The 52,404-nt window shown below is 64.7% G+C and carries 51 protein-coding genes and 2 riboswitches; of the genes, 36 read left to right on the forward strand and 15 right to left on the reverse strand.

Going from position 1 to position 52,404, the window contains the following annotated elements:
- Positions 1–54: 54 nt before the first annotated feature.
- The gene (locus tag APH33_RS17435) at positions 55–456 is read right to left on the reverse strand and encodes a hypothetical protein (RefSeq protein WP_054886345.1); all 402 of its coding nucleotides are present in this window, start codon (positions 454–456) and stop codon (positions 55–57) included.
- Positions 457–680: 224 nt separating this feature from the next.
- On the opposite strand from APH33_RS17435, the gene purU reads away from it, so the two are divergent.
- Genes purU through APH33_RS17465 form a run of 6 tightly spaced genes read left to right on the forward strand, consistent with a single transcriptional unit; the run spans position 681 to position 7,493 of the window.
- Positions 681–1,547 (forward strand): formyltetrahydrofolate deformylase, encoded by an 867-nt coding sequence (gene purU / locus APH33_RS17440; RefSeq protein WP_054886346.1) that lies wholly within the window; start codon positions 681–683, stop codon positions 1,545–1,547.
- Positions 1,544–2,455: a bifunctional methylenetetrahydrofolate dehydrogenase/methenyltetrahydrofolate cyclohydrolase FolD gene (folD, locus tag APH33_RS17445; RefSeq protein WP_054886347.1), complete on the forward strand. Its 912-nt coding sequence runs from the start codon at positions 1,544–1,546 to the stop codon at positions 2,453–2,455. The genes purU and folD overlap by 4 nt, the downstream gene beginning before the upstream one ends.
- Positions 2,437–3,678 (forward strand): FAD-dependent oxidoreductase, encoded by a 1,242-nt coding sequence (locus APH33_RS17450; RefSeq protein WP_054886348.1) that lies wholly within the window; start codon positions 2,437–2,439, stop codon positions 3,676–3,678. The genes folD and APH33_RS17450 overlap by 19 nt, the downstream gene beginning before the upstream one ends.
- Before the next feature lie 12 nt (positions 3,679–3,690).
- Entirely contained in the window at positions 3,691–3,996 is a 306-nt protein-coding gene (locus APH33_RS17455; protein ID WP_054886349.1) for a sarcosine oxidase subunit delta, read from the forward strand.
- Positions 3,993–6,896 carry a 2Fe-2S iron-sulfur cluster-binding protein gene (locus tag APH33_RS17460; protein ID WP_054886350.1) on the forward strand — a complete coding sequence of 968 codons (2,904 nt, stop codon included), beginning with the start codon at positions 3,993–3,995 and terminating at the stop codon, positions 6,894–6,896. The genes APH33_RS17455 and APH33_RS17460 overlap by 4 nt, the downstream gene beginning before the upstream one ends.
- A gap of 3 nt (positions 6,897–6,899) precedes the next feature.
- Positions 6,900–7,493, forward strand: coding sequence for a sarcosine oxidase (locus APH33_RS17465; protein ID WP_054886351.1), 594 nt, complete (start codon positions 6,900–6,902; stop codon positions 7,491–7,493).
- 118 nt (positions 7,494–7,611) lie between these two features.
- On the opposite strand, the gene APH33_RS17470 is transcribed toward APH33_RS17465, so the two are convergent.
- A complete protein-coding gene (locus APH33_RS17470) occupies positions 7,612–8,496 on the reverse strand; it encodes a LysR family transcriptional regulator (protein ID WP_054886352.1) in 885 nt (294 codons plus the stop codon).
- Positions 8,497–8,642: 146 nt separating this feature from the next.
- Between APH33_RS17470 and APH33_RS17475 the strand changes: the two genes are divergently transcribed.
- Together APH33_RS17475 and APH33_RS17480 are read left to right on the forward strand one after the other, a co-directional pair.
- Positions 8,643–9,662 carry an alpha/beta hydrolase gene (locus tag APH33_RS17475; protein ID WP_054886353.1) on the forward strand — a complete coding sequence of 340 codons (1,020 nt, stop codon included), beginning with the start codon at positions 8,643–8,645 and terminating at the stop codon, positions 9,660–9,662.
- A gap of 55 nt (positions 9,663–9,717) precedes the next feature.
- Complete coding sequence (locus APH33_RS17480; protein WP_054886354.1) at positions 9,718–10,440, forward strand: pirin family protein; 723 nt, start codon at positions 9,718–9,720, stop codon at positions 10,438–10,440.
- 114 nt (positions 10,441–10,554) lie between these two features.
- Here the strand turns inward: APH33_RS17480 and APH33_RS17485 are convergent, their stop codons facing one another.
- On the reverse strand, positions 10,555–10,848 hold the full coding sequence (locus tag APH33_RS17485) for a DUF1330 domain-containing protein (protein ID WP_054886355.1): 294 nt from the start codon (positions 10,846–10,848) through the stop codon (positions 10,555–10,557).
- A 78-nt stretch (positions 10,849–10,926) separates the two neighbouring features.
- On the opposite strand from APH33_RS17485, the gene ribBA reads away from it, so the two are divergent.
- From ribBA to APH33_RS17510, 5 genes are all read left to right on the forward strand, one after another.
- The gene (gene ribBA, locus APH33_RS17490) at positions 10,927–12,048 is read left to right on the forward strand and encodes a bifunctional 3,4-dihydroxy-2-butanone-4-phosphate synthase/GTP cyclohydrolase II (protein ID WP_054886356.1); all 1,122 of its coding nucleotides are present in this window, start codon (positions 10,927–10,929) and stop codon (positions 12,046–12,048) included.
- Between the two features lie 362 nt (positions 12,049–12,410).
- On the forward strand, positions 12,411–13,436 hold the full coding sequence (locus APH33_RS17495) for a polyamine ABC transporter substrate-binding protein (RefSeq protein WP_054886357.1): 1,026 nt from the start codon (positions 12,411–12,413) through the stop codon (positions 13,434–13,436).
- Positions 13,433–14,350: an ABC transporter permease gene (locus APH33_RS17500; protein ID WP_054886358.1), complete on the forward strand. Its 918-nt coding sequence runs from the start codon at positions 13,433–13,435 to the stop codon at positions 14,348–14,350. The genes APH33_RS17495 and APH33_RS17500 overlap by 4 nt, the downstream gene beginning before the upstream one ends.
- Before the next feature lie 6 nt (positions 14,351–14,356).
- Positions 14,357–15,166 carry an ABC transporter permease gene (locus APH33_RS17505; protein ID WP_027919924.1) on the forward strand — a complete coding sequence of 270 codons (810 nt, stop codon included), beginning with the start codon at positions 14,357–14,359 and terminating at the stop codon, positions 15,164–15,166.
- 19 nt (positions 15,167–15,185) lie between these two features.
- A complete protein-coding gene (locus tag APH33_RS17510) occupies positions 15,186–16,334 on the forward strand; it encodes an ABC transporter ATP-binding protein (protein ID WP_054886359.1) in 1,149 nt (382 codons plus the stop codon).
- A 116-nt stretch (positions 16,335–16,450) separates the two neighbouring features.
- Here the strand turns inward: APH33_RS17510 and APH33_RS17515 are convergent, their stop codons facing one another.
- Positions 16,451–17,362, reverse strand: a complete 912-nt coding sequence (locus APH33_RS17515; RefSeq protein WP_054886360.1) for a LysR substrate-binding domain-containing protein — start codon at positions 17,360–17,362, stop codon at positions 16,451–16,453.
- Positions 17,363–17,458: 96 nt separating this feature from the next.
- Here APH33_RS17515 and APH33_RS17520 point away from each other — a divergent pair, with 96 nt between their 5' ends.
- The 3 genes from APH33_RS17520 (at position 17,459) to APH33_RS17530 (ending at position 21,157) form a co-directional block, all read left to right on the forward strand.
- On the forward strand, positions 17,459–18,559 hold the full coding sequence (locus tag APH33_RS17520; RefSeq protein WP_054886361.1) for a tartrate dehydrogenase: 1,101 nt from the start codon (positions 17,459–17,461) through the stop codon (positions 18,557–18,559).
- A 66-nt stretch (positions 18,560–18,625) separates the two neighbouring features.
- Complete coding sequence (locus APH33_RS17525; RefSeq protein ID WP_054886362.1) at positions 18,626–19,933, forward strand: substrate-binding domain-containing protein; 1,308 nt, start codon at positions 18,626–18,628, stop codon at positions 19,931–19,933.
- Between the two features lie 159 nt (positions 19,934–20,092).
- Complete coding sequence (locus tag APH33_RS17530; protein ID WP_054886363.1) at positions 20,093–21,157, forward strand: TerC family protein; 1,065 nt, start codon at positions 20,093–20,095, stop codon at positions 21,155–21,157.
- Positions 21,158–21,263: 106 nt separating this feature from the next.
- On the opposite strand, the gene APH33_RS17535 is transcribed toward APH33_RS17530, so the two are convergent.
- Positions 21,264–22,493: an acyl-CoA dehydrogenase gene (locus APH33_RS17535; RefSeq protein WP_054886364.1), complete on the reverse strand. Its 1,230-nt coding sequence runs from the start codon at positions 22,491–22,493 to the stop codon at positions 21,264–21,266.
- A 138-nt stretch (positions 22,494–22,631) separates the two neighbouring features.
- Between APH33_RS17535 and APH33_RS17540 the strand changes: the two genes are divergently transcribed.
- Together APH33_RS17540 and APH33_RS17545 are read left to right on the forward strand one after the other, a co-directional pair.
- On the forward strand, positions 22,632–23,558 hold the full coding sequence (locus APH33_RS17540; protein ID WP_054886365.1) for a LysR family transcriptional regulator: 927 nt from the start codon (positions 22,632–22,634) through the stop codon (positions 23,556–23,558).
- Between the two features lie 192 nt (positions 23,559–23,750).
- Positions 23,751–24,905 (forward strand): cysteine desulfurase family protein, encoded by a 1,155-nt coding sequence (locus tag APH33_RS17545; RefSeq protein ID WP_054886366.1) that lies wholly within the window; start codon positions 23,751–23,753, stop codon positions 24,903–24,905.
- Positions 24,906–24,912: 7 nt separating this feature from the next.
- Here the strand turns inward: APH33_RS17545 and APH33_RS17550 are convergent, their stop codons facing one another.
- Positions 24,913–25,287 (reverse strand): DUF1801 domain-containing protein, encoded by a 375-nt coding sequence (locus tag APH33_RS17550; protein ID WP_054886367.1) that lies wholly within the window; start codon positions 25,285–25,287, stop codon positions 24,913–24,915.
- A gap of 182 nt (positions 25,288–25,469) precedes the next feature.
- Positions 25,470–26,123 carry an oxygen-insensitive NAD(P)H-dependent nitroreductase NfsB gene (locus tag APH33_RS17555; RefSeq protein WP_054886393.1) on the reverse strand — a complete coding sequence of 218 codons (654 nt, stop codon included), beginning with the start codon at positions 26,121–26,123 and terminating at the stop codon, positions 25,470–25,472.
- Between the two features lie 104 nt (positions 26,124–26,227).
- Here APH33_RS17555 and APH33_RS17560 point away from each other — a divergent pair, with 104 nt between their 5' ends.
- From APH33_RS17560 to APH33_RS17570, 3 genes are read left to right on the forward strand one after another with little or no spacing between them, the layout of a single operon-like run.
- Positions 26,228–27,127 (forward strand): LysR family transcriptional regulator, encoded by a 900-nt coding sequence (locus APH33_RS17560; RefSeq protein WP_054886368.1) that lies wholly within the window; start codon positions 26,228–26,230, stop codon positions 27,125–27,127.
- A gap of 57 nt (positions 27,128–27,184) precedes the next feature.
- The gene (locus APH33_RS17565) at positions 27,185–28,015 is read left to right on the forward strand and encodes an AraC family transcriptional regulator (RefSeq protein WP_054886369.1); all 831 of its coding nucleotides are present in this window, start codon (positions 27,185–27,187) and stop codon (positions 28,013–28,015) included.
- Positions 28,016–28,064: 49 nt separating this feature from the next.
- Complete coding sequence (locus APH33_RS17570) at positions 28,065–28,649, forward strand: LysE family translocator (protein ID WP_054886370.1); 585 nt, start codon at positions 28,065–28,067, stop codon at positions 28,647–28,649.
- Positions 28,650–28,774: 125 nt separating this feature from the next.
- On the opposite strand, the gene APH33_RS17575 is transcribed toward APH33_RS17570, so the two are convergent.
- Together APH33_RS17575 and calA are read right to left on the reverse strand one after the other, a co-directional pair.
- Positions 28,775–29,974, reverse strand: a complete 1,200-nt coding sequence (locus APH33_RS17575) for a sugar transporter (protein WP_054886371.1) — start codon at positions 29,972–29,974, stop codon at positions 28,775–28,777.
- Positions 29,975–30,288: 314 nt separating this feature from the next.
- On the reverse strand, positions 30,289–31,341 hold the full coding sequence (gene calA / locus APH33_RS17580; protein WP_054886372.1) for a vanillin reductase: 1,053 nt from the start codon (positions 31,339–31,341) through the stop codon (positions 30,289–30,291).
- A gap of 180 nt (positions 31,342–31,521) precedes the next feature.
- Here calA and APH33_RS17585 point away from each other — a divergent pair, with 180 nt between their 5' ends.
- The gene (locus APH33_RS17585) at positions 31,522–32,427 is read left to right on the forward strand and encodes an AraC family transcriptional regulator (protein WP_054886373.1); all 906 of its coding nucleotides are present in this window, start codon (positions 31,522–31,524) and stop codon (positions 32,425–32,427) included.
- Positions 32,428–32,608: 181 nt separating this feature from the next.
- Here APH33_RS17585 and thpR read toward each other — a convergent pair whose 3' ends face one another.
- The gene (thpR, locus tag APH33_RS17590) at positions 32,609–33,151 is read right to left on the reverse strand and encodes an RNA 2',3'-cyclic phosphodiesterase (protein ID WP_054886374.1); all 543 of its coding nucleotides are present in this window, start codon (positions 33,149–33,151) and stop codon (positions 32,609–32,611) included.
- A gap of 157 nt (positions 33,152–33,308) precedes the next feature.
- On the opposite strand from thpR, the gene lpxO reads away from it, so the two are divergent.
- The 3 genes from lpxO to APH33_RS17605 all read left to right on the forward strand — a co-directional run bounded on the left by lpxO (position 33,309) and on the right by APH33_RS17605 (position 35,333).
- Complete coding sequence (gene lpxO / locus APH33_RS17595) at positions 33,309–34,208, forward strand: lipid A hydroxylase LpxO (RefSeq protein WP_054886375.1); 900 nt, start codon at positions 33,309–33,311, stop codon at positions 34,206–34,208.
- A 132-nt stretch (positions 34,209–34,340) separates the two neighbouring features.
- Positions 34,341–34,685 carry a carboxymuconolactone decarboxylase family protein gene (locus APH33_RS17600; protein WP_054886376.1) on the forward strand — a complete coding sequence of 115 codons (345 nt, stop codon included), beginning with the start codon at positions 34,341–34,343 and terminating at the stop codon, positions 34,683–34,685.
- Between the two features lie 78 nt (positions 34,686–34,763).
- The gene (locus APH33_RS17605) at positions 34,764–35,333 is read left to right on the forward strand and encodes a GNAT family N-acetyltransferase (protein WP_054886377.1); all 570 of its coding nucleotides are present in this window, start codon (positions 34,764–34,766) and stop codon (positions 35,331–35,333) included.
- A 57-nt stretch (positions 35,334–35,390) separates the two neighbouring features.
- Here APH33_RS17605 and APH33_RS17610 read toward each other — a convergent pair whose 3' ends face one another.
- Entirely contained in the window at positions 35,391–36,137 is a 747-nt protein-coding gene (locus tag APH33_RS17610; RefSeq protein ID WP_054886378.1) for an outer membrane beta-barrel protein, read from the reverse strand.
- Between the two features lie 159 nt (positions 36,138–36,296).
- Positions 36,297–36,503: riboswitch (cobalamin riboswitch) on the forward strand.
- A gap of 106 nt (positions 36,504–36,609) precedes the next feature.
- Between APH33_RS17610 and APH33_RS17615 the strand changes: the two genes are divergently transcribed.
- The 11 genes from APH33_RS17615 to APH33_RS17665 all read left to right on the forward strand — a co-directional run bounded on the left by APH33_RS17615 (position 36,610) and on the right by APH33_RS17665 (position 50,106).
- Entirely contained in the window at positions 36,610–38,727 is a 2,118-nt protein-coding gene (locus APH33_RS17615) for a TonB-dependent siderophore receptor (RefSeq protein WP_054886379.1), read from the forward strand.
- Between the two features lie 205 nt (positions 38,728–38,932).
- Positions 38,933–40,099, forward strand: coding sequence for a DUF1624 domain-containing protein (locus APH33_RS17620; protein WP_054886380.1), 1,167 nt, complete (start codon positions 38,933–38,935; stop codon positions 40,097–40,099).
- Positions 40,100–40,127: 28 nt separating this feature from the next.
- Positions 40,128–40,328: riboswitch (cobalamin riboswitch) on the forward strand.
- Positions 40,329–40,436: 108 nt separating this feature from the next.
- Positions 40,437–41,447, forward strand: a complete 1,011-nt coding sequence (locus APH33_RS17625) for an ABC transporter substrate-binding protein (protein ID WP_054886381.1) — start codon at positions 40,437–40,439, stop codon at positions 41,445–41,447.
- Entirely contained in the window at positions 41,444–42,460 is a 1,017-nt protein-coding gene (locus APH33_RS17630; protein WP_054886382.1) for an iron ABC transporter permease, read from the forward strand. Before APH33_RS17625 ends, APH33_RS17630 begins: the two co-directional genes overlap by 4 nt.
- Entirely contained in the window at positions 42,457–43,245 is a 789-nt protein-coding gene (locus tag APH33_RS17635) for an ABC transporter ATP-binding protein (RefSeq protein WP_054886383.1), read from the forward strand. The genes APH33_RS17630 and APH33_RS17635 overlap by 4 nt, the downstream gene beginning before the upstream one ends.
- 18 nt (positions 43,246–43,263) lie before the next feature.
- The gene (locus APH33_RS17640; protein WP_054886384.1) at positions 43,264–44,613 is read left to right on the forward strand and encodes an OprD family porin; all 1,350 of its coding nucleotides are present in this window, start codon (positions 43,264–43,266) and stop codon (positions 44,611–44,613) included.
- Positions 44,614–44,671: 58 nt separating this feature from the next.
- On the forward strand, positions 44,672–45,151 hold the full coding sequence (locus APH33_RS17645) for a hypothetical protein (protein ID WP_054886385.1): 480 nt from the start codon (positions 44,672–44,674) through the stop codon (positions 45,149–45,151).
- A 180-nt stretch (positions 45,152–45,331) separates the two neighbouring features.
- Positions 45,332–46,351 (forward strand): UV DNA damage repair endonuclease UvsE, encoded by a 1,020-nt coding sequence (gene uvsE / locus APH33_RS17650; RefSeq protein ID WP_054886386.1) that lies wholly within the window; start codon positions 45,332–45,334, stop codon positions 46,349–46,351.
- Between the two features lie 141 nt (positions 46,352–46,492).
- Positions 46,493–47,269, forward strand: a complete 777-nt coding sequence (locus tag APH33_RS17655) for a ParA family protein (RefSeq protein ID WP_054886387.1) — start codon at positions 46,493–46,495, stop codon at positions 47,267–47,269.
- Between the two features lie 207 nt (positions 47,270–47,476).
- Positions 47,477–47,887, forward strand: coding sequence for a DUF2946 family protein (locus APH33_RS17660; RefSeq protein WP_054886388.1), 411 nt, complete (start codon positions 47,477–47,479; stop codon positions 47,885–47,887).
- Positions 47,888–47,955: 68 nt separating this feature from the next.
- Positions 47,956–50,106, forward strand: a complete 2,151-nt coding sequence (locus tag APH33_RS17665; RefSeq protein WP_054886389.1) for a TonB-dependent siderophore receptor — start codon at positions 47,956–47,958, stop codon at positions 50,104–50,106.
- 44 nt (positions 50,107–50,150) lie between these two features.
- On the opposite strand, the gene APH33_RS17670 is transcribed toward APH33_RS17665, so the two are convergent.
- The 4 genes from APH33_RS17670 to APH33_RS17685 form a co-directional block, all read right to left on the reverse strand.
- The gene (locus APH33_RS17670; RefSeq protein WP_054886390.1) at positions 50,151–50,885 is read right to left on the reverse strand and encodes an amino acid ABC transporter ATP-binding protein; all 735 of its coding nucleotides are present in this window, start codon (positions 50,883–50,885) and stop codon (positions 50,151–50,153) included.
- A complete protein-coding gene (locus APH33_RS17675) occupies positions 50,872–51,522 on the reverse strand; it encodes an amino acid ABC transporter permease (RefSeq protein ID WP_082433639.1) in 651 nt (216 codons plus the stop codon). Before APH33_RS17675 ends, APH33_RS17670 begins: the two co-directional genes overlap by 14 nt.
- On the reverse strand, positions 51,519–52,184 hold the full coding sequence (locus tag APH33_RS17680; protein WP_054886392.1) for an amino acid ABC transporter permease: 666 nt from the start codon (positions 52,182–52,184) through the stop codon (positions 51,519–51,521). The genes APH33_RS17675 and APH33_RS17680 overlap by 4 nt, the downstream gene beginning before the upstream one ends.
- A 22-nt stretch (positions 52,185–52,206) precedes the next feature.
- The coding region (locus APH33_RS17685; RefSeq protein WP_156351978.1) for a transporter substrate-binding domain-containing protein at positions 52,207–52,404 on the reverse strand (198 nt) is incomplete at its 5' end.

Here is a 52,404-nt window from a genome sequence, read left to right on the forward strand (position 1 = left end):
ATCTCACAGCCCCCACACACCCCAAGCCAAGCCAAGCCAAGCCAAGCACTAGCCTCACGCATCCCTCAGCAAGTCATGCGCATCGAGCAGCCGGAACGCCACCTGCGGGTTGCGCTCAAGGCCCCGGCGGATCGCGGCCGGGATCGACTGGCGGGTCTTGCGGCACAGGCCGGGCTGCTCGTCGAGTTCGATGACGATGCCGCGCATGGTGCGCACTTCGTTGAAGCCGGGGCTGATGTGCACGCGGATGCCAAGGTTTTCGTACAGCCGCTGTTGCAGGCGCTGCAGGTCTTCCAGGTCCTTGAGGTTTTCCAGGCGTTCGAGCAGGCGCTTTTCTTCCTGGCGGGTGAGCAGGAGGATGCGCTGGGCCGCTGGCGGGTGCCCGGCCAGGTGTTCGCGGCCGCAGTCACAGGCGCCAGGGGGGCACGGTTGGCGAAGAGGAGGTGGGGTGCTCATGCAGCAAGCATAGCTTCACCAGCCCGTTCTCAGTAAACGCTTCAGAAAAACTTTCCTGCCAGGATAAAAAATTTCACAAACCGCTGGACCCCGCCCCCTCGCTTCGCCTATAAATCGCCCAAGGGAAATTTATATTCCCATCAAGAAACAACACTTCGCCCGCCGCGAAGCTTCTTTTGCCCTTGTGCCAGACCTGCCCCACTCCATCACGAGGCCTATCCGACATGCACCCCGCTCCCGATCACTTCATCCTGCGCGTCAGTTGCCCGGCCGTGTCCGGCATCGTTGCGGCGGTGACCACCTACCTGGCCGAGCACGGTTGCTACATCAGCGAGATGGCGCAGTTCGACGACGAGGACAATGGCCGCTTCTTCATGCGTGCGGTGTTCCGCTACAACACTGGCGTGAGCGGTGACACGCCGCAGCTGGAAGCAGGCTTCGCCGATGTCGCCCAGCGTTTCGACATGGACTGGAGCCTGCACAGCAGCGCCCGGCCGCTGCGCGTGCTGCTGATGGTCAGCAAGTTCGACCACTGCCTGGCCGACCTGCTCTACCGCCATGCCAAGGGCGAGCTGGACATGCAGATCACCGCCGTGGTCTCCAACCACCTCGACCTGCGGCCAATGGCCGAGCGCCAGGGCATCCGCTTCGTCTACCTGCCGGTGACCAAGGAGACCAAGGCCGAGCAGGAAGCCGCACTGATGCGCATCGTCGAGGACACCGGCACCGAACTGGTAGTGCTGGCGCGCTACATGCAGATTCTCTCCGACGACCTGTGCCGCCAGCTGTCAGGCCGGGCGATCAACATCCATCACTCGTTCCTGCCTGGTTTCAAGGGCGCCAAGCCGTACCACCAGGCCTATCAGCGCGGGGTCAAGCTGATCGGTGCCACCGCCCACTACGTCACCAGCGACCTCGACGAGGGCCCGATCATCGAACAGGAAGTGCAGCGCGTCGACCACGCCTATACCCCCGACGACCTGGTGGCGATCGGTCGCGACACCGAGACCATCGCCCTGTCCCGCGCCGTCAAATACCACCTTGAGCACCGGGTGTTCCTCAACCACGACCGCACGGTGATCTTCAAATGAGCGCCATCCCCAGCATCAAGCTGATCGACGGCAAGGCCACCGCAGCGCGGGTGCTGGCCGAGGTTCGCGAGCAGGTGCAGACCTTGCGCCAGGGCGGCGTGCAACCAGGCCTGGCAGTGGTCCTGGTCGGGTCTGACGCGGCCAGCCAGGTGTATGTACGCAACAAGCTGCTACGCGCCGAGGAAGTAGGCATCCGTTCGCAGGAACACCGGCTGCCGGCCGACACCACCCAGGCGCAACTGCTGACCCTGATCGACCGGCTCAACCGCGACAGCGAGGTCAACGGCATCCTCGTGCAGTTGCCGCTGCCGGAGCATGTCGACGAGCATTGCATTCTCCAGGCGATCAGCCCGCTGAAGGACGTGGACGGTTTCCACAGCGAAAACGTCGGTGGCCTGGCCCAGGGGCGCGACGTGCTCACCCCCTGCACCCCCAGCGGCTGCATGCGCCTGCTGCGCGATGCCTGTGGCGAGCTGCGCGGCAAGCATGCCGTGGTGATCGGCCGCTCGAACATCGTCGGCAAACCCATGGCTGCGTTGCTGCTGCAGGCCGACTGCACGGTAACCGTGGTGCACTCGCGCAGTCGCGGTCTGCCGACGCTGTGCCGCCAGGCCGACATCGTCGTCGCGGCGGTCGGCAAGCCACGCCTGGTCGGCGCCGAGTGGCTCAAGCCCGGCGCGGTGGTGATCGATGTCGGCATCAACCGCATCGAAGAAGGCGGCCATGGCCGCCTGGTCGGCGATGTCGACTTCGCGGCCGCCCTGCCCCAGGTTGCCGCCATCACCCCGGTGCCCGGAGGCGTCGGCCCGATGACCATCGCCTACCTGATGAAAAACACCCTGCTCGCCCTTGACCTGCAACAAAAGGCCGCCCACCAGGAGCGCACCCCATGCCTTTCGCCCTGCTGAAATACGGCCTGAGCGCCGACTACCCGGTGGAGGTCGACCTGCCGCCACCGTGCGAACTCAAGCCGCGCTACGACGTGGTGATCATCGGCGGCGGCGGCCACGGCCTGGCCATCGCCTATCACCTGGCCAAGTACCACGGCGTGACCAACGTCGCCGTGCTGGAAAAGGCCTACCTGGGCGGCGGCAACACCGCACGCAACACGGCGGTGATCCGCTCCAACTACCTCACCAGCGAGGGCGTGCGCTTCTACGCCGAATCCGTGCGGATGTTCCAGAACCTGTCCAACGAGTTCGACTTCAACATCATGTACTCCGAGCGTGGCCAGCTGACCCTGGCGCACACCGACGCCACCGTGCGCGCGTTCCGCCAGCGCGCCGAGGTCAACAGGCACTTCGGCGGGCGCACCGAGATGATCGACCGCCAGCAGATCCGCGAGCTGGTGCCGAGCCTGAACCTCGACCCCGCCCACCTGCCGGTGCTGGCGGGCCTCTGGCACATCGACGGCGCCACCGCGCGCCATGACGCGGTGGCCTGGGGCTACGCCAAGCAGGCTGCCAAGCGCGGCGTGGAAATCCACCAGCTGACCGAAGTGCAGGACCTGCTGATCCGCAATGGCCGCATCGAAGCAGTCAAGACCAACCGTGGCACCGTTCAGTGCGGCTGTGTGGTGCAGGCGGTGGCCGGCGCCAGTTCGTTGCTGATGGCCAAGGCCGGCATCCGGGCGCCGATCCACACCTACCCGCTGCAGGCCATGGTCACCCAGCCATTCAAGCCGTTCCTCGACCCGCTGGTGAGTTCGTCGGCATTGCACTGCTACGTACAGCAGACCAGCCGAGGCGAGATCGTTTTCGGCGGCGGCTCCGACCCGTACCCGCTGTACAACACCCGCTCCACCCTCGACCTCAAGGAAAGCCTGCTGGCGCACGCCATCGAGATGTTCCCGTTCATGGCCAACGCCAAGCTGATGCGCCAGTGGGCCGGGATGACCGACATGACCCCGGACTACAGCCCGATCATGGGCCTGTCGCCGGTCGACAACTACTACCTCGACGCCGGCTGGGGCACCTGGGGCTTCAAGGCCACGCCGATCTGCGGCAAGACCATGGCCGAGCTGGTCGCCAGCGGCGGCAAGGTTCCGGAACTGATCGCGCCATTCGCCCTGGAGCGTTTCAGCCGCTTCCAGCAAGTCAACGAAATGGGCGCCACTGCGGCCAGCCACTAGGAGCATACGACGATGAAGATCCTGACCTGCCCCTTGAACGGCCCGCGCAACATCAGCGAGTTCACCTACGGCGGCGAGTTCAAGTCCATGCCCGACCCGGCCAGTTGCACTGACACCGAGTGGGCCGACTACGTGTTCAACAGCGACAACTCGGCCGGCGTGGTCACCGAGTGGTGGCTGCACAACGCCTCGAGCTACTGGTTCCTGGCTGAGCGCCACACTGTCAGCGACCAGGTGCTGCGCACCTTCGACCCCAAAGAAGTGTTCGACCGCCGCGTCGACTTCAGCCCCACCGCCAGCCCGGAGATTGCCGGATGAACAGCCATACTCGCCTCCCCGCGCCGATGGGCCTTCTGATCGACCGCGAGCGGCCCCTGCGATTCGAATTCGATGGCCAGGCCTGCTCGGGCTTTGCCGGGGATACCATTGCCAGTGCCCTGCTCGGCAACGGCCGCTGGCTGCTGTCGCGCTCGTTCAAGTACCACCGCCCGCGTGGCCCGCTGAGCATGGCCGGGCAGGACGCCAACACCTTGGTGCAGCTCCCCGAAGAGCCCAACGTGCTGGCCGACCTGGAGGCCGCCCGTGACGGCCAGGTGGTCGCCGGGCAGAACTTCAACGGCAGCCTGGAACACGACCGCGACGCCTACCTGGGCAAGTTCTCGCGCTTCATGCCGGTGGGCTTCTACTACCGCTCGTTCTACAAGCCCAAGGGCATGTGGAAGGTGTGGGAGCCGCTGATCCGCAAGAAGGCCGGCCTCGGCGTGCTCGACCTCGGCTTCAGGCCGCAGTACTACGACAAGGCCTATCTGTTTGTCGACCTGGCCGTGATCGGTGCCGGCCCGGCCGGCCTGCGCGCCGCGCTGGACGCCGCCAATGCCGGGGCGAAGGTGCTGCTGATCGAGCAACAGCCGGTGCTCGGCGGCTCGCTGACCTACGCCCGCTTCGACATCGCCGGCACCCGCGCCGCCAGCCTGCGCCAGGAACTGCTGGCTGCCGTCGCAGGCCAGCCGAACATCCAGGTGCTGTGCGAGGCCACCTGCAACGGCTGGTTCACCGACAACTACCTGCCGGTGATCCAGCACAAGCGCCTGTACAAGGTACGCGCCACTCGCTGCCTGGTGGCCGCCGGGTCGTTCGACCAGCCGGTGGTGTTCCGCAACAACGACCTGCCCGGGGTAATGCTGACCAGCGCCGCGCAGCGGCTGATGAAGCTGTATGCGGTCAAGCCGGGGCAACGCGCGGTGATTCTCACCGGCCACGATGAGGGCTACCTGGCCGCCCTCGACCTGCAGGAACAGGGCGTGGCTGTCGCCGCCCTGGTCGACATGCGCGCCGCGCCCGCCGATGCCGCACTGGCCAGCGAGCTGAAGCGTCGCGACATTCCCGTGCACCTGGGCAGTACCGTCTATGAAGCCTTGCACGAAGCAGGCATGCGCCACGTTACGGGCGTGGACATTCGCCCGATCACCGGCCAGGGCAAGGTTGCTGACCACGGCCTTCGCGTGGCCTGCGACTTGCTGTGCATGTCCGCCGGCTACATGCCGGTGTATCAGCTGCTGTGCCAGGCCGGTGGCAAGCTGGCCTATGACGTCAACCGTGACGAGTTCACCATCAGCCACCTGCCCGTCGGCCTGGACATTGCCGGCTCGGTGAACGGCCGGCACCGCCTGGACAACGTGCTCACCGACGCCAGCCGCGGCGCCGCCGAAGCCCTCGCGGCACTGGGCCTGCCAGCAGCAACGCCGTCGGCCTGCGTGGCCGAGGCCAAGGTCAACTTCCCCTGGCCGATCTTTCCGCACCCCAAGGGCAAGGATTTCGTCGACTTCGACGAAGACCTGCAAGTGCGCGATATCGTCAACGCCACCCGCAGCGGCTACCGCGACGTGCAACTGGTCAAGCGCTTCTCCACGGTCGGCATGGGCCCGTCCCAGGGCCGCCACTCGGCGCTGCCCACCGCACGCCTGGTGGCCCAGGCCACCGGCCGCAGCATCAGCGAAACCGGCGTGACCACTGCCCGCCCACCCTTCCAGGCCGAGAAACTGGCGCATGTCGCCGGCCGTGCGTTCGACCCGTACCGGCAGACGCCGATGCACCGCCGCCACCTGCAGGCGGGCGCGCAGATGATGCCCGCTGGCAGCTGGCAGCGCCCGGCCTTCTACGGCAAGCCGGAACACCGCGAGCGCTGCGTGCAGGAGGAAGCACGCCATGTTCGCGAAAAGGTCGGCCTGATCGACGTCTCTACCCTAGGCGGCCTGGATGTGCGCGGCCCCGATGCCGCCGAACTGCTGGAGCGCCTGTACACCTTCGGCTTTGCCAAGCTGGCCATCGGCCGCACCCGCTATGCGCTGATGACCAACGAGCACGGCGTGGTGATCGATGACGGCGTTTGCGCGCGCCTGGCCGAGCAGCACTTCTACGTCACCGCCACCACCAGCGGCGTCGACCGCATCTACCAGCAGATGCTCAAGTGGAACGCGCAGTGGCGGCTGGACGTGGACATCGCCAACGTCACCGCCGCCCTGGCCGCGGTCAACCTGGCCGGGCCGCTGTCGCGCCAGGTGCTGGCCAAGCTCTGCAACGATGTCGAGCTGTCCGCCGAAGCCTTCCCTTATCTGGGGGTGCGCCTGGGCACGGTGGCCGGCATCCCGGCGCGCATCCTGCGGGTCGGCTTCGTCGGCGAGCTGGGTTATGAAGTGCATGTGCCGGCGCGCCATGCCGAGCGCCTGTGGGACTCGCTGATGCAGGCCGGGGCCGGGCTGGGTATCCGCCCGTTCGGGGTCGAGACCCAGCGCCTGCTGCGCCTGGAGAAAGGCCACGTGATCATCGGCCAGGACAGCGACGGCATGAGCCACCCGGCAGAGCTCGACATGCAGTGGGCGATTGGCCGCAAGAAGCCGTTTTTCGTCGGCAAACGCTCGATCGAGATCCTCGAAGCACAGCCGCTCAAGCGCAAGCTGGTCGGTTTTACCCTGCCCAAGGGCAGCCCGCAGCCGCTGGAGGGCCACCTGGTGCTGGACGGCCCGGACATCAGTGGCAACGTCACCTCTTGCGAGTACTCGCAGACCCTCGGGCAGATCATCGGCCTGGCCTACGCCGGTGCCCATCAGGCGATGCCTGGCATGCACATCCCGATCCGCGTGGAAGGCGGCGTGATGGTCAATGCCAAGGTGGTGCCACTGCCCTTCCATGATCCCGACAACCTGCGCCAGGAACTCTGAACCATGACCAGCCTGAAAGCCGAAGCCTACCTCCCAAGCAGCCTTTTGCACGCCTGTGCGTTGACCGACCTGACCGGACTGGCGCGGGTCGGGTTTCGCGGCGGTGACGCAGCTGACTACCTGCAAGGGCGTGGCTACCAGCTGCCCTCGCTGCCCAACCAGGCCTTGCGCCAGGGCGACGGCGGCTGGGTGGCGCGCCTGTCGGCCAGCGAGTACCTGTTGCTCGGCAGCCTGGCAGACCAGGGCGCCCGGGTTGCCAGCGAAGAACAGCGCTGGGTGCAGGATGCCCGGCGCAACTACCTGCTGCCGCGTCAGGACAGCCATGCCTGGCTGCAACTGTCGGGGGAGCATTGCAGTGCGGTGATGGCCAAGTTGTGCGGGGTCGATCTGCGGTTGCAGGCGTTTGCGGTCGGTGCTGTGGCGCAGACGTCGGCGGCGCGGATCAATGTGATCGTGGTGAATGTCGGAAGTGATGGATTGCCGGCATTGCAGTTGCTGTTCGACCGGGCATCGCTGGCGTACTTCCAGGAGGCTGTGCTGGATGCCATGGATGAGTTCGATGGCGGGTGGGTTGGGCTGGATCAGCTGATGATTTGACCTGTACCGGCCTCATCGCGGGCTCGCCCGCTCCCACAGGTAGACCACAGACCTTGAGAACTGTGGCGTACCTGTGGGAGCGGGCGAGCCCGCGAAGAAGCAAACACTTCTATCAAGGTCAGAGTTGAGTCAGCCGCTCGCGCAGGAAACTGACAAACCCCTGCACCGGCCGCGCTACCTGCCTGTGCTGCGGATACACCGCCGACAACTGCAGCGCTGGCGGCACCCACTCATCCAGCACCGTCACCAAGCGCCCGTCCGCCAGTGCCTGCCCGACGATAAAGGTCGGCAGATAGGTCACCCCCATCCCGGCTATCGCCGCGTCCCTGAGCAACTCGCCGTTGTTCGCCCGCATCCGCCCGGTCACCTGAATCACCTTGGCCTTGCCACCCTGGCGGAACTGCCACTGCACCTGCCGCGAATGCCCATAGGGCAGGCAATCATGCGCGGCCAGGTCTTCCGGTTTGGCCGGCATGCCACGTGCGGCAAGGTACGCCGGGCTGGCGCAATACACCCGTTCGACATCGGCAATGCGCCGGGCAATCAGGCTGGAGTCCTCCAGCGCGCCGATACGCAGCGCCAGGTCATAACCCTCGCCGATCAGGTCCACCGCGCGATCACTGAGGTCCACCTCCACATCCACCTGCGGGTGCAACTGCAGAAACTCGGTCAGCAGGCAGCCCAGGTGGGCCATGGCGAACGACAGCGGCGCACTCAGGCGCAAGGTGCCGCGCAGGGCCTGGGCCTGGCCGCTGATGTCATGTTCCACCTGTTGCACCTCGCCCAGCAGGCGCAGTGCCGACTGGTAGTAGTGCTGGCCCAGCGGCGTAGCGTCCAGGCGCCGGGTAGAGCGGTTCAACAAGCGCACTCCGAGGCGCTCTTCGAGCTGCATCAGGCGGCGGCTGACCGATTGCTTGGACATGCCCAGGCGGTCGGCGGCAGCAGTGAAGCTACCGGCCTCCATGACCTGGGCAAAGATTCGCATGTCTTCGTAGGCGTTCATTGTCTCGCTCTTGGTGACAGTCAAACGCTTTATAGCGGCTTTTTCCCGCCAATGCACCTGCTTAATCTACACACAGGTCGCAGCGATGGCCCTGGAGGCCAGGCAAGACGCCCATTACCAACACTTGAACAGAAAAGGATTCGCTCATGAACATTGTCCACAAAACCCTCACCGCCTCCCTCCTCGCCCTGTCCGTGTCCAGCGCATTCGCTGCGGGCAGCCCAGGCGTCGAGCAGCACACCCAGGCCTTTCTCGAAGCGCTGGAGCAAGGCGGCGGCAAGCCGCTCGAACAGCTCAGCCCGAAAGACGCCCGCGCCGTACTGACCGGTGCCCAGGCTTCGGTGAAGGTCGACCTGTCCGGTATCGAGGTCAAGGAGCGCACCATTCAGGCCAACGGCCAATCGATCAAGCTGCAGGTGGTGCGCCCGGCCAATGTCAAAGGTGAGCTGCCGGTGTTCATGTTCTTCCACGGCGGCGGCTGGGTGCTCGGCGACTTCCCGACCCACCAGCGGCTGATCCGCGACTTGGTGGTCGGCTCCGGCGCTGTGGCGGTCTATGTGGACTACACCCCGTCACCCGAGGCGCACTACCCGACGGCGATCAACCAGGCCTACGCCGCGACCCGGTGGGTAGCCGAGCATGGCAAGGAAATCGGTGTCGACGGCAAGCGCCTGGCGGTGGCCGGCAACAGCGTCGGCGGCAACATGGCGGCGGTGGTCGCACTCAAGGCCAAAGAGGCCGGCACCCCGGCGCTGCGCTTCCAGCTGCTGCTGTGGCCGGTGACCGATGCCAGCTTCGAGACAGCGTCGTACAAGCAGTTTGCCGAAGGGCACTTCCTCACCACCGGGATGATGAAGTGGTTCTGGGACAACTACACCACCGATGCCAAGGCACGGGCAGAGATCTACGCCTCGCCGCTGCAGGCCAGCAGTGAACAGTTGAAAGGTTTGCCACCGGCGCTGGTGCAAACGGCCGAGTTCGATGTGCTGCGCGATGAGGGCGAGGCCTATGCCCGTAAGTTGAATGCGGCAGGCGTGACGGTGACCTCGGTGCGCTACAACGGCATGATCCATGACTATGGGCTGCTCAACCCGCTGAGCCAGGTGCCGGCGGTCAAGGCAGCGATGCGTCAGGCCGCAAACGAACTGAACGTGCATTTGCAGTAACGCCAGCCAACCCTGTGGCAGGGCCCGAGGGCCCTGCCCTTACTGGAGATTCGTCATGCTTACCGTCCGTAACGCAGAAGACCGCGGCCTGGCCTTCCATGGCTGGCTGAAATCGTTCCACACCTTCTCCTTCGGCCATTACCGCAACCCTGACGAGCAAGGCTTTTCCGACCTGCTGGTGATCAACGACGACCGCGTCATCCCTGGCAAGGGTTTCGGCCAGCACCCGCACCGCGATATGGAAATCTTCTCCTACGTGCTCGAAGGCGCGCTGGAGCACAAGGACACCCTGGGTACCGGCTCGGTGATCCGCCCGGGTGACGTGCAGCTGATGAGCGCCGGTCATGACGTGGCGCACAGCGAGTTCAACCACAGCCAGGCGCAGCCGGTGCACTTCCTGCAGATCTGGATCGTGCCCAATGTGAAAGGGGCGACGCCGCGTTACCAGCAACAGCACTTCAGTGCCGAGGAGAAGCGCGGCAAATTGCGCCTGATCATCTCGCCGGATGGTGCCGAGGAGTCATTGCAGGTGCGGCAGAACGCGCGAGTGTATGCCGGGCTGTTCGATGGCGCGGAGCGCGCGACGCTGAGCTTGCCGGAGAATCGCCATGCCTATGTACACGTGGCACGCGGCAGCATCGAGCTCAACGGCCAGGTGCTCAATGAAGGGGATGGTGTGCGGGTACGGCAGGAACAACTGCTTGAGCTGGGTAATGGGGTGGATGCCGAGGTGCTGGTGTTCGACCTGCGGCCTCATGAGTTGCCGGGTATGCCGTAAGCGGGATCGGCCTCTTCGCGGGCACGCCCGCTCCCACAGGTACTGCACAGTTTTCAGAATCTGTGCGATGCCTGTGGGAGCGGGCGTGCCCGCGAAAGGGCCATCAGCAAAGACTCAGGGCTCGAAGCCTTCAACGATGATCACTTCGGCCTTTGCCACCCCTTGGCGATGGCTGCACGCCTCCTGATACAGATCGGACTGGTAACACGCCACCGCCTGCTCATACGAATCGAACTCGATCACCACGCTACGCTGTGGAGTGGGCCGCCCTTCCATCGCCTCGCTACGCCCGCCGCGGGCCAGGAAGCGGCCGCCGAATGCCTTGAAGGCAGCGGGAGCGCGCTGGGTGTACTGCTGGTACTGCTCGGGGTCGGTCACGTCGACGTGGGCGATCCAATAGGCCTTCATCCGCTGCTCTCCTGTAGCAAAAATATTTGTGTATGATGGTATACCATAAAAATCACCCCACCACAGTGAGTGTGCAACATGGCTTTCAACACCATCGAGGAACTCCTCGAGGACTACCGGCAAGGCAAGATGGTCCTGCTGGTGGACGACGAGGACCGGGAAAACGAAGGCGACCTGCTGATCGCCGCCGAGCGCTGTGACGCCCAGGCCATCAACTTCATGGCCCGCGAAGCGCGCGGGCTGATCTGCCTGACCCTGACCGACGACCACTGCCAGCGCCTGGGCCTGGAGCAGATGGTACCGGCCAACGGCAGCGTGTTCAGCACTGCCTTCACCGTGTCGATCGAAGCCGCCACCGGCGTCACCACCGGCATTTCCGCCGCCGACCGGGCGCGCACCGTGGCCGCTGCCATGGCACCCGATGCCCGCCCCGAAGACCTGGTGCAGCCTGGCCACATCTTCCCCCTGCGCGCCCGCGAAGGCGGCGTGCTGACCCGTGCCGGGCACACCGAAGCCGGTTGCGACCTGGCTCGCCTGGCCGGTTTCACCCCGGCCTCGGTGATCGTCGAGGTGCTCAACGATGACGGCACCATGGCCCGCCGCCCGGACCTGGAAGTGTTCGCCGCGCAGCATGGCATCAAGATCGGCACCATTGCCGACCTGATCCACTACCGCCTGAGCACCGAACAGACCATCAAACGCATCGGCGAACGCGAACTGCCGACCGTGCATGGGACGTTCCGCCTGGTGACCTACGAGGACCGCATCGAAGGCGGCGTGCACATGGCGATGGTCATGGGCGATATCCGCCGTGAGCAACCGACCCTGGTGCGGGTGCACGTGATCGACCCGCTGCGCGACCTGGTCGGCGCCGAGTACGCCGGCCCCGCCAACTGGACCTTATGGGCGGCCTTGCAGAGGGTCGCCGAGGAAGGCGCCGGAGTGGTGGTGATCCTCGCCAACCACGAGTCTTCCCAGGCATTGCTTGAGCGTGTGCCGCAGCTGACCCAACCGGTGCGGCCTTATCAGCGTGGGCAGTCCAAGGTGTACTCGGAGGTCGGTACCGGGGCGCAGATTCTGCAGGACCTGGGCGTGGGCAAGCTGCGTCACCTGGGGCCGCCGCTGAAGTATGCGGGGCTGGCCGGGTATGAGCTGGAAGTGGTGCAGAGCATTCCCTTTGAGCCCGCTCCTCTGAGCTGACACCATTCCACGTGTGGGAGCGGCCTTGTGTCGCGAAAGGGCCGCGAAGCTGCCCCAGGATTTCAGCGTCAAACACATAAATTGCTGGGGCCGCTTTGCGGCCCTTTCGCGACACAAGGCCGCTCCCACAAAAAAGCAGACTGCGGCGGCCTGAAGAAGGCGGAGTGATGGCCGGTAGCCTCATTCCTCTTGCCAAAAGCTTGGAATACCATAATATGATATCCCGTAGACCTTGAATCTGCAGGCCGGCACCTACAATCACAAACGGCCACAAGACACTTTGTTTTAGCTGCTCCCCGAATACTGTTGGCGGGCGCACCAGAAGCCCCGCCTCGAATAACAAAAGCAACGAGGGCGTAACCATGCTGTTGAGCAAACGTGTAACCGCAGTGCTGTCCGCCAGCCTGCTGACCCTGGCATGTCAGGCCGCCCAGGCCGCTGACAGCCTGAACTTCGTCAGCTGGGGCGGTACCACCCAGGACGCCCAGAAAGAAGCATGGGCCATCCCCTTCAGCAAAAGCACCGACATCAAAGTCGTCCAGGACGGCCCGACCGACTACGGCAAGCTCAAGGCCATGGTCGAGAGCGGCAACGTGCAATGGGACGTGGTCGACGTCGAAGCCGACTTCGCCCTGCGCGCCGCCAGCGAAGGCCTGCTCGAACCCCTCGACTTCACCCAGATCAAACGCGACAAGATCGACCCGCGCTTCGTCTCCGACCACGGCGTCGGCTCGTTCTTCTTCTCCTTCGTGCTCGGCTACAACGAAGGCAAGCTCGGTGCCAACAAGCCGGTCGACTGGACCGCGCTGTTCGACACCAAGACCTACCCAGGCAAACGCGCCCTGTACAAATGGCCGAGCCCCGGCGTGCTGGAGCTGGCCCTGCTGGCTGACGGCGTAGCGCCCAAGGATCTCTACCCGCTGGACCTGGATCGCGCCTTCAAGAAGCTCGACACCATCAAGAAAGACATCGTCTGGTGGGGCGGTGGCGCCCAGTCGCAACAGCTGCTGGCCTCCGGTGAAGCCTCGCTCGGCCAGTTCTGGAACGGCCGCGTCTATGCCCTGCAGCAAGACGGTGCACCGGTGGGCGTGAGCTGGAAGCAGAACCTGGTCATGGCCGACTTCCTGGTCATCCCGAAAGGCTCGAAGAACAAGGATGCGGCGATGAAGTTCCTGGCCAATGCCAGCAGCGCCGAAGGCCAGGCCGCGTTCGCCAACAAGACCGCCTACGCCCCGGTGAACGTCGACAGCGTGGCCAAGCTCGACAAGGACCTCGCCCCGAACCTGCCGACCGCCTACGCCCAGGACCAGGTCACCCTGGACTTCGCCTACTGGGCAAAAAACGGCCAGGCCATCGCAGCCCGCTGGAATGAGTGGTTGGTCAAATGAAAGTCGCCATCAACGCCCTGCAGAACGCGCAAGGTGCCCCCACGGGCACCGGCGCCCCGGGAACGGCCCCTCGTCGCGTGAGCCTGGGCCAGCGCTGGAAAGGCAGCCGCAACCTGCTGCCGGCCCTGCTGTTCCTCGGCCTGTTCTTCTTCGCCCCGCTGGTCGGCCTGTTGCTGCGCGGGGTGCTGGAGCCAACGCCAGGGCTGGGCAACTACGAGCAGCTGTTCGCCAACTCGGCCTATGCACGGGTGCTGTTCAACACCTTCTCGGTGGCCGGCGTGGTCACCCTGATCAGCGTGCTGCTGGGCTTCCCGCTGGCCTGGGCGATCACCCTGGTGCCCCAGGGCTGGGGCCGCTGGCTGCTGAACATCGTGCTGCTGTCGATGTGGACCAGCCTGCTGGCGCGCACCTACTCGTGGCTGGTGCTGCTGCAGAGCTCGGGGGTGATCAACAAGGCGTTGATGGCCCTGGGCATCATCGATACCCCGCTGGAGATGGTGCACAACCTCACCGGCGTGGTGATCGGCATGAGCTACATCATGATCCCGTTCATCGTGCTGCCGCTGCAGGCGACCATGCACGCCATCGACCCGATGGTGCTGCAGGCCGGCTCGATCTGCGGCGCAAGCCCCTGGACCAACTTCTGGAAGGTGTTCCTGCCGCTATGCCGCTCGGGGCTGTTCTCCGGGGCGTTGATGGTGTTCGTGATGTCGCTCGGTTACTACGTGACCCCAGCCCTGCTCGGTGGCGCGCAGAACATGATGCTGCCGGAATTCATCATTCAGCAGGTGCAGTCGTTCCTCAACTGGGGCCTGGCCAGCGCCGCCGCCGCATTGCTGGTGGTGATCACCCTGGTGCTCTTCTACCTGTACCTGAAGCTGCAGCCGGAATCCCCGGTTGGCAACGCGAGGTAAACCGCCATGCTCCTGTCTCCCAATGCCATGGGCCGCCCGCTGCGTACGGGCCTGTACCTGACCACCGGGGTCATCGCGGCCTTCCTGCTGCTGCCGGTGGTGTTCATCGTGCTGCTGTCGTTCGGCTCGTCCCAGTGGCTGGTGTTCCCGCCACCGGGCTGGACCTTCAAGTGGTACGGCCAGTTCTTCTCCAACCCGGAGTGGATGGACGCCGCCCTGGCCAGCCTCAAGGTCGCTGTGCTGACCACCATCGCCGCGGTGCTGCTGGGCCTGCCCACCGCCTTCGCCCTGGTGCGTGGCCGCTTCCCCGGCCGCGAAATGCTCTACGGGCTGTTCACCATGCCGATGATCGTGCCGCTGGTGATCATCGCCGTGGCGGTGTACGCACTGTTCCTCAAGCTCGGCTACACCGGCACGCTGTTCGCCTTCGTGGTCAGCCATGTGATCGTCGCCCTGCCGTTCACCATCATCTCGATCATCAACTCGCTGAAGCTGTTCGACCAGTCGATCGAGGATGCTGCGGTGATCTGCGGCGCCTCGCGCCTGCAGGCGATATTCAAGGTGACCTTCCCGGCGATTCGCCCGGGCATGATCGCCGGTGGCCTGTTCGCCTTCCTGGTGTCGTGGGACGAGGTGGTGCTGAGCGTGATGATGGCCAGCCCCGACCTGCAGACCCTGCCGGTGAAGATGTGGACCACCCTGCGCCAGGACCTGAGCCCGGTCATCGCCGTGGCCTCGACCCTGCTGATCGGCCTGTCGCTGCTTGTCATGTTCATTGCCGCCGCCTTGCGCCGGCGCACCGAAGTCAACGCCTGAGCGTGCGGAGAAAACAACAATGAGTGCAGTCATCAAAGACAACGCCCACGGCAAGACCCTGGTCAGCTTGCGTGGCCTGAACAAGCACTACGGCGACTTCACCGCCGTCGACAACCTCGACCTGGAGATCCAGGACGGCGAGTTCCTGACCTTCCTCGGCTCCAGTGGCTCCGGCAAGTCCACCACGCTGTCGATGCTGGCCGGTTTCGAAACGCCAAGCAGCGGCGAAATCCTGGTCGAGGGCCAGTCGCTGGTCAACGTGCCGCCGCACAAGCGTGACATCGGCATGGTATTCCAGCGCTATTCGCTGTTCCCGCACTTGAACGTGCGTGACAACATCGGCTTCCCGCTGGCGATCCGCAAGCTCAGTGCCACCGAAACCACCAAGCGCGTCGATGCCATGCTCAAGCTGGTGCAGCTGGAGAAGTTCGCCCACCGCAAGCCGTCGCAGATGTCCGGTGGCCAGCAGCAACGTGTGGCAATTGCCCGGGCGCTGGTGTACGAGCCACGCATCCTGCTGATGGACGAACCACTCGGGGCGCTGGACAAGAAGCTGCGTGAAGACCTGCAGGACGAACTGCGCCAGCTGCATCGCCGGCTGGGCATCACCATCGTCTACGTGACCCATGACCAGGAAGAAGCCATGCGCCTGTCCCAGCGCATCGCCATCTTCAGCCATGGCAAGATCGTTGGCCTGGGTACCGGTTACGACCTTTATCAGAATCCGCCAAATGCCTTTGTCGCGTCGTTCCTGGGCAACTCCAACTTCCTGCGCATCAAGGCCAGCAGCAATGGCGCGGCCAGCTTCGAAGGCCAGCCGGTGGCGATTCGCCTGACCCCGGGCCTCAGCGCAGAGCAGGATGCACTGATCATGGTGCGCCCGGAGAAAGCCCTGGCCCTGACCGCCGAACAGGCCGCGCGCGAGCCATTGCCTGCGGGCTGGAACGAGGTCAGTGCCAAGGTCGGTGAGGTCCTGTTCCTGGGTGAGAGCCAGACCTGCCATGTGGTGACGGCCGGCGGTACAGAGCTGACGGTGAAGGCGCTGTCTGCCGCCGGGATGCCGATGCAGCCGGGGGATACCGTGAAAGTGCGCTGGGCGGTGGCGGATGCCTGCATCTATACCGAGTGGGCCGAGAGCGACCTGAGCAAGTCGGCTGGGGCTCATTAAAAAACCGGGGCCGCTGCGCGGCCCTTTCGCGACACAAGGCCGCTCCTACAGGAGATCGCGTTACCGTGTAGGAGCGGCCTTGTGTCGCGAAAGGAGGGCAACGCCCTCCCCTGCTATCACTCAGGCAATCGTAATCGTTCAGCAAAGTATTCCCGGAAAAACTCCACCGCCACTCGTACCTTGGCCGACCCGGCCAGCGGCGCGGTATATACCGCCCAGATATCGGCACTCTGCCGATATCCCTCCAGCACCTGCACCAGCCGGCCATCCACCAGGCTGTCGTGCACATCCCACCACGACCGCAACACGATCCCGCGCCCGTCCAGGCACCATTGGTGCACCACTTCGCCATGGTTGCTCGACAACGCGCCGGTGACCCGCACAGTTTCCTCGCCAGCGGGCCCCTCCAGGTGCCAGAGCCCGAAAGGATGGTCACGTTCCTTGATCACCAGGCAGTCGTGGCTGGCCAGATCCGCCAGGCTCTTCGGCGTGCCGCGCCGGGCAAGATAGTCCGGCGCCGCACACAACACCCGCCAGTTGCGTGCCAGGCGCTTGGCGATCAGGTTCGGGGCAATCTGGTCACCCACGCGGATATCCAGATCGACGCCCTCGGCCGCCAGGTCCACCAGGCGGTCATGCACGTCCAGGCGTATGTCCAGCCGTGGGTAGCGCGACGTCAGCGCCGACAACGCCGGCGCCACCATCCGCCGCCCCAGGCCCAGGCTGCTGGCGATGCGCAATTGCCCGGCCGGCTCACGCTGGCCGGCGTCCAGATCATCGCCCATGCGCTGCAATGCCTCGAAGATCTGCTGCGCCCATTGATAGACCCGCTCACCCTCCTCGCTCACCGTCACCCGCCGGGTGGTGCGGTGCAGCAGGCGCACGCCGAGGTCCGCTTCGAGCAGGCGGATGCGCTTGCTGACGAAGGCAGCCGACATGCCACGGGCCTCGGCCACCGCCGCAAAGCTCGCACGGCGGGCTACCTGAAGAAAGATATCGAGGTCGTCGAGGCTTGGTAGATTATTCACGATACGTGCACCAAGAATGCATGAATTGGCCGATTATCTATGAAACGAACTCTTATAGCATGACCCACATCAGTTCCCCAGACACAAGGTGTGGCCATGACCAAGACCAAGACTTTCAAGATCGCTGCCATTCCCGGCGACGGCATCGGCAATGAAGTACTCCCGGAAGGTATCCGCGTGGTCGAAGCCGCCGCCCGCAAGCATGGCCTGGACCTGCAGTTCGAGTTTTTCGAATGGGCTAGCTGCGACTACTACCTGGCCCACGGCAAGATGATGCCGGACGACTGGTTCGACCAGCTCAAGGGCTTCGACGCCTTGTACTTCGGTGCCGTCGGCTGGCCCGACAAGGTGCCTGACCACATTTCCCTGTGGGGCTCGCTGCTCAAGTTCCGCCGCGACTTCGACCAGTACGTGAACATTCGCCCGGTCCGCCTGTTCCCTGGCGTGCCCTGCCCGCTGGCCGGCAAGCAGCCTGGCGACATCGACTTCGTGGTGGTGCGGGAAAACACCGAAGGCGAGTACTCGTCGCTGGGTGGGCGCATGTTCGAAGGCACTGCCAACGAATTCGTCCTGCAGGAATCGGTGTTCACCCGCCGTGGCGTCGACCGCATCCTCGAATACGCGTTCGAACTCGCCCACAACCGCCCGCGCCAGCATGTGACCTCGGCCACCAAGTCCAACGGCATGGCCGTGAGCATGCCCTACTGGGACGAGCGCACCGCCGCCGTGGCCGCGCATTACCCGGAGATCACCTGGGACAAGCAGCACATCGATATCCTTTGCGCTCGCTTCGTGCTGCAACCGGAGCGCTTCGACGTGGTTGTGGCCTCCAACCTGTTCGGCGACATCCTCTCCGACCTCGGGCCGGCCTGCACCGGCACCATCGGCATCGCGCCGTCGGCCAACCTCAACCCCGAGCGCAAGTTCCCGTCGTTGTTCGAGCCGGTGCATGGTTCGGCGCCGGATATCTTCGGCAAGAACATCGCCAACCCGATCGGCATGATCTGGTCGGGTGCGCTGATGCTCGAATTCCTTGGCAAGGAAACCGCAGACGCCCGTTATCAGGCTGCACACGATGAAATCCTGCTGGCCATCGAAGCCGTCATCGCTAGCGGTGCGACCACGCCTGACATGGGCGGCAGCCGCTCGACCCAGGCGGTCGGCCAGGCCATCGTCGATGCACTGGATGCCGCCTGACTGTCACATTTCGGTCACGCCACCGTCGTAATCTGCCGGGCAACTCTATGCCAAAGGTTGCCCGGCATGCGTCGCCTGCTGCTCCTGCTGCTTCCCCTGCTGACCCTGACGGCCCAGGCCGAACCTGCGCAATTGCGCGTGCAGGGCTCCAACACCATTGGCGCAGCATTGCTGCCGGCATTGGTGCAAGCGCAGCTGCGCGCGCAGCAAGCGACGGACATCGAGCAACTGCCAGGGGCGGCGGCCAACGAAACCGTGATCAAGGCCCGCGATGCGCATGGCCAACCCTTGCGTATCGACATTGCCGCCCACGGTTCGAGCACTGGTTTTGCCGCCCTCGGCCAGGGCCAGGCAGACCTGGCGGCGGCCTCGCGTCCCATCAGCGATGCCGAGGTTAACCAGCTCAAGGCCCTGGGCGACCTGCGCTCGGCCAGCGCCGAACAGGTCATCGGCCTGGATGGCGTGGCCGTCATCGTCCACCCCGACAACCCCCTGCCGCAACTGACCACCCAGCAACTGGCGCAGATCTTCTCCGGGCAGATCCAGCGCTGGGAGCAACTAGGCGTGGCGGGTGGGGCCATTCACCTGTATGCCCGCGATGATCGCTCCGGGACCTATGAAACCTTCAAGGCACTGGTACTGGAACCGCACCATGGCGCGCTGGCCAGGCAGGCGCAGCGTTTCGAGTCCAGCGAAGCACTGGCCGAGCGGGTCAGCGCTGATCGTCACGCCATCGGTTTCAGCAGCCTGGCAGCGGTGCACGGGGCCAAGGTGCTGGCGGTGGCCGAGGGCGATGCACCGGCCATGCTGCCTGACCGCCCAATGATCGCCAGCGAGGACTATCCGTTGTCGCGGCGGCTGTACTTCTACCTGCCAGCCAACGCCAAACCCCAGGCCCGCGCGCTGGCCGACTTCGCCCAGACCGCGGCCGGCCAGGCCATCGTCGCCGAACAGGGCTTCGTTTCGCAGCAGGTCAAGGCGCAACCGGTAGCGGCGCAGGCCGACATGCCGCCGCGCTACCGCAGCCTGGCCCAGCAGGCGCAACGCTTGAGCGTCAATTTCCGCTTCCAGGAAGGCAGCGCCAGCCTCGACAACAAGGCCCTGCGCGATGTGCAGCGGGTTGCCGAGTACTTGCGCCAGGCCGGCAAGCTGCAGAGCAAGGCAGTGCTGGTGGGCTTTGGCGACCCCAAGGAAACACCAGGGCGCGCGGCCCTGCTGTCGCGGCTGCGGGCCCAGGCGGTTCGCCGCGAGCTGGCAAGGGGTGGCGTGGAAGTACTGGAAGTGACCGGCATGGGCGACGAGTTGCCGGTCGCTGGCAATGACAGGGAACAAGGCCGCTTGCGTAACCGGCGGGTTGAAGTCTGGGTCTACTGACACGCAAAGAAATGTAACAGCTCACCATTCGGCATCACGGGCTAACGGGTCTAGGCTCAAGCTCATGTGATACCGGGCCCCTCTGACGGCTGCCAAGCCGTGATGTCGGATCACTGTTGCGATCTTCACCTGGCAACGTCGACATTCAAGGAGGGGCTCATGACAGCTCTGCAGACATTCCTCACCTCCCCGTTTCTTGGCACCAGCACCTGGTTGTGGCTGGTGTTCATGGCCATCGTCATCGGTTTACTGGTACTCGACCTGGGTGTGCTGCACCGCCAGGATCGCGAGATCGAAATGCGCGAGAGCCTGCTGCTGTATTCGGGGTATTTCAGCGTCGGCGTGCTGTTCGGCCTGTGGGTCTGGTATGAGCTGGGCGCGCAGTCGGCGCTGGAGTTCTACACCGGCTTCCTGGTCGAGCAGTCGTTGTCGATGGACAACGTGTTCGTCATGGCGATGATCTTCGGCTTCTTCGCCATCCCCCGCCGCTACCAGCATCGGGTACTGTTCTGGGGCATTCTCGGCGTGGTGTTCCTGCGGGCGATCATGATCGGCGTGGGGGCGGCACTGGTGCAGAACTTCGCCTGGGTGCTCTACATTTTCGGCGCCTTCCTGCTGTTCACCGGGGTGAAGATGGCCCTGTCGAAGGAGGACAGCCACCCCGACCTGGCCAATAACCCGATCTTGAAATTCGTCCGCCGGCACATGCGCGTGACCGACCAGATCCACGGCTCGCACTTCTTCGTGCGCCTGACGCCGCCCGGTGAAAGCAAGGCCCTGCGTTATGCCACACCGCTGTTTCTGGCCTTGGTGCTGATCGAACTGGCCGACCTGGTGTTCGCCGTCGACAGCGTGCCGGCGATTTTCGCCATCACCCAGGACCCGTTCATCGTCTACACCTCGAACATCTTCGCCATCCTCGGCTTGCGCTCGCTGTACTTCGCCCTGTCAGCGCTGATGCACCGGTTCGTCTACCTCAAGTATGCGCTGGCACTGGTGCTGATATTCATTGGCTGTAAGATCTTCTACCACGGCATGGTCGGCAAGGTGCCGGCCTTGCTGTCGCTAGGGGTGACGTTCGGGTTGTTGCTGGGTGGGGTTATGGTTTCGTTGATCAAGACGCGGGGGGAGAAAGTGCAGGTGGACGGTACGACGTTGGTACAGGTATCGGATGGGAATGACAAAGCGGGGAAGAAGGAGGAAGACCCGCAATTGCGGGTCTGAAGGCGTTTCCTGCAAGTTCGATGAACTTATCTTTCTACTTGCGCCGCGCCGAAATCGACAAGCAGCAAGCGACGCGGTGCTTGGCAGTGGCAGGAGCAGGCTTGCATCACCTTCCGCCGCGCAACATCTCCACCGGCACATACTTGCCGATCTCGTACTTGCCAATCGCCGCCCGATGTACCTCATCCGGCCCGTCAGCCAGGCGCAGTGTCCGCTGCATGGCATACATGTAGGCCAGCGGGAAATCACCACTCACCCCGGCCCCGCCATGCATCTGGATCGCCCGGTCGATCACCTTCAACGCCACGTTAGGCGCCACCACCTTGATCTGCGCAATCTCGCTGCGTGCGACCTTGTTGCCGACGGTGTCCATCATGTACGCCGCCTTCAGCGTCAGCAGGCGCGCCATGTCGATCTCCATGCGCGAGTCGGCGATCTTGTCGACGTTGCCGCCCAGGCGCGCCAGGGGCCGGCCAAAGGCCGTGCGTTCGACCGAGCGCTTGCACATCAGCTCCAGCGCCCGCTCGGCCATGCCGATCGAGCGCATGCAATGGTGGATACGGCCTGGGCCAAGGCGGCCCTGGGCAATCTCGAAACCACGCCCCTCGCCGAGGACCACGTTTTCATACGGCACCCGCACGTTCTCGAACAGCACCTCGGCATGACCGTGGGGTGCATCGTCATAGCCAAATACCGGCAACGGGCGGACGATCTTCACCCCCGCTGCATCGGTCGGTACCAGCACCATCGAATGCTGCTGATGGCGCGGACCATCGGGGTTGGACAGGCCCATGAAGATCATCACCTTGCAGCGTGGGTCGCAGGCACCGGAGGTCCACCACTTGCGGCCGTTGATCACCCACTCGTCGCCATCACGCACTGCGGTAGCGGCCATGTTGGTCGCGTCCGAAGACGCCACGTCCGGTTCTGTCATGGCGAATGCCGAGCGGATTTCACCCCGCAGCAGCGGCTCCAGCCACTGGCGCTTCTGCGCCTCGCTGCCATACCGCACCAGCACTTCCATGTTGCCGGTGTCCGGTGCCGAGCAGTTGAACGGCTCCGGGCCCAGCAGCGAACGGCCCATGATCTCGGCCAACGGTGCGTATTCCAGATTGCTCAGACCAGCGCCGTATTCCGACTCCGGGAGGAACAGGTTCCACAAACCCTCGGCACGAGCCTTGGCCTTGAGCTCTTCCATGATTGCGGTGGGTTGCCAGCGGTCGCCCTCGGCGACCTGGCGCTCGAACACCGGTTCGGCGGGATAGACATAAGCATCCATGAAGGCGCTGACGCGCTCTCGCAGTGCCTGGACCTTGGGCGTATAGGCGAAATCCATCGGGGTTACCTTCACGGTTCGAAGTACATGCGCAGAGCCTAGAGCAGCCAGCCTCGATCTACCTAGTCTATTTTCAGCGTGTATAAACATTCATAACCGATATATGATCGGCCAATAATTCCAACAAAGAGCGGCGCCATGAACCTCAGCAAGGTCGACCTCAATCTGTTCATCGTCTTCGACGCGATCTACACCGAAGCCAACCTGACCCGCGCCGGGCAGATCGTCGGCATCACCCAGCCGGCGGTGTCCAACGCCCTGTCACGGCTGCGCGAAACCTTCAACGATCCGCTGTTCGTACGTACCGCCCAGGGCATGGTGCCCACGCCCATGGCCCAGAACATCATCGGCCCGGTGCGCAATGCCCTGGCGCTGCTGCGCACCTCGGTGCAGGAAAGCCGCATCTTCAACCCGCAGCAGGCCAACAAGACCTTCCGCATCAGCATGACCGACCTGACCGAGGCGGTGATCCTGCCGCCACTGTTCCAGCGTCTGCGCCGCCTGGCCCCGGCAGTGCTGATCGAAAGCTTCCTGTGCAAACGCCGGGAAACCACCAAGGAACTGGCCGCCGGGCGCCTGGACTTCGCCGTCGATGCCCCGCTGAACACCGACCCGCAGGTGCGCCACGTCAAGCTGATGCAGGACCGCTACGTCTGCGCGCTGCGCCAGGGCCACCCGTTGGCCGATACCAAGCTGACCCTCGACAACTATCTGGGCATGACCCATATCCATATCTCCAGCCGCCGCAACGGCCTGGGCTACGTCGACCTGGCACTGGGCAAGATGGGCGTGCAACGCAAGGTCGCGCTGCGCTCCCAGCATTACCTGATGGCTTCGCAGGTGTTGCAGCAGACCGACATGGCCATGACCGTGCCCGAGCGCTTCGCCCGCCGCCACCAGCTGCGTTTCCAGCCGCTGCCGGTGGAGGTGCCAGCGCTGGAGACTCACCTGTACTGGCATGAGAGCACCGACCAGGACCCGGCCAACCGCTGGATGCGCGAGCAAATCATCGAATTGTGCGAGCGCGTGGTGGCCGAAGAAGAACGGGCGCTGGAGCCTGCCTGAAGCGCTCATGGCACTGTGGGCTCGCCTGGGCCCACAGAGAGAAAAAGCATTTCCAACTGATTTATCAGTAGAGAAAAACATTCTCCATTAACCGGCTATCTGCAGCATAAAAAGCAAAATCATTTTTCCCCAAGCGCTTAGGCTTGATGCAACGATTGCCGACACCACGGCAACATTGCACGGACCCGCCCCATGCCTAGCGCCCCCCTCTATTTCGACTACGCCGCCACCACTCCGGTCGACGACCGGGTCATCGAAACCATGCTCACCTGCCTCGGTCGCCAGGTTAACTTCGGCAACCCCGCCTCCAGTGGCCACGCCTACGGCCAGGCCGCACGCGAAGTGGTCGAGCAGGCCCGTCGGCAAGTGGCCGAGCGGGTTGGCGCCCGCGCCGACGACATTGTCTGGACATCGGGCGCCACCGAGTCGAACAACCTGGCACTCAAGGGCATCGCCCAGGGCATGGCCCAGCCTGGCCACTTGATCACCAGCCAGCTGGAGCACAAGGCCGTGCTCGATACGGTCAAGGAACTGGAGCGCCAGGGCTGGGCCATCACCCGCCTGGCGCCGGACGCCGGCGGCCTGATCCAGCCCTACGCCGTGCAGGCTGCGCTGCGCGCGGACACCCGCCTGGTGTCGCTGATGGCCGTCAACAATGAACTGGGCACTGTCACCGATTTCGCTGCCATTGGCGAACGGGTTCGCGCCCATGGCGCCCTGCTGCATGTGGATGCGGCCCAGGCGGTCGGCAAGCTGGCCATTGACCTGCAGGCAATGGCGGTGGACCTGATGTCGTTTTCGGCGCACAAGGTCTATGGGCCAAAAGGTATCGGCGCTTTGTATGTCGGGCCTCGCGCCCGTGAATTGATGCGTGCGCAGATCCACGGTGGCGGGCATGAGCAAGGGCTGCGCTCGGGTACCTTGCCGACGCACCAGATCGTCGGCATGGGCAGTGCCTTCGCCCTGGCCGGTGAGCCGGGTGACAGCGAGCACCAGCGTATCGAACATTTGGCCAAGCGCCTGCGTGATGGGTTGCTGGCATTGCCGGGGGTCAGCCTCAATGGCTGCGCCCTGCAGCGGATCCCTCACACCCTGAACCTGTGCATCGAAGCCAACGGTTTCAACAGCATGGCCTTGGCCAGTGAACTGGCGCTGTCGACCACATCGGCTTGCAACTCGGCGAGCAATGCCGCTTCGCATGTGCTGTTGGCGCTGGGGCTCGATGAAGCGCGGGCACGCAAGAGCGTGCGCGTGAGTATCGGGCGGTTTACCAGCGAGGCCGAGGTGGACACGGCGATCGCGGTGTTCGGGCGGGCTTTGACGGCGGCTTCGGCCGCGCTTTGGTAGCTGCCGCTCAGTCCTTGTTCGCGTTGAGTGCCACGGCTGACCGGATCAGGTTGATGAACGCCTGTTCGTCGATTTCATCTCCTTCCAACACGTCTATGGCGCGGCGCGTGTTGCCGTCGAGGCTGGCATTGAACAGGCCTGCGGGGTCGGCCAGTCGCGCGCCTTTGGCGAAGGTCAGCTTGAGCTTGTCCTTGTAGCTTTCACCGGTGCAGAGGATGCCGGCGTGGGACCAGACCGGGACGCCACGCCATTTCACTTCCTCCAGCACGTCGGGGTCGGCCTGGTGGATCAGGGCTCGCAGACGTGCGAGGGCCGGGCCGCGCCAGCCGTCCAGGACGGCGATGCGGGCGTCGATCTGTTCGCTGGGGGTCAGGTCAGGCATGGCAAGATCCAGAAGCGGTCAGTGGGCTTCTCAGTATCGTTCATGCATGACGAATGTGTCGGCAGTGCTGGCCTCTTCGCGGGTAAGCCCGCTCCCACAAGGTCTCCACCGGCTTCAAGGTCGGTGATATCCCTGAGGGAGCGGGTTTACCCGCGAAGAGGCCGCCACTGCCGATAACGCACTTACAGGAAGGTGAAGACTGTCGACGCCGGCAGGCGCGATTTGCTCAGCCCGGCATTGAAGTCCGCCTCGCTGCGATAGCCCAGGCTCAATACCACGACGCTGCTGTAGCCTTGCTCACGCAGCCCCAGCTCAGCATCCATCACCTTGCTATCGAACCCTTCGATCGGCGTCGCATCCAGCCCATGTGCCGCAGCACCCAGCAGCGCGGTGCCCAAGGCCAGGTAGGTCTGCTTCTCCATCCAGTGCTGCAGGTCTTTCTGATCGAAACGGTGCAGGTCCACATAGCCGCGACGGCTCTGGTTCTGCCCTGCCCGTGCCTGCTCGTCGCGGAAGCGGCCATCGGCCTGTTCCTGCTCAAGCACCGCATTCAGGTGCGCCTCGGTCATATCGGTGCGGGTGCAGAATACGACTACATGCGAAGCATCGAGGATTTTCGGCGAGTTGTAGGCAAAACGGCCGTCGGTGGCCTTGGCCAGGCGGGCCTTGCCTTCGGCGCTGTCGGCGACAACGAAATGCCAAGGCTGCGAGTTGACCGAGGACGGGCTGTGGCGCAGCTGTTCGAGCAGCGCATCGACCGTGGCCTGGGGAATCTTGCGGGCGGCATCGTAGGCCTTGGTGGTGTAACGGCGCTTGGCCAGGGAGACGGTATCCATGCTGCAACTCCAATCAACGAAACGGGATTTGTCGCGCATCTTATCTTTCCTGCAAACCGGAAAAAGCGGCAGAATGCAGCAACACTTTCACCTTTGGAGTGAAAATGCTCCGTTTCACCGACCTGGAGCTGTTCGTGCGCAGCAGCGCCTTGGGCAGTTTCACCGCTGCCGCCCATGAAGCCGACCTGCTGCCCGGGCAAGTGGCCGCCGCGATCAAGCGCCTGGAGCGCGACCTCGACGTGCGCCTGTTCGCCCGCACCACCCGCAGCCTGCGCCTGACCGCCGAGGGCGAACTCTACCTGCCCACCGCCCAGCGCGTGCTCGACACCCTGCGCCAGGGCCACGAACAGCTGCACGGCAGCCACAGCACCTTGCGCGGGGTGTTGCAGGTGTCCGCGCCTTCCGACATCGGCCGCAACCTGTTGCTGCCCTGGCTCAGTGCGTTTCGCCGCGAGCACCCGGCGTTGAGCCTGCGCTTCTTCCTTTCCGACCAGATGGCCGATTTCAGCCGTGACCCGGTGGACATCGCCATCCGATATGGCCTCAACCAGGACGCCAACTATATCGCCCTGCCGCTGGCGCCCTGGAACCGTCGCGTGGTGGTGGCATCCCCCGCCTACCTGGCCCGCCATGGCCGCCCCCGCACAGCCGAAGAGCTGCAACAGCATGACTGCCTGCTGTACCTGCAGCACAACCGCGTATACGACAAATGGCAGCTGGGCAACCGCACCGTGCAGGTGCGCGGGCCATTGGTCAGCGACGACGCCGACGTGGTGCGGCGCTGGGCGCTGGAAGGTGAAGGCATCGTCTACAAGTCGTGGCTGGACGTCAGTGCCAACATAGCCGCCGGCGAACTGGAAGTCCTGTTGCCGGAGCATCAGGGCGAAGCCACGCCGGTGACGCTGGTGTGCCCGCACCGCAAGCAGCTGTCGCCCGCGGTGACGCAACTGCACTTGTGGCTGCGCGAGCGTTTTGCCGCGCTGCAGCCTGCACAATTGTTCTAAACCGGCTAACGCATCTGGAGTAAGGTGAACTGCCCTCCCCGTCAGCAGCGCAGCGCCATGAGCAACTGGATCGACCTCAAGCAGGACGCCGACACCGGCATCGAGTCGGTTCGCGCGCATTTTGTCGGGCACGCCTACGACCCGCACTGGCACGACAGCTTTCTGGTCGGTTTCACCGAGCAGGGCGTGCAGCAGTTCAACTGCCGTCGGGTTCGCCACCAGAGCACTGCAGGCCAGGTCTTCCTGCTCGAACCCGGCGACCTTCACGACGGCCATGCCCCGACTGCCGAAGGCTTCACCTACTCGACCCTGTACCTTGAACCGAACTGGCTGGACACCGAGCTGCGGGCGCTGTTCGAACAGGCCCCCGGTGACAGCCTGCCGCGTTTCGCCGACACCTTGTGCCACGACCAGCGCCTGGCCCAGGCTATCGCCCTGGCGTTCCAGGCGGTGCATGGCCAGGAGTTGCGCATCGTGCGCCAGACGGCCATGGACACCCTGCTGGCCACCTTGACCCGCCACCTGCACTGGCGCAAGCGCCTCAACCCCGACCCGCGCCTACCACTGACCGCACAGCGGGCGCGTGATTTCCTGCACGCCCATTTCGACCAGGACATCGGCCTGGAACAGGTTGCCCAGGCCTGTGGGGTCGACCGTTTCCGCCTGACCCGCGCCTTCAAGGCGGCCTTCGGCCTGGCGCCCCATGCCTACCTGGTCCAGCTGCGGCTGGCCCGTGCCCGGCGCCTGCTTGCTCACGGCCAGACACCTGCCGAGGTGGCCATGACCCTTGGCTTTGCCGACCAGAGCCACCTGGGTCGCTGGTTCCGTCGTGCCTATCGGCTGACCCCGGCCGACTACCGACGCCGCTGCTCAAACCTTCCAGACTGACAAGCCGTCAATGGCGACCATGGGGCCCTGAGCATTCGGAGCCGTTCCCATGTCGCAATCGTTGTTACCTTTCATGCTTTTCGCGCTGGTCTCGAGCATCAGCCCGGGGCCGACCAACCTGCTGATCCTCGCCCACGGCGCCCGGCAAGGCCTGCGCGCAAGCCTGGCACCGATCCTGGCGGCCTGCGGTGCGGCGGCGACAATCGTGTTGCTGGTCGGCCTGGGGCTGGGTGAGGCGCTGCTGCGCCATCCAACAGCCCAGCAGGCGATGAGCTGGGCCGGGGTGCTGTGGTTGAGCTGGCTGGCCTGGCGCATGTTGCGCAGTGCCGGCGAGCCGCTGGATACGGCAGGCGGCAAGCCGTTCGGCGCAGTCAGCGCAGCATCGTTGCAGGTGGTCAACCCAAAGGTGTGGATGATGGCAGTGGCCGTGATTGGCGTGTTTGCGGCGCCGACGCTGCCGGTGTGGCAATTGGCCCTGGTGTTTCTGCTGATTGCCGTGCCGTGCATGGCGGTGTGGGCCCTGTTGGGGGTAGGTAGTGCGCGCTGGTTGCAGGCGCCTGGGCGGTTGCGGTGGTTCAACCGGGGCTTGGCAGGGTTGCTCCTTGTTTCCGCATGGGCGGCCGTGCTGAGCTGAGAGTTGATATTGCCTGCGCTGGCCTCTTCGCGGGTAAACCCGCTCCCACAGGGATTGCACCAGTTTTGAAGGCAGTGCAGTACCTGTGGGAGCGGGTTCACCCGCGAAGAGGCCGGTGCGGTTCTTCAATGACTCAGGGCCTCGCGGAATCGCCGGGTACTGGCCACTGCCAGCAGCAACCCGACCACCGCCACACTGCCGCCAACCATGCCGATATCGGCCACGCCCATCTGACTGCTGACGATACTGCCCAGCAACGCCCCGCCACCGATGCCGATGTTGTAGATGCCGGAGAACAGCGCCATGGCCACGTCGGTGGCATCGGACGCCAGCTTCAGGGTCTTGGATTGCAGCGCCAGGCTGAAGCTGAGAATCGCCACGCCCCAGAACATGCTCAACGCCGCAAACACATAGAAATTGCCCGACAGCGGCAGCAGCAACAGCAGGCAAGCCGCCAGCACCCCGATCGAACCCACCAGGAACCCATGCGGGTAACGGTCGCTGTAGCGGCTGAACAACAGCGAACCGAACACGCCAGCGCCACCGAACAACAGCAACAACAGCGTGGTGCGCTCACCACCGATCTGCGCCACGTGCAAGGCAAAGGGCTCTATGTAGCTATAGGCAGTGAACTGCGCGGTGATCACCAGCGTCACCAGCAGGTAGGTAATCACCAGCGCCGGGCGCTTGAACAAAATCGGCAGGCTGCGCAGCGAACCGGAGTTCTGGCTCGGCAGCAACGGCAGCGACTTCATCAGGCACAGCATGGTCACCAGCGCCACCGCGGCAATGCTGAGGAAGGTGATGCGCCAGCCCAGCGCTTCGCCCACCACGCGCCCCAACGGGATGCCCAGCACCATCGCCAGGGTCGTGCCCGTCGCCAGCAATCCCAGGGCCTTGGCCTGCTGGCCCGGCGGCGCCACGCGCACGGCCAGCGACGCGGTGATGGCCCAGAACACGGCGTGGGCCAGGGCGATACCGATGCGGCTGACCAGCAGCATGGCAAAGCTTTGCGACAACCACGACAGCAGGTGGCTGATGATGAACACCAGGAACACCAACAGCAGCAGGCGCCGGCGCTCGATGTTGCGGGTAAGCAGCATCATCGGCAGCGAAGCCAGCGCCACCACCCAGGCATAGATGGTCAGCATCAGGCCGACCTGCGCGGTGGTCATGTCGAAGCTGCGGCCGATGTCGCTGAGCAGCGCTACCGGGACGAACTCGGTGGTATTGAAGATGAAGGCCGCCAGGGCCAGGGCAATCACGCTCAGCCAGCTGCCAGCACCCGCGGTCGGCGGCAGGTTGGTGGGGATGGGTCCGTTCATGGGCTGGAATCTGTTCTCCGCAGGCAAGGCGAAAGGACGCGCGTCAGGGGCCAAGTATCGGCCGCGCTGAGGCACGGGTTTGTTATTGGAAGGATTGCCCGCATGGTACGCGTCACGCCGGGGCCTCACAACCATGGCAGCATTGGGGGATGCCTGTTGTGGAAAAGTGTGACAAGGCGCTGATCGTGCAATCCTGCACCGCCCTCTTCGCGGGTAAACCCGCTCCCACAGGAATAGCACTCAGCCTGAGGCAAGCGCAGTACCTGTGGGAGCGGGTTTACCCGCGAAGAGGCCGGTGCAGGCTAACGGCTGGTTCAGCCCTGCAGGGTGGCCATGTCGATCACGAAGCGGTACTTCACATCACCCGCGATCATGCGTTCGTAGGCTTGGTTGATGTTGCGGATGTCGAGCATCTCGATGTCGCAACGGATGTCATGGGCGGCACAGAAGTCCAGCACTTCCTGGGTTTCGGCGATGCCGCCAATCAGCGAACCGGCCAGCACCCGACGCTTCATCACCAGGTTGGCGGCATGCACGGCCGGGTCGATCGGCTCGATCAGGCCCACCAGGATGTGCACGCCGTCGAACTTCAGGGTCTCCAGATACGGATTGAGGTCGTGCTGCACGGGAATGGTGTCGAGCAGGAAGTCGAAACGGCCCGCCGCCGCGCGCATCTGTTGGGCATCGGTAGACACGATCACATGGTCGGCACCCTGGCGGCGGGCTTCCTCGGCCTTGGCCCGGGAGCGGGTGAACAGGGTCACTTCGGCGCCCAGGGCCTTGGCCAGCTTGATGCCCATGTGGCCCAGCCCGCCCATGCCGAGGATGCCGACCTTGTGGCCGGGGCCGACGCCATGGTGCTTGAGCGGCGAGTAGGTGGTGATGCCTGCGCAAAGGATCGGCGCCGCGCTGGGCAGGTCCATGCCAGCCGGGATGCGCACCACGAAGTGCTCGCTGACCACGATGCTGCTGGAATAACCACCCATGGTGTTGCTGCCATCGACCCGGTCCGGGGTGGCGTAGGTCATGGTCGGGCCTTCGAGGCAGTACTGCTCCAGGCCCTTGGCGCAGGCCTCGCAGTGGCGGCAGGAGTCGACCATGCAACCGACACCGACCAGGTCGCCGACCTTGTGCGAGGTGACCTGGTCACCCACCGCGGTGACCCGGCCAATGATCTCGTGGCCGGGCATCAGCGGGTACACGGCGATGCCCCATTCGTTGCGCGCCTGGTGGATGTCGGAATGGCAAACGCCACAGTAGAGGATCTCGATGGCGACGTCGTCCGGGCGCGGGGCGCGGCGCTCGAAGGACATGGGGGCCAAGGGGCTGGTCGGGGTTTGGGCGGCGTAACCGATGGCGGTGTACATGCGGGACCTCACAGGGAAGTGAAACGATTCAGGCTGCGCATTCTGCTCGCCCTCGCCCGGCCCGCACACGGCTGATTCTCCGGCATCCATGCCTGATTCTCCGAACCTGCCAGCGACCATCTGGCGCTGGCCTGCCGATCTGCGATGATGCGACTGTCTGATTCTCTGCCCAGGTTCCTCATGCAACTGACCCGCCACGTCGATGCCAACGCCCCGCTGTGCTCGCTGATCCGCAGCCTGGCCACCCGCCCGGGTTTCGTACCCACGCACCTGCCCCAGGTACAGGTGCTGAGCTGGGACCACTATGTGGCCAGCAGCCCGCAGATCTACGAGCCGAGCCTGATGATCCTGGCCCAGGGCAGCAAGCTGGCGCGCCTCGGCCCGCGCACCCTGGAATACGGCGCCGGCCATTATCTGGTGCAAGCGCTGTCGGTACCGTTCATGTGCGAAACCTTTGCCACCACCGACGAGCCGCTGCTGGGCGTGGCGGTGGACATCGACCGCGCTGTGCTGGGTGAACTGGTGCAAAGCATGGCCCTGGCACCCGACCCTGCAGTGCAGGCGCAAACGCCACAGTCGATGACGTCGGCGGCGCTCGATGCACCGATGCGTGAGTCGGTGGAGCGTCTGCTGCAGTGCCTGCAAGACCCTGTGGACGCCAAGGTGCTGGGCCCGGGGCGAGTACGCGAGGTGCTGTACACCGCGCTACGCGGCCCCCAGGCCGGGGTGCTGCGCGCGCTGGTGGAACAGCAGGGGCACTTCGCCCGGATCGGCGCGGCGCTCACGCACCTGCGCGAACATTACACCGAGCAGCTGAGTGTCGAGGCACTGGCCGCCTGCGCCAATATGAGCGTATCGACCTTCCATGAGCACTTCAAACGCTGCACCGACATGGCGCCGATGCAGTACCTCAAGCGCCTGCGCCTGCTCAAGGCGCAGCAGATGCTGATCGGTGAGGGGCTCGGGGTGGCACAGACGGCGCATCGGGTGGGCTACCAGAGCACTTCGCAGTTCAGCCGCGAGTACAAGCGCCAGTTCGCCCGCAGCCCGGGGGATGAACTGCCCTACCAGAGCCTGCCGGTGTGACCTGCACATCGGTATCGCACGGCTCTTGTGAAAGCGGGTTCACCCGCGAACACCGGCAAGGCCGGTGCCATCCACCGCGTCGCCTGCTTCGCGGCTAAAGCCGCTCCCACAGGTATCGCAGCGCTCTTGCGGACATTGTTCACACAGAGATCGCATCAACCTCTGGAAACGAGCCGAGCTATTACGCCAGCGGCCACTGCGCCAGCGGCCAGTAACGGCCCTTGCGCGATTCGTACAGAGTGAAATGCCGGGCGCTGAGAGGGAACTCGGGCGCTACGGCCGCCTCCGGGGCCTGGCCACGAAAGTCCCGTGACAGCGTCAGGTGCGGACGGTACTCGCGGGCCTGTTCTTCGAAGCCCATCGGCAACAACGCCTGCTGCAAGCCATAGACCAACTGGCGCAAGGCGGCGGGGGTTTCCTGCGGCTCCAGCACCAGCACATTGGCGCGCTGCCAGGTATTCAGCTGGTCCAGCAGCAGGCGCAACGACGCAACCGGCCGCGCCAGGTTGTCCACCGCCGCGCAGATGGCCGGCACCTGCGCCGCATCCACATCACCGAGAAACAGCAAGGTCAGGTGGAAGTTTTCGCTCGGTACCGGCTTGCCGCTGCGCAGGTTCAGGCCACGCCGCCACTGGCTGATCGCACGGCGTTGGGCGTCGCTGACCGGCAAGGCGAAAAACAACCTTTTGAATGGGGTGCCACTCGGGCGAATGTCCTGAATCATGTGAACTCCATCACGTGAAACGTTTTTGCACGCTTAAGGGCCTTACACCAATGTCGCCCCGCATTAACGTAACAATAAGTACAAACTGCCCCCATGATTGTTTATGCTGGCGAGCTCATGCCATGGCGCATGGCCATTTTTCGACAAGTAAACGTCCATGAAAATCGCACTCGTACTGATCTTCGTCCTCTCGATCGCCTATGTTCACCTGCGCGGTCGGGTACGCCACAAGCTGACCCGTCAGCTGGGCGACCACTCCAGCTTCCTGGCCCCGGTCAACAGCTTCCTGTACCTGTTCTCCAAGCACCCGGCCAAGCCTTATCTGCCGGTCGAGGCGTTCCCCGAACTGCAGCCACTGATGGACCACTGGCAGGAGATCCGTGCCGAAGGCCAGCAGCTGCTGCACGTGGGCGAGATCAAGAAGTCCGACAATTATGACGACGTCGGTTTCAATTCGTTCTTCAAGACCGGCTGGAAGCGCTTCTACCTGAAGTGGTACGGCGAAAGCCACCCCTCGGCGATGAGCCTGTGCCCGCGCACCACCGAGCTGCTGCAAGGCATCGGCACGGTCAAGGCGGCGATGTTCGCTACCCTGCCGCCGGGTGCCAAGCTGGTCCGTCACCGTGACCCGTATGCCGGCTCGTACCGCTTCCACCTCGGCCTGGACACGCCGAACGATGACGGTTGCTACATCGATGTGGACGGCGAGAAATACTCCTGGCGCGATGGCGAGGGCGTGGTCTTCGACGAGACCTACATCCACTACGCGGCCAACACCACCGAGCACAACCGCATCATCCTGTTCTGCGACATCGAGCGCCCGCTGAAGTACCGCTGGGCCACCGCGTTCAACCGCTGGTTCAGCCGCAACGTCATGGCCGCCGCCGCAGCGCCCAACGACGCCGGCGACAAGACCGGCGGCATCAACCGCCTGTTCACCCGCATCTACAAGATCCGCGAACGTGGCAAGGCGCTGAAGAAGCGCAACCGCATGCGCTACTACCTGGAGAAGTGGTTGGTGGTCGCCGCCCTGGTGCTGGTGTTCGTCTATATCTGACCGACACGTTGGCCATTGCAGAAGCGGCCTTTTCTGGCCGCTCACTGCTGGCCAGCACTAAAGTACAAGTCTCGCCTCCCGCGCTTCGACTAGCATGAAAGCTCCACTCGCAACCTTACCAAGGTGAAGACGATGAGCATGATGGACTGGGACGCCTACCGTAAGCAGTTGATGGCCGGCATCGGCGATCTCAAGCAATTGTCCCCCGACACCGTGGCCGGCTACATGACCGCCAGCGGCGCGGGTGCCAAGACCAACCACCTGGACGCCAAGACCCGCGAACTGATCTCCCTGGCCGTGGCCGTCACCACCCGCTGCGACGGCTGCATCGCCGTGCACTCACAGCAAGCCGTCAAGCATGGCGCCACCCGTGAGGAGATCGCCGAGGCGCTGGGTGTAGCCGTGGCGATGAATGCCGGGGCCGCACTGGTCTACTCGGCCCGCGCCCTGGATGCGGTGGGCAAGGCCAACGGCTGAAGCCCGACGGCGTCGCCGCCCTTGCGCGACGGCGCCGCGCCACCCAGACTTGGCGGCCTAGCCATTGCAGGAACCGCCATGATCCACATTCGCCCCATGACGCCCGACGATTTCGAGCGTTTCTGGCCGACCTTCCAGGCCATCGTCCAGGCCCGCGAAACCTACGCCTTCGACCCCGAGCTGACCGTCGAGCAAGCTCGCCAGCTGTGGCTGCAACAGCCACTGCACACATTGGTGGCCGAGGAAGACGGCGCGCTGCTCGGTTCCTACTACCTCAAGGCCAACGCCGCAGGCCCCGGCGCCCATGTCGGCAACTGCGGCTACATGGTCTGCGAGGCCGCCCGTGGCCGTGGTGTGGCCCGGCTGATGTGCGAGCACTCGCAGAAGCTGGCACGCCAGGAGGGCTTCCTGGCGTTGCAGTTCAATTCGGTGGTGGCGAGCAACGAGGTGGCGGTGGCGCTGTGGACCCGGCTCGGCTTCGAGACCGTGGGCCGCCTGCCCAAGGCCTATCGCCACGCGCGCCTGGGGTTGGTCGACTGCCTGGTGATGTACAAGTGGCTGGCCGATGAGCCGGTGGTGGAGAAGCCAGCGCTGCTGATCGGGCGCAAAAACATCGAGGCTCGGGTGTCGCGCCGACGTGGGCGCTAGCCGGTAAGGCCTTTTCGCGACTGAAGCGCGAAAAGGCCGATCCTGCTCAACGCTGTCTCAGAAGGCCAGGCCAACCTTGAAGCCAAATTCGTCACGCTTGAGCTTGGTGTTGTCCGCCACTGGCGAATCCTCATCGAGCTTGTACTCGGTGCGGGTGTAATACACGCCCGCCTGCACCGGCATGCCGCCCTGCTGGTTCATCAGCAGCGTGACTTCGGCATAAGGGTTGGTACGGTCTTTCATGTCCACCGTGTCGCTGCCAAAATCATCCACCTTCAACCGTGCACGCCCGTCGATGGTGTGACGCGCGCCCACTTCCACACGCAAGGTGGATGCATCGAACTGATGGTTGTAGCCCAGCGCCGCCTTGGCGAAGGGCGATTTGTAGGTGAGCTTGGTATCGAGGTCGTTGATCTCGGGCTCGAAGCGGGTCCAGCTGTAGCCACCGCCCACGATGACATCGACGAAGTTGCGCGCATCCAGCGCCGCGCGCCAGCCAAGGTCGAGGTCGGCTTGCGCCTCCTTGAGCTTGTCGTCGTTCTTCTTGCCGTATTTGGCTTCGACGCCGGCTTGGTAGATGAAGCCCGATTCAGCGGTCAGCTTGTTGCCGAACGTGGCAAACACACCACCTTGGCCCATGTGCTCCTTGTCGGAATCACTGCCACCTTCGAACTTGAATTTGTTGTATGCACCCAACAGGCCGACGCTGAACAGCGGCTCAGTGCTGGGCGCAGCGCTTGCCAACAATGGGCTGCCGAGCAAAGCGAGGAGGCAGGATTGGCGAAGCAGATTACGGGTGAACATACCTGAAGTCTCCATGACAGTAATACGAATGACTAACGAGCGCTTCGAGGCAACGCCGCGCAGAAAAGTTCGAAAAAAATTCAGGGAGCACTCTTAAAGAACTGATTCGCCGTTATTTTCCGATGCTGCGACATTTGACGAGGCAGTGTCGGGATGTTCAGATACGCGGCAGTTTCAGGTGTCCTGCGCCGCCGTGCGCAGGGTGAAACGGGAAGCCGGTGCGTCGTGGTCCACGACAAGTCCGGCGCTGCCCCCGCAACGGTAAGCGAGCGATGCCTTCGACACACCACTGTGCACCAGCATGGGAAGGTGAAGGACTCATGATTCTCGCAAGCCCGGAGACCGGCCTGAAGCGTCACTTGGCAACCCGCGGTGGGCGGGCGCAGGCCGGTATCCGCGTGCGCCTGCGTACGGGGTGCGCCTTTGCGTGTTTTCCACCGGGATCCATTCATTCCTGCAGCAGTGGAACGACATGTCCCGACTCATCAAGCTTCACCCCCTGGCGGCCTGCCTGGCCGTTACCCTGCCGGCCCTGGCCGACGAACCTGTGCTGAACCTCCCCTCCACGGCCATCACCGATACCCGTGACCCACAGCGCGTCGACCTGGCCACGCCGACCGAGGCCGGTTCACGGCTGCACCTCAGTGCCCTGGAAACCCCGGCCAGCACCAGCAGCATCACGGCCGAACAGATCGAACAACGCAACAACCTCACCGTGCAGGACGCCGTGACCCGCTCGCCCGGCATCACCTTCATCGGTAACCCGGGCGATGGCGGCACCGGCCTGTCGGCACGCGGATTCACCGGCCATGGCTCGGTGATGACCCTGTTCGACGGCGCGCGCCTGTACACCGGAGCCGGTACCCAGACCTTCCCGGTCGACCCGTGGATGGTCGAGCAGATCGACGTGATCCGCGGCCCGGCTTCGGTGCTTTATGGCGAAGGCGCGACCGGCGCGGTGATCAACGTGATCCCGAAAAAACCCTTCGCTGGCGACATCCACAACCGCCTGCGCCTGGGCTACGGCTCCTGGGACCGCCAGCAACTGGGCCTGGACAGCGGCGGCAGCCTCAGCGAGCGGCTGAGCTATCGCCTGACCCTGAACCAGCAAGCCGGCAACGGTTGGGTCGACCGCACCGACTCGCGCAGCCTGGCCCTCAGTGCCGCGCTGCGTTTCGATGCCAGCGACGACCTGAGTTTCACCCTCGCCCACGAGCGCGGTGACGCCCTGCCGGCCAACTACTATGGCACGCCGCTGATCGACGGGCATTACCGCAGCAGCCTGCGCAAGAACAACTACAACGTCCAGAACGACGTGCAGCGCTACCACGACGAGTGGACCCGTTTCACCACCGACTGGGCGATCAATGACCAGCTCAGCGCCACCAACCAGCTCTACTACATCAAGAGCCGTCGCCACTGGCGCAATGCCGAGAACTACAGCTGGGACGCCGACCGCGAGCAACTGGAGCGCCAGAGCTACCTGGAGATCAAGCACAACCAGGAGCAGATCGGTGACCGCCAGACCTTCACCTTCGACCACCGCCTGCTCGGCCTGGCCAGCAAGACGCTGGTCGGTGTCGAATACAACAAGGTGCGCTTCAACGTCGACAGCAATCGGCCGTACAACGACGTCGGCGGCGACTACATCGACCCGTGGCAGCCGACCCCGGGTTGGTTCCACAGCGCCTCGCCAACACGCCCGCAAACACTGTCCACCACCCACACCTTCGCCCTGTTCGCCGAGAACCGCCTGCAGCTCACCGAGCGCCTGTCGCTGGTGACCGGCGTGCGCCGCGACCAGAACCACATCGACCGCGACAACCTGATCGATGGCAGCCGCAGCGACCGCAGCCTGCAAGGCGGCAACTGGCGGGCCGGGCTGGTGTTCGCCGTCACCGACGACCTGTCGCTGTATGGTCAGTACTCCACCAGCGAGGACGGGGTGGATAATCTGGTCAGCCTCAGCCCGACACAGATGCACTACGACCTGACCGAGGCGAAGCAGACCGAGCTGGGCCTCAAGCAGCGCTTCTGGGAAGGCCGTGGCGAATGGACGCTGGCGGCGTTCCATATCGTCAAGAACAAGCTGCTGGTGGATGACCCGATCACCCACGAGGCGCAACAGGCCGGGCAGCAGACCTCCGACGGCCTGGAGGCGTCGCTGGAACTGGCCCTGGGGCAGCAGTGGCAGCTGTCGGCCAATGCGTCGCTGGTGCGGGCGCAGTACGATGATTTCGACGAAGTGGTCGAAGGCGTAGCCCAGGACCGTGCCGGCAACCGCCCGGCCAACGTGCCACGGCGCACGGCCAACCTGTGGTTGACCAAAGGCTTCGGCCAGCAGGTCGAGGCGGGGATTGGCGCACGCTATGTGGATGAGCGTTATGCCGACACGGCCAATAGCCAGAGTGCGCCGGGGTACACCGTGGTCGATGCCAACATCGGCTGGCAGGTGCTGCCGGATGTTCGGCTGGGGTTGCAGGTGAACAACCTGTTCGACCGGGAGTATGTGGCATCGGTGTTCAGTGGCGAGCAGTGGGTGATGGGCGCGCCAAGGTCCTACTTCGCTACCGTGGATTACACCTTCTGACTTGAACCGCCTGTCCCGGCCTCTTCGCGGGCAAGCCCGCTCCCACAGGATTTCCACTCATTTGAAAAGGGTGGTGAACCTGTGGGAGCGGGCTTGCCCGCGAAGAGGCCGGCACAGGCAACATAAAAAACACTATCAGAAGCCAACCAAATAGTTATAGGATAACGTTTCATTTGACATTCATTCCTGCTTGCGACCGCCTTCCATGACCAGCGCCTCAGCCACCCCCACCCTGCTCACCCAGCGCCTGCAGAGCATCGATGCCCTGCGCGGCCTGGTGATCCTGTTCATGCTCCTCGACCACGTGCGCGAAACCTTCTTCCTGCACCGCCAGGTCAGCGACCCGATGGCCATCGATGCCACCGACCCTTCGCTGTTCGCCAGCCGTACCCTGGCCCACCTGTGCGCACCGGTGTTCGTCCTGCTCACCGGCCTGTCGGCCTGGCTGTATGGCGAGAAGTACCGGGGTCGCAGCGATGTGTCGGCGTTCCTGTTCAAGCGCGGGCTGTTCCTGGTGGTGCTGGAATTCACCCTGGTCAACTTCGCCTGGACCTTCCAGCTGCCACCGAGCGTGGTCTACATGCAAGTGATCTGGGCCATCGGCGTAAGCATGATCGCCCTGTCGCTGCTGGTGTGGCTGCCGCGTCCGGCCCTGCTCGCCGTGGGCGCGCTGATCATCGCCGGCCATAACCTGCTCGATGGCCTGCACTTCGACGCGCAATCAGCCCTGCATGTACCGTGGGCGATCCTGCATGACCGCGGCTGGCTGGAGGTCTCGGAGAACCTGCGCCTGCGCACCTCCTACCCGGTGCTGCCGTGGATCGGCGTGATCGCGCTGGGCTACGGCCTCGGTCCGTGGTTCGGGCGTGGCAGCGATGCCGGCGAGCGCCAGCATCGCCTGCTGATGGCCGGCGTCACCGCCCTGCTCGCCTTCATGGTGCTGCGCCTCTACAACGGCTACGGCGAAGCGCCGTGGAGCGGCTACCCGGCGCTCACCCAGACGCTGATGAGCTTCTTCAACATCACCAAATATCCGCCCTCGCTGCTGTTCCTGGCCCTGACCCTGGGTTGCGGCCTGCTGTTGCTGCGCGCCTTCGAGCGTGCCGGGCTTGCCCGCTGGGTCAGCGCCCTGGCGGTGCTCGGCGCAGCGCCGATGTTCTTCTACTTGCTGCACCTGTATGTGCTCAAGCTGCTGTACCTGGCCTGTGTGGCGCTGTTCGGCCTCAACCAGGGCGACTACTTCGGCTTCGACGGCATCGGCGCGGTGTGGCTGGCCGCGCTGCTGCTGGCGGCGGCGCTGTACCTGCCGGTGCGCTGGTTCGCCCGGCTCAAGGCGCGCCGGCGCGACATCCACTGGCTGAAGTACTTCTGATTCAGCGTTTCACCCGGCGGCCGGATGGTCTACCATGCCGCCCGCCGGTTTCCACCACGGAATTAATAGGGAATCCCGGGCCCGCCCAACCCGGCGTGCCAATCGGAACTGCCCCCGCAACTGTAGGTGCCGAGCCTGCTCCATCGATGCCACTGGACCTGGTCCGGGAAGGCCGGAGCCGGGCGAGGACGCACCAGTCAGGAGACCTGCCGGCCTACATTCACCAACCGGCGGGGTGTCCGGGATGGCCATCCGTCTTGCCCCTGCACGTGCAGGGCTGCGGCGATGCCTGTCCGTGCGTTCCTCACCAGAACTGTCCGACAGGAGATCGCCCAGCATGCTGCCCCGTATCGCCACCTTGCTCGCCGGCCTGAGCCTCACCGGCCTGGCTCAGGCTGCGGCCACCCTTTACCCGCTGACCGTCGACAACTGCAGCGCGCCGCAGACCTTCGCCCACGCGCCTGAGCGTGCGGTCACCATCGGCCAGGCCGGCACCGAGATGCTTTACGCCCTGGGCCTGGGCGACAAGCTGGCCGGCACCTCTTTGTGGTTCAACAACGTCTTGCCCGAATACCAGGCAGTGAACGACAAGGTGCCGCGCCTGGCCGACAACGAGCCCAGCTTCGAAGCCGTGGTCGGCAAGCGCCCGCAACTGGTGGCGGTGCAGTTCGAGTGGATGGTCGGCGCCCAGGGCGCGGTCGCCACCCGTGAACAGTTCCGCGAACTGAACATTGCCACCTACCTGCTGCCCTCGGACTGTGAAGGCAAGGACAACCTGGTCGGCGCCGACGGCACCCGTCTGCAGGCATTCCAGGTCGACAGCATCTACAAGAGCATCAGCCAGCTGGCCGAGATCTTCGACGTACAGGACCGCGGTGCCGCGCTCAATGCCGACCTCAAGGCACGCCTGGAGGGTGCCCGGCAGCAACTGGCCGGCAAGGACCTGTCGCAGACTTCGGCACTGTTCTGGTTCTCCAGCGCCGACCTCGGCATCGACCCTTATGTTGCGGGCCGCCAGGGCGTAGCCGACTTCATGCTGCGCACCCTGGGCGTGCGCAACGTGGTCGAGTCGACTGAAGAATGGCCAACCGTAGGCTGGGAAACCCTGGCCAAGGCCAACCCGACCTGGCTGATCATCGCGCGCATGGACCGCCGCCGCTACCCCGCCGATGATTACCGGAAAAAGCTCGAATTCCTCCGCCACGACCCGGTGACGAAGCAGATGGATGCGGTAAAGAACAACCGCATCATCATCCTCGACGCCGACGCCATGCAGGCCGGGATCCGCCTGTTCCGCGGCCTGCAGACCTTGTCCGCGGCCTTCGCCAGCGGTAAAGCGGCGCCATGATGAAAGCTTTGCCCTACAGCGCCCTGGCCCTGCTGGCCTTGCTCGCGGCCGTGCTGGCCGGTACTGCCATCGGCGAAACCAACCTGCCGCCACAGGTGGTCTACCAGGTGCTGGCCAACCACCTGTGGCAGGCCGGCTATCCGGTCGACCCGATCGACGCCGGCATCGTCTGGAACTACCGCCTGACCCGCGCCCTGGTCGCTGCCGCTTGCGGGGCGGGGCTGGCGACCTGTGGGGTGATCCTCCAGGCGCTGCTGCGCAATCCGCTGGCCGAGCCCTACCTGCTCGGGCTGTCCGCCGGCGCATCGACGGGTGCGGTGCTGGTTGGCCTGTTGGGCCTGGGCAGCGTCGCCCTGAGCATGTCCGGCGGCGCCTTCATCGGTGCCCTGGCAGCCTTTTTGCTGGTGCTGGTGCTGGCCCGTGCGGCCGGGCCGAGCAACAACCACGCGCAGGTCATCCTCGCCGGTATTGCCGGCTCCCAACTGTTCACCGCCATCACCGCTTTGCTCATCACCAAGTCGGCCACCGCCGAACAGGCACGCGGCATCCTGTTCTGGCTGCTGGGCAACCTCAGTGGCGTGCGCTGGCCGTCGGTGTGGCAGGCATTGCCCGTGGCGCTGTTCGGCCTGGCGGTGTGCCTGTGGCACCGTCGGGCGCTGGATGCCTTCACTTTCGGCGCCGACTCGGCAGCTTCGCTGGGCATCGCCGTGCGCCGCACGCAATTGCTGCTGATCAGCTGCGCGGCACTGGTGACGGCGGTGATGGTGTCGATCGTCGGCGCCATCGGTTTCGTCGGCCTGGTCATCCCCCACGCCCTGCGCCTGCTGCTCGGCCCCGGTCATAGCCGCCTGCTGCCGGCCAGCGCGCTGGGCGGCGCGTTGTTCCTGATTGCTGCCGATGTGCTGTCGCGCACGCTGATTGGCGGCCAGGTGATTCCAGTCGGCGTGGTCACCGCATTGCTCGGCGCGCCCGTGTTCGCCCTGATCCTGGTCAGCCGCCGGGGGCGCCCATGAACATCATGAACAGCGCGCACGTCGCGCCACTCGCCTGCAGCGGGCTGGGCCTGCAACTGTCAGGCACCAGTGTGCTGAGCAACATCGACCTCAGCGTGGCGGCCGGTGAAACGCTGGGTATCGTCGGCCCCAACGGTTCAGGCAAATCGTCCCTGCTCAAATTGCTGGCCGGGCTGCGCACGCCGAGCAGCGGCAACGTGCAGCTGCTCGGCGAGCCCCTGGCGCGCCTGCCGCGCCGGCGCGTCGCCCAGGCGTTGGCGCTGGTCGAGCAACAGGCCGACACCCTCGACGCGATCAGCGTGTTCGACGCCGTCGCCCTGGGGCGCACACCCTGGCTGTCGGCGCTGGCGCCGTTTTCCCGCGAAGACCGGGCCATGGTCGAACAGGCCCTGGCCGACCTCGACGCCACGCACCTGCGTGAACGGTCCTGGAGTTCGCTGTCCGGCGGCGAGCGCCAGCGCGTGCACATCGCCCGCGCCCTGGCCCAGCGCCCGCAGGTACTGCTGCTCGACGAACCGACCAACCACCTCGACATCCAGCACCAGCTGAGCCTGCTGCAACAGGTGCAGGCGTTGCCGGTGACCACCCTGGTGGCCCTGCACGACCTCAACCAGGCGCTGACCTGCGACCGTGTGGCAGTGCTCGACCAAGGCCGCCTGGTAGCCCTCGGCAAGCCGCTGCAGGTGCTGACCCCCGAGCGCCTGCTGAGCACCTTCGGCGTGCATGCCCACTACCTCACCGACCCCTTCGACGGCGCACGCATCCTGCGTTTCCGCGCCCCCTGAACCAGGACGTTTCCCGCCATGTTGTTGCGCCCCGCCGCTGTGCTTTTGTCCCTGCCACTGGCAGGCCTGGCCCCATTTGCCTTCGCGGGCTCGGCGCAGTCCCACAGCAGCGGTTTTGTCGAAGACAGCAGTTGGAGCATCCTCAATCGCACGGTCTACGACCAGCGTGACTACAAGCACGGCGGGCGTAACAGCGGCGCGCGCAATGCCTATAAGCCACGCAGCGAACGTAACGGCCTGGCCGAGGAATGGGCCTACGGCCTGATGGGCACGTACCAGTCCGGTTTCACCCAGGGCTTGATCGGCGTCGGCGTCGATGCCCACGCCTATCAGGGCGTGCAGCTCGACAGCGGTGGCGGCCGTGCCGGCAAGGCGCGCCTGCTGAGCCTGGACAACGACGGCCACCCCAAGAACGCATACAGCCGGGGCGGCGCGGCGCTGAAGCTGCGGGTATCGAACACCGTGCTGTCCTGGGGCGAACAGCGGGTGAAGACGCCGGTGTTCAGCTCCTCCGACAGCCGCCTGCTCCCCGAAACCGCCACGGGCTTGTTCCTGACCAGCAGCGAGAACGACACCCTCAAGCTGGTCGCCGGCCACTTCAACGAAAGCACCGACCGCAACGCCTCCAGCCACGACCAGGGCTTCGTGGTGAACTACTCCGATGGCCGCCAGGGCAACAGCTTCGACCTCGCCGGCCTGGTGTGGAACCCCGGCGCTGCCTTCAGTGGCAGCCTGTACACCTCACGCTACGCAGACACCTGGAACCAGCACTACCTTGGCAGCACCTTCACCCAGGCCCTGGGCGACCGCCGCAGCCTGAGCCTGGACCTCAACCTGTACCGCACCACCGACGCCGGCAAGGCGCTGTCCGGGCGTATCGACAACACCACCTGGAGCCTGGTCTCACGCTACAACCAGGGCCCGCACAGCTACAGCCTCGGCTGGCAGCAAGTGGATGGCAACACGCCGTTCGACTACGTCACGCGTGGGGCAATCTACATAGCCAACGCCGTGCAGATGTCCGACTTCAACGCACCCAACGAAAAGTCATGGCAGGCACGCTATGACCTGAACATGGGCGGCTACGGCATTCCGGGGCTGAGCCTGACTGCCCTGTATGTACGCGGTTTCGATATCGACGGCAGCCATGTCGACCCCAACGGCGGCTATGCGTACCTGGGTTATGGCAAGGGTGGCAAGCACTGGGAACGTGACCTGGAGGCACGCTATGTGGTGCAGAGCGGCAAGGCCAAGGGCACCACCTTCTCGCTGCGGCACAACGTGCACCGCGGCAACACGGCGCAGGCGGAGCTCGATGGCAATCAGATCCGCCTGGCAGTGGAATGGCCGTTGTCAGGCGGTTTCTGACAGCCGCTGCGACACCGCTATAATCCCCCTCTCGGAAATACCCGCCCAAGGCCACCCAATGCCCCGCATCCAGAAGTTGCTGCTCCCCCTGCTGCTCACTGCCGCCCTCGCCGCCTGCGACCAGAAGCCCACCCGCGAACAGCAGATCCTGGCCAACCTGCCGCTGCAGGAGGCCTACGACCACAATATCGAGCGCATGGCTGCACTGCTCACGCGCACCCACCCGCAGCTGGATGCGGCCACCATCAGCAACGTCCTGCGCAAACACCTCACCGTCGAGGACCAGCGCCAGGACCTGTACAAGCTCTACAGCGAGAAGAACTTCAGCGACGCCGAATTCGCCACCATCGTCGCCGCCACCCGCGACCCGGCCAAGGCCAAGGCGCTGGAAGAGACCGAGGAAGGCAAGCGTTTGAGCGACAAACTCACCGGCCTAATGCGCGAAACGGCGCGGGATGCAAAGGTCCAGGCCCTGGCCGAGCAGCGCATGCAGCAGGTCGAGGATGAACTGCAAGCCCTGGAAAAATCGGGCTCCTGAACCTGGATCGATACTTCGCCTGTTGCGGCCTCTTCGCGGGTAAACCCGCTCCCACAGGCACCGCAACTTCAGAGCAACGCTATCCCTGTGGGTTTACCCGCGAAGAGGCCGGAACAGGCTTGAAGTGATCGTTCTCGCAGCCACCGGGTCCAACGAACATTCCTCATCGGGAGACCGACCATGCCCCGCCTGGGCTTCGCCTGCATGTACCGCCACCCGCACCGCAGCCTGTCGGTGAAAGCGCTGGAAGCCATCGAACGCACCTTCAATCCGCGCACCACCACGCTGCGCTGGCTGACCAGTGCCAGCGAAGAAACGGCCCGCGCCAAACTGCTGGAGCTGGTGCAGCACAACCTCGATGCCCAACTGCGCCTGCTGGCCTACGTCAGCGAATTGCCGCCGATGCTGCGCATGGTGCGCCTGAGTAGCGACCTGCTGCCGCTCTACAGCCACCCCAGCGTCGCGCCGCTCTATCGCGACAGCGAGTTCCAGGCCCTGATGGCCGAAGGCTTCGCCGCCATCGGCAAGCTGGCTCGGGAGCAGGATTTGCGCCTGTCATTTCACCCCGGCCAGTACTGTGTGCTCGGCTCGGACCGCCCCGAGGTAGTGGAAAACAGTCTGGCCGAATTCGAATACCACGCCGACATGATCCGCATGATGGGCTTCGGCCAAAGCTTTCAGGACTTCAAGTGCAATGTGCATATCGCCGGGCGCCTCGGCGCGGCCGGTGTGCGCCAGGTGTGGCCACGGTTGTCCCAGGTGGCACGCAACGTGATTACCTTCGAGAACGACGAAAAGACCTATGGCGTCGACGACTGCCTGGCACTGGCCGACCTTGCGCCAGTCGTGCTGGACATCCACCACTGCTGGATCCACGAGGGTGACTACATCGACCCGCACGACCCGCGTGTGGCCCGGATCATCGACAGCTGGCGTGGGGTGCGGCCGACCATGCACTACTCGCAGCCGCCGGAAAGCTTGCTGGCGCTGGGCTTCGACGCTGACCGCAAGCTGACCATCCCGGCGTTGCTGGAGAAGGTGAACAAGCGTGACCTGTATCAGCACAGCGCGCAGATGTGGAACGACTGGACCAACCGCTACGCCCTGCAGTTCCTCGACCACTTCGACATCATGTTCGAAGCCAAGGACAAGAACCTGGCGACCCTGGATTTCTACCGGCGCCATGTCGAGCGGCCATGAGCGCAAAACCACCGCAACAGAGCGCTTGCGGTTCGAAAAAGATGAACTTAACTACTGTTTCAACCGTTGTCATAAATCTGTCGTGTTTCAGTCATAGGATTGACCCCAACCTGACATTTTCACTTCATGGATGAGCGTCTCATGCGTCGTGTGGTTTTCAATCAGAAAGGTGGCGTGGGCAAGTCGAGCATCGCCTGCAACCTCGCCGCGGCCAGCGCCGCCGAGGGCTATCGCACATTGCTGGTCGACCTCGACCCGCAGGCCAACGCCACCTATTACCTCACCGGGCTGACCGACGACGCCATCCCTGCCGGTATCGCCGACTTCTTCCGCCAGACCCTCTCGCCGGCCACCGCCGCTGGCAAGAAGCACCGCATGGCGATCAGCGAAACCCGCTACGACAACCTGCACCTGGTGACCGCCAGCCCCGACCTCAGCGACCTGCAGAGCAAGCTGGAAAGCAAGTTCAAGATCAACAAGCTGCGCAAGCTGCTGGCCGAGCTGGGCGAGGACTATGAGCGGATCTACATCGACACCCCACCTGCGCTGAACTTCTACACCTTCAGTGCCCTGGTGGCCGCCGAGCGCCTGCTGATCCCGTTCGACTGCGACAGCTTCTCGCGCCAGGCGCTGCTCAGCGTCATGGCCGAGGTCGAAGAGCTACGCCAGGACCACAACCCGGCGCTGCAGGTCGAGGGCGTGGTGGTCAACCAGTTCGCCGGGCGCACCGCGCTGCACCAGACCCTGGTCGATCAGTTGCGCGCCGAAGGCATGCCGGTGCTGCCGGTGTACCTGAGCAGTTCGATCAAGATGCGCGAGTCGCACCAGGTCTCGGTACCGTTGGTGCACATGGCGCCACGCCACAAGCTCGCGCAGGAATTCGTCGAACTGCTGGACGTGCTCGAACGCGCCGCCTGAGCCGGGTTCAAAATCTGAAAATTTTCGCAGGCATTGTGGAAGCAACTGTATTGCTCAGATGTTAAAAGCTGGCGCGATTCCTGTGGGAGCGGGCTTGCCCGCGAACACCGGCAAAGCCGGTGCCATCCACCGCGTCGTCTGTTTCGCGGACACGCCCGCGCCCACAGGCACTACCCTGCCGTTCGTCCGGGTGATAGATTCGCCGCCATGAAAATCACCCGGCACACTCGCACCCTGACTGCCTGGACGCTCTATGCCAGCGTCCTGTTCAGCCTGTTGCTGTGTGGCCTGCACCATGGCCAGATGGGCGGCCTGCGCCTGGCCGGCCTGGAAGGTGGTTTCTGCTCGATCAACAGCGAGCACGGCGTGGCCATCGACCTCGACGGCGCCGGTGGCGACGAGCACATGGCCCAGCTCGACTGCCCGGTATGCTCCTCGTTCGGCCTGGCCGTGCCGCTGGCCAGCAGCAGCTGGTCGTTCAGCACTGCACACGCCGCTGCCACTTCGCCCATCGTCGTGCGCAGCTGGGCGCAACCGCCGCCCCGTTACCAACGCCCTGCCCTCACACCGCGCGCTCCCCCTGTCGTCCTCCCCGCAGCCATCACTCATATCGCCTGACTTCAGCCGGGCGCGCCTGCCTGCGCGCTTGCCGTCAGCCATGACCTTTGCGTGGAAGACATAACAACATGCTCCGCAATACCTCTCTGGTGCTCCTCATGGGCACCTGCACCTTTGCCTGGGCGGACGATGCCGCCGTCGAACTCAACGCCACCACCATCGACGGTGAGCGCGATGCACCCTCCGGCGTGCAACTGGACGTGCCCATCAGCACCGGCTCGCGGCTGGGCCTCACCGCACGGGAAACCCCCGCGTCGGTCAGCGTATCGGACCGCCGCGTCATCGAAGAACGCGGCGCCAAGGACAGCCAGGATGTGATCAACGCCATGACCGGCGTGAACGCGTCGGCCAACCCCGGCTATGGCGGCTTCGTCAGCTACCGCGGCTTCACCCAGAACCAGGTGACCCAGCTGTTCAACGGCATCAACCTCGGCTACAGCAGCGCCACCCGGCCAGTGGACGCCTGGGTGCTGGACCGCGTCGAGCTGCTCGGCGGCCCGTCGTCGTTCCTGCATGGCGCAGGCGCAGTCGGCGGCTCGATCAACTACATCACCAAGACCGCCAGCCGTGACCAACAGATCATCGATGGCCGCGTGCGCCATGGCAGTTACGACGACTCGGAAGTAGCTTTCGGCATCAACCAGGCACTGGCCAGCAACCCGGCCGATGCCCGCCATTTCATGCGCCTGGACTTCAGCCACACCGGCAGCAATGGCTACATCGACCGTAACCAGCGCAAGACCGACAGCCTGGCGTTTTCCCTGCTCAGCGACCTGACGCCCGACCTCACCCACACCCTGGCGCTGGAATACCAGGAGGACCGCGAAGACAGCCCGTACTGGGGCGCGCCGATCCTGCCGGGGCGCAGCACCATGAAGATCGACAACAGCCGCCGCTTCGAGAACTACAACGTCGCCGACGGCCGCTACGAGCAGCGGGTGCGCTGGCTGCGCTCGATGCTCGATTACCAGGTCAACGACAGCACCAGCGTGCACAACACCCTGTACCACTACAGCGCCCAGCGCGATTACCGCAACGTCGAGCGCTACAGCTACACCCGCGACGGCAATGTGCAGCGTGCCAGCCCTTACCTGCAGCGCCATGAACAAAGCGTGCTGGGCGAGCGCATCGAATTGCGCCACGACAACTCGCTGTTCGGCCTGGCCAGCCAGTGGTCACTGGGGCTGGATTACTCACACATGCGCCAGACCGTGTATCCGAGGTCCGGGAGCTGGACCGATGTGGTCGACCCGGACCACTTCGACCCCGGCAGTTTCCATGACATCCCCGGGGTCAACGCCGGCTTGACCAAGCAGCGCCGGCATGTCACCAGCAACCGCGCCGTGTTTGCCGAAAACCGCCTGCAACTGACCGAGCGCTTGGCCTTGCTCACGGCCCTGCGTTACGACTACCTGGACATGGAGGTGACCAACTACGGCGCGGTGACACCGACCTCGCCGGCGTTCTTCGAGCGGCGCTGGGAACCGCTGTCCGGTCGCATCGGCCTGACCTACGAACTGACCCCGTCGGCCAGCTTCTACGCCCAGTACAGCACCGCCGCCGACCTGCCGGCCGGTTCGCTGGCGGCAGCCACCTACGCCAACGTCGGCACCTTCGACCTGTCCAAGGGCGAGCAATGGGAAGTGGGCAGCAAGTTTGACTTCCTCGAAGGGCGAGGCGCGGCGACCGTGGCCTTGTACCAGATCGTGCGCAAGGACTTTGCCGTGCGCGATTCGAGCAACCCCAACCTGACGGTCCAGGCCGGGCAGCAGACCTCACGCGGGGTCGAGTTGTCCGGGCGGCTGCAGGTCACGCCGAAGCTGCTGGCCGAGGGCAACTACGCCTATGTCGACGCGCAGTACGACGCGTTCAACGAAGCGGTCAACGGCGTATCGGTGTCGCGCAAGGGCAACGCCCCGGTCAACGTCCCGGCCAATGTCGCCAACCTGTGGCTGACCTACAGCTTCACCTCGGCCTGGTCGGCGGGGGTGGATGCCCGCTATGTCGGCTCGGTGTACGCCGACAACGCCAACACCCTCAAGGCGCCGGCCTATACCTTGTTCGGCAGCTTTGCCCGCTACCGGCTGGATGAACACACCACCATTACCGGGCGGGTGCGCAACCTGACCGATGAGGTGTATGCCAAGCAGGCCTATGGACTGCAGTACTACATGGGGGCGCCGCGGACCTTCGAGGTAGCGGTGGACGTGCGCTTCTGACACTGGCTGTGCGCCAAGGCAGTGGGGCTGCATCGCCCCTGCTGCTAAGCCGACGCCACCGCGCCAATGAAGTTGGCCAGTTCGGCCGTCTGCGGTGCAGCGAACACCTCGCGAGGGTTGCCCACCTCATGCACCTTGCCGTGGTGCATGAACACCAGCTTGTCGCCCACTTCCCGGGCGAAACGCATTTCGTGAGTGACCATGATCAGGGTCATGCCCTCGCTGGCCAGTTGACGCACCACGCCCAGCACCTCGTTGACCAGTTCAGGGTCGAGCGCCGAGGTGATCTCGTCGCACAGCAGCACCTTGGGTGACATTGCCAGGGCCCTGGCAATGGCCACGCGCTGCTGCTGGCCGCCAGAAAGCCGGTCGGGGAAGGCATCGAACTTCTCCGCCAGGCCCACCCGTGCCAACATCTGTTCGGCCAGTTGGCGTGCTTCGCTGCGGCTGGCCTTCTTCACCACCTGCGGCGCAAGCATCACATTCTCGCCGACGCTCAGGTGCGGAAACAGGTTGAACTGCTGGAACACCATGCCCACCTTCTGGCGCAAGGCGCGCAGGTCGGCGCGGCTGGCGTCGAGGTATTCGCCGTCGACTTCGATGACGCCGTCGCTGATCGACTCCAGGCCATTGAGGGTGCGCAGCAAGGTGCTCTTGCCCGAGCCGCTGCGGCCGATGATGGCCACCACCTCGCCCTCCTCGATGCTCAGGTCGACGCCCTTGAGCACGTGGTTGTCGCCATAGTACTTGTGCAATGCAGACACTCTAAGCAGGGGCATGCAGCCTCCTTTCCAGGTAACGGGCGCTCAGCGAGAGCGGATAGCAGAGAACGAAGTAACCCAGCGCGACCAGGCCGTAGACCATGAACGGCTCGAAGGTGGCGTTGGCCAGCATGCCGCCGGTCTTGGTCAGTTCGGTGAAGCCGATGATCGAGGTCACCGCCGTGCCCTTGACCACCTGCACCGAGAAGCCCACCGTCGGGGCAATGGCAATGCGCAGGGCCTGGGGCAGGATGACGTGGCGCAGTTGCTCCAGGCGGCTCAGCGCCAGGCTGCCGGAGGCCTCCCACTGGCCACGCGGGATGGCTTCGACGCAACCGCGCCAGATTTCAGCGAGAAAGGCGCTGGTGAACAGGGTCAAGGCAATGGCCGCTGCCATCCAGGCCGAAACATCGAGGCCGAACAGGGCAATGCCGAAGAACACCATGAACAGCTGCATCAACAGCGGCGTGCCCTGGAACAGCTCGATATAGCCCCGCGCCAGGCCGCGCCACAGCGGCTGCTCGGAGAGCCGCCCGACCAGCACCAACAGCCCGGCCAGGCCACCGCAGACGAAGGCCACCAACGACAGCAGCAAGGTCCACTGCAGGCCGACCAGCAGGTTGCGCAGGATGTCCCAGAAGGTGAAGTCCATCAGCGTCTCCCCATCAGCAGGCGCTGCCCCAGCCAGGCCAGCGACTGGCGCAGGAGAATGGCCATGAGCAGGTACAACGCGGTGGTCAGCAAGTACGTTTCGAACGCGCGGAAGTTGCGCGACTGGATGAAGTTGGCAGCGAACGACAGCTCCTCGGTGGCGATCTGCGAACACACCGCCGAGCCGAGCATGACGATCACGATCTGGCTGGACAGTGCCGGCCAGACCTTGGCCAGCGCTGGCCGCAGCACCACATGGCGGAACGCCTCGAAGCGGTTCATGGCCAAGGCCGCGGCGGCTTCCAGCTGCCCCTTGGGGATGGCCTGGATACCTGCACGGATGATCTCCGTGGAATAGGCGCCCAGGTTGACCACCATGGCCAGCACCGCCGCCTGCCATTCGCTCAGGCGAATGCCCAGCGCGGGCAGGCCGAAGAAGATGAAGAACAGCTGGACGATGAAGGGCGTGTTGCGGATCAGCTCCACATAGAGGCCGAACAGCGTGTCGAACGGCCGCACGTGCCAGGCGCGCACACCTGCACCCAGCACGCCGATAGCCACGCCCAGCAAGGTGCCGACCGCCGTCAGCTGCAGGGTGAACCAGGCGCCCTTGAGCAGCAGGTCGGCCTGGGCCAACACAGGAGCGAAATCGAATTCATAGGCCATGGTGACAGGCTCCAGGCGCCGCTCAGAGGTCAGCCGGCAGCGGCTGTTTCAACCATTTTTCCGCGTTGCGGTTCAGGCTGCCGTCCGCCTTGGCGGCCTCCAGCGTGGCGTTGACCTTGTCCATCAGCGCTGGCTCGTTCTTGGCCATCCCCACGTAGACCGGCGAATCCTTGAGCTTGACCTTGACCACCGGCACCTTGGCCGGGTTTTTCTCGGCGAT

Origin of the sequence: Pseudomonas sp. NBRC 111130 (assembly GCF_001320485.1) — a bacterium.
GTDB lineage: Bacteria > Pseudomonadota > Gammaproteobacteria > Pseudomonadales > Pseudomonadaceae > Aquipseudomonas > Aquipseudomonas vlassakiae.

Bases quoted from the DNA above. Each gene is read 5' to 3' on its own strand.
- APH33_RS17510 (WP_054886359.1), top strand. From the start codon at position 15,186: ATGAGTGCAGTCATCAAAGACAACGCCCACGGCAAGACCCTGGTCAGC.
- APH33_RS17665 (WP_054886389.1), top strand. From the start codon at position 47,956: ATGCTCCGCAATACCTCTCTGGTGCTCCTCATGGGCACCTGCACCTTT.
- APH33_RS17545 (WP_054886366.1), top strand. From the start codon at position 23,751: ATGCCTAGCGCCCCCCTCTATTTCGACTACGCCGCCACCACTCCGGTC.
- APH33_RS17475 (WP_054886353.1), top strand. From the start codon at position 8,643: ATGAACATTGTCCACAAAACCCTCACCGCCTCCCTCCTCGCCCTGTCC.
- APH33_RS17465 (WP_054886351.1), top strand. From the start codon at position 6,900: ATGACCAGCCTGAAAGCCGAAGCCTACCTCCCAAGCAGCCTTTTGCAC.
- lpxO (WP_054886375.1), top strand. From the start codon at position 33,309: ATGAAAATCGCACTCGTACTGATCTTCGTCCTCTCGATCGCCTATGTT.
- thpR (WP_054886374.1), bottom strand. From the start codon at position 33,151: ATGATTCAGGACATTCGCCCGAGTGGCACCCCATTCAAAAGGTTGTTT.
- APH33_RS17570 (WP_054886370.1), top strand. From the start codon at position 28,065: ATGTCGCAATCGTTGTTACCTTTCATGCTTTTCGCGCTGGTCTCGAGC.
- calA (WP_054886372.1), bottom strand. From the start codon at position 31,341: ATGTACACCGCCATCGGTTACGCCGCCCAAACCCCGACCAGCCCCTTG.
- APH33_RS17460 (WP_054886350.1), top strand. From the start codon at position 3,993: ATGAACAGCCATACTCGCCTCCCCGCGCCGATGGGCCTTCTGATCGAC.
- APH33_RS17620 (WP_054886380.1), top strand. From the start codon at position 38,933: ATGACCAGCGCCTCAGCCACCCCCACCCTGCTCACCCAGCGCCTGCAG.
- APH33_RS17500 (WP_054886358.1), top strand. From the start codon at position 13,433: ATGAAAGTCGCCATCAACGCCCTGCAGAACGCGCAAGGTGCCCCCACG.
- APH33_RS17525 (WP_054886362.1), top strand. From the start codon at position 18,626: ATGCGTCGCCTGCTGCTCCTGCTGCTTCCCCTGCTGACCCTGACGGCC.
- APH33_RS17455 (WP_054886349.1), top strand. From the start codon at position 3,691: ATGAAGATCCTGACCTGCCCCTTGAACGGCCCGCGCAACATCAGCGAG.
- APH33_RS17505 (WP_027919924.1), top strand. From the start codon at position 14,357: ATGCTCCTGTCTCCCAATGCCATGGGCCGCCCGCTGCGTACGGGCCTG.
- APH33_RS17680 (WP_054886392.1), bottom strand. From the start codon at position 52,184: ATGGCCTATGAATTCGATTTCGCTCCTGTGTTGGCCCAGGCCGACCTG.
- APH33_RS17540 (WP_054886365.1), top strand. From the start codon at position 22,632: ATGAACCTCAGCAAGGTCGACCTCAATCTGTTCATCGTCTTCGACGCG.
- APH33_RS17485 (WP_054886355.1), bottom strand. From the start codon at position 10,848: ATGAAGGCCTATTGGATCGCCCACGTCGACGTGACCGACCCCGAGCAG.
- APH33_RS17480 (WP_054886354.1), top strand. From the start codon at position 9,718: ATGCTTACCGTCCGTAACGCAGAAGACCGCGGCCTGGCCTTCCATGGC.
- APH33_RS17530 (WP_054886363.1), top strand. From the start codon at position 20,093: ATGACAGCTCTGCAGACATTCCTCACCTCCCCGTTTCTTGGCACCAGC.
- APH33_RS17600 (WP_054886376.1), top strand. From the start codon at position 34,341: ATGAGCATGATGGACTGGGACGCCTACCGTAAGCAGTTGATGGCCGGC.
- APH33_RS17635 (WP_054886383.1), top strand. From the start codon at position 42,457: ATGAACATCATGAACAGCGCGCACGTCGCGCCACTCGCCTGCAGCGGG.
- APH33_RS17435 (WP_054886345.1), bottom strand. From the start codon at position 456: ATGAGCACCCCACCTCCTCTTCGCCAACCGTGCCCCCCTGGCGCCTGT.
- APH33_RS17575 (WP_054886371.1), bottom strand. From the start codon at position 29,974: ATGAACGGACCCATCCCCACCAACCTGCCGCCGACCGCGGGTGCTGGC.
- purU (WP_054886346.1), top strand. From the start codon at position 681: ATGCACCCCGCTCCCGATCACTTCATCCTGCGCGTCAGTTGCCCGGCC.
- APH33_RS17615 (WP_054886379.1), top strand. From the start codon at position 36,610: ATGTCCCGACTCATCAAGCTTCACCCCCTGGCGGCCTGCCTGGCCGTT.
- APH33_RS17655 (WP_054886387.1), top strand. From the start codon at position 46,493: ATGCGTCGTGTGGTTTTCAATCAGAAAGGTGGCGTGGGCAAGTCGAGC.
- APH33_RS17610 (WP_054886378.1), bottom strand. From the start codon at position 36,137: ATGTTCACCCGTAATCTGCTTCGCCAATCCTGCCTCCTCGCTTTGCTC.
- APH33_RS17660 (WP_054886388.1), top strand. From the start codon at position 47,477: ATGAAAATCACCCGGCACACTCGCACCCTGACTGCCTGGACGCTCTAT.
- APH33_RS17560 (WP_054886368.1), top strand. From the start codon at position 26,228: ATGCTCCGTTTCACCGACCTGGAGCTGTTCGTGCGCAGCAGCGCCTTG.
- APH33_RS17565 (WP_054886369.1), top strand. From the start codon at position 27,185: ATGAGCAACTGGATCGACCTCAAGCAGGACGCCGACACCGGCATCGAG.
- APH33_RS17640 (WP_054886384.1), top strand. From the start codon at position 43,264: ATGTTGTTGCGCCCCGCCGCTGTGCTTTTGTCCCTGCCACTGGCAGGC.
- APH33_RS17605 (WP_054886377.1), top strand. From the start codon at position 34,764: ATGATCCACATTCGCCCCATGACGCCCGACGATTTCGAGCGTTTCTGG.
- APH33_RS17535 (WP_054886364.1), bottom strand. From the start codon at position 22,493: ATGGATTTCGCCTATACGCCCAAGGTCCAGGCACTGCGAGAGCGCGTC.
- APH33_RS17550 (WP_054886367.1), bottom strand. From the start codon at position 25,287: ATGCCTGACCTGACCCCCAGCGAACAGATCGACGCCCGCATCGCCGTC.
- APH33_RS17645 (WP_054886385.1), top strand. From the start codon at position 44,672: ATGCCCCGCATCCAGAAGTTGCTGCTCCCCCTGCTGCTCACTGCCGCC.
- APH33_RS17670 (WP_054886390.1), bottom strand. From the start codon at position 50,885: ATGCCCCTGCTTAGAGTGTCTGCATTGCACAAGTACTATGGCGACAAC.
- ribBA (WP_054886356.1), top strand. From the start codon at position 10,927: ATGGCTTTCAACACCATCGAGGAACTCCTCGAGGACTACCGGCAAGGC.
- APH33_RS17520 (WP_054886361.1), top strand. From the start codon at position 17,459: ATGACCAAGACCAAGACTTTCAAGATCGCTGCCATTCCCGGCGACGGC.
- folD (WP_054886347.1), top strand. From the start codon at position 1,544: ATGAGCGCCATCCCCAGCATCAAGCTGATCGACGGCAAGGCCACCGCA.
- APH33_RS17630 (WP_054886382.1), top strand. From the start codon at position 41,444: ATGATGAAAGCTTTGCCCTACAGCGCCCTGGCCCTGCTGGCCTTGCTC.
- APH33_RS17555 (WP_054886393.1), bottom strand. From the start codon at position 26,123: ATGGATACCGTCTCCCTGGCCAAGCGCCGTTACACCACCAAGGCCTAC.
- uvsE (WP_054886386.1), top strand. From the start codon at position 45,332: ATGCCCCGCCTGGGCTTCGCCTGCATGTACCGCCACCCGCACCGCAGC.
- APH33_RS17450 (WP_054886348.1), top strand. From the start codon at position 2,437: ATGCCTTTCGCCCTGCTGAAATACGGCCTGAGCGCCGACTACCCGGTG.
- APH33_RS17625 (WP_054886381.1), top strand. From the start codon at position 40,437: ATGCTGCCCCGTATCGCCACCTTGCTCGCCGGCCTGAGCCTCACCGGC.
- APH33_RS17470 (WP_054886352.1), bottom strand. From the start codon at position 8,496: ATGAACGCCTACGAAGACATGCGAATCTTTGCCCAGGTCATGGAGGCC.
- APH33_RS17585 (WP_054886373.1), top strand. From the start codon at position 31,522: ATGCAACTGACCCGCCACGTCGATGCCAACGCCCCGCTGTGCTCGCTG.
- APH33_RS17495 (WP_054886357.1), top strand. From the start codon at position 12,411: ATGCTGTTGAGCAAACGTGTAACCGCAGTGCTGTCCGCCAGCCTGCTG.